Genomic DNA, 41,994 nt, shown 5'->3' with positions numbered 1-41,994 from the left:
CCGCGGGGGCGGGCGTGGCGTCCGGTGCGGTCTCGTGAGCGGCGAGAGGCTCGACCGGCACGGTCGGCGCGTCGGGAGCAGCCGGGGGAGTGGGCTGCGTGCGGCCCGCGGGGGTGTCGGGCGTCTGGTCCGGGGTCGGGTTCTTGTCGTTCATGCGTCCATGGTGTCGCGGGGGTGCTGAAGCCACCCTGAAGCGTCCTGAAGATCGTTTCAGGAACAGACGCGCCCGCTCGTCGGGGGGCGCTCGTCAGTCGGCCGGCGGCAGCGCGACCACGAATCGCGCACCGCCCCAGCGGGAGTCGTCGACCGTCACGGTGCCGCCGCTCGCGGTGGCGATGCCCTGCACGATGGCGAGGCCGAGACCGCTGCCTCCCACATCGCGACTCCGTGCGTCGTCGAGCCGGACGAACCGTTCGAAGATGCGCGCGCGCTCCGCGACGGGCACACCGGAGCCGTCGTCCTCGACGGTCACGAACACGTGTCGCCCCTGCGGGATCACGCTGATCGCGACGCGTCCGACGCTGTGCCGCGCGGCGTTGTCGGCGAGGTTGCGCAGCAGCTGTCCGAAGAGGCGCGGGTCGCCGTGGACACGCGCCGCGCCGATGCCGGAGCCGTCGACATCGAACCCCCTCGCGCGCAGTCGGCGCACCTCGCCGAGGGCGATGTCGTCGAGGTCGACGGCTTCGGCGAGCGTGCCGGCGCCCTCGTCGAGTCGGGCGAGCAGCAGCAGCGACTCGACGATGCCCTGCAGGCGCAGTCCCTCTTCCGAGACGACCTCGGCGAGCTCGCCGATGCTCGTGGTGCCGGGGTGCGCCTGTGCCAGCTCGGCATGCTGCCGGATCGTCGCCAGCGGCGAGCGGAGCTCGTGAGAGGCGTCGGACACGAACCGGCGCTGCGCGGTCGCGGAGGTGTCGAGGCGATCCAGCATCCGGTTCATGGTGGTCGCGAGCGCGGCGATCTCGTCGGCCGATGCCGGCACCGCGACGCGATGATGGAGGCGCTCCGCCGTGATGCCGTCGACCTCTTGCCGGATGCGCGTCACCGGCGTGAGAGCGCGACCGGTGACGAGCCAGGTCGTGACCCCGACGAGCACGAGCAGGAGGGGGACGGCGATGGCGAGCAGGAGCGCGACCGTGGACAGGGTCTCGGTGCCCTCCTCGACCGACACGGCGAGGACGAGGCTCTGGTCGCCCTCGATGTCCTCCGAGACCACGAGCATCGGCTCGCCGTCGATCGTCATGGTCTGCGGATCGCCGGAGACGGGCAGCGCGCTCGCGCCGAGCTCGTCGCGGGCGTCCTCGCTCGCCCCGCGCACCGAGCCGTCCTCGCCCACCACCTGGACGATCTCGTCGTCGAGCGAGCCGATGTCGCGCCCGCCCGGGCCCTTCAGCCGCTCGGCCAGCTCCTCGGCACGCTGCTCGGCGGACCGGACGGCGCCGGCGTGGATGCTGGAGCTGAGGATGCCGTAGAACGACAGCGCGCCGACGATCAGTGCGAGAGCGACCACCAGGGTCGCACCGAGCGTGGTGCGGCCCCGCACGGAGCGCCAGATGTGCGGTCGCTCGGTCTTCGGCCGACCGCTTCCCGTGCGATCAGCCACCGTCGGCCGCCAGTCGATAGCCCGCACCGCGGATGGTCTCGATCGCCTCGCGGCCGAAGGGCTTGTCGAGCTTGCGGCGCAGATGCCCGACGTACACCTCCACGATGTTCGGGTCGCCGTCGAAGTCGTCGTCCCAGACGCCCTCGATCAGCGCGCGCTTGGTGAGCACCTGCCCGCGGTGGCGCATGAGGTGCTCGAGCACGGCGAACTCGCGAGCCGTGAGGGTGACGGGGGTCTCCCCGCGCCACACGCGATGCGCGGCGGGGTCGAGGCGCAGGTCGCCGGCCTCGAGGACCGCAGGTCGTGCGACGGCACCGCGCCGCACCAGGGCGCGGATCCGCGCCACGAGGATCGCGAACGAGAACGGCTTCGTGACGTAGTCGTCGGCGCCGGTCTCGAGCGCCTCGACCTGGTCCCACTCGCCGTCCTTGGCCGTGAGCATGAGCACGGGGGTCCAGTTCTCCTCGGCGCGCAGCGCCTCGCAGACCTTCCAGCCGCTCATGCCGGGCATCATGAGGTCGAGCACGATCGCGTCGTACGCCGTCTCCCGCGCACGCCACAGACCGTCGATCCCGTTGTGCGCGACATCGACGGCGAATCCCTCGGCCTCGAGGCCCCGGCGGACGGCGTCGGCGAGACGCACCTCGTCGTCGACCACCAGGATGCGCATGCCTCCAGTGTGGCGGGCGCACGCTGAATCCGCGCTGAAGCGGGGCTCAGGTCACCGGTGACGTCGCACCCGTTCCCCCTATACGTCGGTGCGGAACCCCGATGCCTTGTGCGTGCCGTCGCAGAACGGCTTGATCGTCGACAGGCCGCATCGGCAGAGCGCGACCGTGCGACGAGCGACCTCGATGGGCCGTCCCTCCTCGGTCTGCAGCTCGGCCGCACCTCGCACGAGCAGAGGACCGTCGGGGTACGGCGTGATCGTCACGCGGTCGGGGGCGCTCATCGGGCCGCCCTGGCGTGCAGCGAGGACTCGCCGCGCGAGAACGCGTCGAGCATGTGGCCGGCCATCCAGCCGTCCACGGTCAGGCAGGCGGCGGCGCCGAACATGATGTCGCCCAGCATCTCGGGGTTGTCCTCGGCGAGTGCGCCGGCGAGGTCGCGTCCGGCGATCTGCTCGTGCACGGCATCCGCCTCGACGTGCTCGTCGAAGTAGTCCGTGACCTCCTCCGGGAACCCGAGGCGACGCAGGCCGTCGGCGTACAGCCGGCACGGGATCGACGAGGTCATCTCGTAGGCGGCCAGATGCCCGACGATGGCGCCGACGAGTGCGACGCGAACGTGATCGCCGCGGCGTCGTCGACGTAGGCGCCATAGGTGTCGTCGAGTCCGACGCCCCGCATCGCCCGCGCGTAGATGGTCTGATGCACCCGGTCCGGGCGCCCTCCGCCGTACTCGTCGGACTGGATCTCGACCAGAGCCGCCTTGGCGCGACCGTGGATGCGGGGGATGGCCCACGAGTGCGGGTCGGCTTCGCGCAGCGTGTAGATGGACCGCTGCATGAAGAACTCGACGGCCTGCTCCGCCGTCGCCTTCTTCGCGACGTACCGCGAGAGGCTCGGGCCGGTGTCGGCGTCCGCGAGGGCGAAGAGCGCCCGTCCGACGGCATCCACCGTGGGCTCGGGGAGCTCGGGCTGCGGCACGACCTCGCGCAGCGCGCGCTCGAAGTGCTGCTCGAGCATCCGTCGGGTGGAGATGAGGTCGGGGTCCCACTCGAGGTCGGGGTCGATGCCCGGGAGCGAGCCGTACGACGACGCGTACAGCAGGAACAGCGCGAGCTGGACGTCGTCATCCCGGATGATGTCGGTCGTGGTCTCGAGGGCGACCTCGGCATGCGTGCGGTGATCGGCGTCGACGTCTCCGGCGAAACGGCGGAGAACCGCGTCGCTCAGGGGGCCGCGGGCGGTGACGCCGAGGACGGTGGAGGGGGTGAGGGCAGGCGCGGTCACGGAAGTGCTCCCATCGATCGGATGCCTGCAGTCTGACCCCGCGGCGAGTGCGCGAGAAGGGTCTTGACGGGGCGGTGCGGATGCGGCACCACCCCGTCCCCCGGCCGGTCGGGTGTCAGGCGTGCACCGGATAGTGGCTGCTGATCGCGATGCGGTTCCAGCTGTTGATGACCACGGCGAGCCAGGTGATCGCCGCGATCTGCTTCTCGTCGAGCACGCCCTCGACGTCCACGCCTCGATCGGCGAGCCGGCCGTGGTCGCCGATCATCGTGACCCGCTCGGCGATCTGCAGCGCCGCCTGCTCCTCCGGGGTGAAGTACTGCGATTCCCACCAGCCGGCGATGACCGCCAGCCGATCGGCCGTCTCTCCGGCCTTCACCGCATCCGCGCAGTGCATCCTCAGGCAGAACGCGCAGCCGTTGAGCTGCGATGCCCGGACCTTGACCAGCTCGACGAGCAGCGGCGAGAGCCCGGCATCCTTCCCCGCGTCGGCGGCGCTGCCAGCGAACTCGAGCATGGCCTGGTACGGGGCAGTGTAGATCTTGTCGATGTTCACGGGGGTCACGTCGTCTCCTCGGTTCACGGGGCGCGAGCTGCGCCCTCACCAGTACTGACGCCGCAGCGGTCGGATGTGTGACGCCGCCCGCCCGTGCACGACTCAGCAAGGACGGTCCTTCCGGCCCCGGTGCATCGTGCCAACGGCCGGGCGGCCCCAGTGCCTGCTGAATTGTGCCCGTCGATCGGGCACTGCCTAGGCTGGAACCATGACCAAGAACTCGCTCTGGACCGTCGTCGGCGTCATCCTCGCCGTGGTGATCGCGTGGTGGATCGTCAGCGCGCTCTTCTCGATCCTGTGGTTCATCGCGAAGCTCGCGATCGTCCTCGTCGTCGCGCTGGTCGTCTTCCTCGTGCTCCGCGGGCTCTTCGCCTCGAAGGCCGACTGACCCCGGAGCCTCACACGCCGGGCGGCCGCGTCGTCATCCGGGGTATGAGACGACTCCACACCTTCGCCCTCGCCTTCTCCACCGTGCTCGGTCTGTTCGTCGGAGGCTGGGCGTACTTCTCGGCGCGCAGCTTCTACGACTCGTTCCCTGGCGTGCTCGGCTCCTGGGTGTCCGTCGACGGCCCCTACAACGAGCACCTGATCCGCGATGTCGGGGCGATGTACCTCGCGCTCGCCGCGGCCAGCATCGGAGGCCTGATCTGGCGGCATCCGATCGCCTTCCGAGTGCTCGGCATCGCGTGGACGGTGTTCGGCGCGCTGCACTTCGCCTACCACGCGCTGCATCTCGAGCACATGTCGATGGATGCGGCCATCGGCGAGATGGTCGCGCTCGGAGTGAGCCTGCTGCTCGGCATCCTGCTGCTGATCCCCGACCGCCGAGAGGCAGCGCGCCGACAGGTCAGGTGACGGGTGCCTGCGCGCCGATCCGGTATCTGGCCGCCCGGTGGGTGTCCTGCACGCGGTCGCCCTTGCCCTGCAGCTTGTGCCGCAGCGTGCCCGGCGTGTACTCCTCGGGATACAGCCCGCGCTCCCGCAGCACGGGGATCACGTGCTCGATCACGTCCTGCCAGGTGCCCGGCGTCACGGCGTAGGCGAGGTTGAAGCCGTCGATGTCGGTCTCGTCGACCCACGACTGCAGCTCGTCGGCGATCTCCTCGCCCGAGCCGACCACGGTGGGCCCGAGGCCGCCGATCGCGTTGTGGCGGCCGAAGTCGCCGACCGTCCACTCGCGGCCGAGGTCGGCCTCCTCCTTGAGGTGCTGCAGCACCGACTGGATCGCGTTGGACTCGACATTGCCGACGGGCTCGTCCTCGGCATACTGCGACAGGTCGACGCCCATCCAGCCTGACATGAACGTCAGCGCTCCCTCGGGGCTCGCGTACGAGAGGTACTCGGCGTGCTTCGCGGTCGCCTCCTCCGACGTGGCCGCCGTGATGATGGTCAGCAGCGTGTAGATCTTGGCGTCGTACCGGTCGCGACCAGCCGCCTCGAGCGCATCGCGGATGCGCCTCACGGTGCCGGCGAGCACCTCCTTCGACGGCGCGGCGACGAAGATCGCCTCGGCGTTCTCGGCTGCGAACGTCACGCCGCGGGGGCTGGCGCCGGCCTGGTAGATCACCGGGGTGCGCTGTGGAGACGGCTCGGAGATGTGGATGCCGGGAACGCTGAAGTGCCTGCCCTCGTGCCCGATCGGATGCACCTTGGCAGGGTCGGTGAAGATGCCGCGCTCCCGGTCCTCGACCACGGCGTCGTCCTCCCAGGATCCCTCCCACAGCTTGTAGAGCACCTCGACGTACTCGTCGGCGTGGTCGTAGCGGTCGTCGTGCGCGAGCTGGTCGGTCTGTCCCATGTTGCGGGCGGCGCTGGGCAGGTAGCCGGTCACGACGTTCCAGCCGACGCGTCCGTTCGTCAGATGGTCGAGAGTGCTCAGCCGGCGGGCGAACGGGTACGGATGCTCGAATGCGGTGCCCGCGGTGATGCCGAAGCCGAGGTGCTCGGTGACGGCCGCCATGGCGCTGACCAGCAGGATCGGGTCGTTCACCGGCACCTGGGCGCCGTTGCGGATCGCGGCCTCGTTCGTGCCGCCGTACACGTCGTAGGTGCCGAGCACGTCGGCGATGAAGATGCCGTCGAACGTCGCGCTCTCGAGGAGCTTCGCGAGGTCGGTCCAGTAGGAGATGGTGTTGTACTGGCGCGAGCGATCGTCCGGGTGGCGCCACAGCCCGGACGACTGGTGGGCGACGCAGTTCATGTCGAAGGCGTTGAAGCGGATCTGACGGGTCATGCGCTCCATGAGAACCCGATGATGCCGGTGGCGGCCAGTGCCGCCGACATCCGCCGACACATTCGCGTCAACGAGGCGGATCGGTCGGTATCGGCGACGTGATGGGCCGGGGATCGGGCATGATCGTCTCGACCTGGGGCTTGGCGTTCGCCTGCGCACGGCACCAGACGACGAAGCCCACCGCCGTGAAGACCCCGTAGAAGACGTACATGAAGCCGGTCGCGTAGAAGCCGGACGCGAAGAGCAGCGGCACCCCGACGACATCGACGGCGATCCAGATCAGCCAGAACTCGGTCCAGCCCTTCGCCATGCCGTAGGTGGCGAGCAGAGAGCCGACGAACGTCCACGCGTCGGCCCACACCGGCTCGAACGACCCGAGCGCGCGGAACAGCGGCGTGAGGGCGATCGTGCCGATCACGAGCACCAGCACCAGGCCGACCCGGGCGCTGTTCGGCGCCCACCGCGGCGTGACGCGACCGCCGTCCGACGACGCGCGCCGCCAGCGCACCCACCCGTAGATCGCGACGACGATGAACATCACCTGGCGTCCGGCCTGACCGAGCAGGTGCGGCAGCTCGTGGTCGGGGTTGAGGATCGTGCCGAGGAAGACGGTGAGCAGCAGCAGGTTGCCGATGATGCCGACCGGCCACGCCCAGACCTTGCGACGCATTCCGCCCAGCGCGCTGGCGAGACCGAACGCGTTGCCCACGACCTCGCGGACGAGCAGCGCCTGCCCGCCGGGGAGGACCCACTGCGAGTTGAAGGCGTCGACGAGCCAGAGCAGCGGGTTCATCGGGCGTCGGGGGCGTCGGGCGGGAACGCCCGCTCGTCGAGCACGAGCTGCAGGAACGTGAGGTCGAGCCAGCGTCCGAACTTCGCGCCGACCTGCGGCATCCGCCCGACCTGCATGAAGTCGAGGCGCTTGTGCAGCACGATCGAGCCGAGGTTGCTGCTGTCGACGGCAGCGACCATGACATGCACGCCGGAGCGGCGCGCTCGGTCGATCAGCTCGATCATGAGGGTCTTGCCGACGCCGCGCCCCTGGGCGTCGTCTCGGACGTACACGGAGTGCTCGACCGTGTGGCGGAAGCCGCTGTGCGGGCGCCAGCCGCCGAACGAGGCGTAGCCCACGACGCCGCTGTCGTCGACGGCCACGATCACGGGGTAGCCCCGCTCCTGCCGGTCCGCCAGCCAGGCGGCGCGGTTCGCGACGTCGATCGTCTCCTCGTTCCAGATCGCGGTGGTGTGCTCCACGGCGTGATTGTGGATGGCGGTGATCGCCTCGAGGTCGATCGCCTCGGCATCCCGGATCTGCACGTCGGTCATCGGGTCTCCTGCATCTGCGCTCGGGTGCGCACGGGTCGACGGTAGCAGGATGCCGGGCGTGAGCTCGCGTCAGGCGCCGTCGACCGGGCGGTTCCAGTGCGTGAGCTTGGCGGGATTGAGCACGATCCACAAGCGGGTGATCACGCCGCCGTCGACGTGCAGGTTCATGACCGAGTGCACGACGTCGCCGTCGCGGAAGACCAGTCCGAGACCCTCGCCGAACTGCTGCTCCTCGACGGTCAGATGCGTGTTCTTCGCCGCGATGCCGAGCAGGAACCGCGCCACGTTGTCGGCGCCGGCCACGACGTTGCGGGCCGCCCGCACCACGCCGCCGCCGTCGCTGCGCAGCTCGACGTCGGGCGCGAGGAATCCGATGAGACCGGCGACCTCGCCGGTGCGCGTCGCGTCCTGGAAGGCGCGGACCACGCGGTCGTGCTCGGCACGCGGCACAGCCGTCGCGCGGTTCTCGCGGACGTGCCGACGGGCGGATGACGCGAGCTGCCGCACCGCGGCGGACGACCGCCCCACGGCATCGGCGATCTCGTCGAACGGCACGTCGAAGACATCGTGCAGCACGAAGGCGACGCGCTCCGCCGGGGTCATCGCCTCGAGGACGATGAGCAGGGCGGTCGAGACATCGTCGTCGAGGGTCACCCGGTCGAGCGGATCGGCGGCCGGGTCGGGCGTCGCGGCGATCCTCGTCCCCACGGCGCCCGCGAAGCGCTCGGCGGGGACGGGCTCGGGCAGCCACTCGCCGACGTACTGCTCGCGTCGGCGCCGCGCCGAGCCGAGCAGGTCGAGCGCGACGCGCCCGGCCACGGTCGTGAGCCACCCCGCGGGGTTCGCGATCGCCTCGCGTTCACCCTCGTCGAGGCGGTACCAGCGCACGTAGGTCTCCTGCACGATGTCCTCGGCATCCGCCATCGTCCCCGTCATCCGGTAACCGAGGGCGAGCAGCCGACGCCGCTCGCGGAAGACGTCGTCGAGGTTCTCGTCCATGTCGTCTCTCCCGTGATGCCGCCCTGTGCCGTGCCTCTGCAGGATATGACGATGCGGAGGAGGAGAGTGTGAGGACGTCACACTTCGGGAGCCTGTCTCGTCATCTCTGAGGGAGGATGCCGCAGAGGCGTCTCGAGATCAGGCGCTGAGCCGCCGGAGAGAGGGAATCGGATGAGGATCGTCGTCGCAGGAGGCACCGGACTGGTCGGCAGGCACACGGTCGAGGCCGCTCGGGAGCGTGGGCATGACGTCACCGTGCTGGCCCGCTCGCGCGGCGCCGACGTGCTGACCGGATCGGGGCTGACGGATGCCGTCGCGGGTGCCGACGCGCTCATCGACGTCACGAACATCACCACCCTGTCGGCGACGACGGCGACGGAGTTCTTCGAGACGGCGACGCGGAACATGCTGGCCGCGGAAGAGAAGGCCGGGGTCGCTCACCACGTCGCGCTGTCGATCGTGGGGATCGACGGTATCGACGCGTCGTACTACGCGGGCAAGCTCGCCCAGGAGCGCATGGTCGCCGCGAGTGCCGTGCCGTCGACGATCGCGCGCGCAGGCCAGTTCCACGAGTTCGCCGGTCAGCTGCTCGCACAGCAGCACGGATCGATCGCCGTGATGCCGACGCTGCTCATGCGGCCCGTTGCGGCGCGCGAGGTGGGCGAGCACCTGGTGAGGGTCGCCGAGGCGGGGCCGGTCGGTCGCGCGCAGGACATCGTGGGTCCGCGCGACGAGATCCTCGTCGACGTGGCGCGGCGACAGGTGGCCGCCGACGGCATCCGCCGCGCCGTGCTGCAGCTGCGGCTCCCCGGCGCCTACGGCCGCGGTCTCGCGTCCGGCTCGCTCCGCGGCACCCCGGATGCGCTCCAAGGCGAGCTCACGTTCGACGACTGGCTCGCCACGCACTGAGCTCCGGAGGAGGCGAAGGTCAGACGTGCACGTCGGCGGGGGATTCCTCGCCCTCGTGGAAGCTCGGCTTCCTGCCGACCAGGCGTCCGATGCCGAGGATGACGCCGACGATGATCAAGCCCGCGACGAGTCCGGCGACGGCTGAGAAGAGGGTGTCGCCGATCCAGACGATGAATCCGCCCGCCGGCTCCAGCAGGAGCTCGATGCCGTGCAGGATGTCGGCGCCGAAATGGACCCCCACCTCGCCGAGGTTCACGAGCAGCAGGTGCCCGCCGACCCAGAGCATCGCGACGGTGCCCAGGATGCTGATGAAGCGGAAGACCGCGGGCATCGACCGGACGATGCGGGTGCCCGTGTGACGGACGCGCTGCACGGGGTTCTTCGCCATCTTCAGGCCGATGTCGTCGATCTTCACCAGCAGTGCCACCGCGCCGTAGACGACGCCGGTCATGATCAGCGCGATCACGGCGAGGATCGCGAGCGTCGTCCAGATGTCGAGGCCCGCTTCGAGGTTCGCCAGAGAGATGAGCATGATCTCGGTCGAGAGGATGAGGTCGGTGCGCACGGCGCCCCAGACCAGCTTGTTCTCGTTGCGCGCGCCCTCATCGGCGTGGCCGTGCTGCACGCCGAACCACTCGAGCACCTTCTCCGCGCCCTCGAAGCAGAGATATGCGCCGCCGAGGATCAGCAGATAGGGGAGCACCCACGGCGCGAACGCGGTGAGCAGCAGCGCGATCGGGATGATGATGACGAACTTGTTCGCGAGCGAGCCGAGGGCGATCTTGCCGACCACCGGCAGCTCGCGCGCCGGTGTGATGCCCTGCACGTACTGCGGGGTCACCGCGGCGTCGTCGATCACCACTCCGGCGGCCTTGGCCGAGGCCTTCATCGCCGCGCTCAGAATGTCATCGACGACCGCGAGCAGTCCAACCGACATGTACGTCTCCCCTGTGGTGTGTTCAGCGGAGCAACTCTATCGAGTCGGGGTGGCTCAGACGCGCGCCTCCCGCGTGCTCGCCAGTGCGCGCTGCAGTGGCCGGTAGTGCTCGACCACCGCACGGCGGTACGCCTCGACGTCGTCATCGCGTCAGCCGAGTTCCCCCGATCCGTAGGGGCGCACCGGCTGCTGCTTCTGGAAGGCGTACTCGCCGCCGATCCGACCGCCGAACGGGCGTCCGTGATCGGCGAACTCCTCCCGATAGAAGGCGAGCCGCCAGCGTCCGATCTCGAGCCGCGATCCGGTGCGGAGGATGCGGGCGTCCGCCGAGCCGTGCGGCAGGTTCGGCCGACCGCCTCCCGTCGCCGCAAAGGAGTACAGGACGTACTCGTCGTCCTCGTTGTGGCGGATTTCGGCGTGGCGTGCCTCCAAGCCCTCCAGGCGCAGATCGGCATCCGGCCCCGACCCGATCACCGTGCGGTCGGGGAGCAGATCGAACTCGCGGGGCCTGCTCCCGTCCCAGTCGCCCGATCCCACGGAGAAGATCAGTCGTGGCCGCCCCGATCCGGGGATGTAGTGCGTGGTGGTCACTCTGCGCCGGGCGTGGCGGCCGAGCGTCGGGAACAGCGGGAAGAGGGTCGGCGGGGGAGCCGGCACCGACAGGCCGCGCCGTCGGCCGTCGCCGCGCGGGCCCTCGTGGCGCACCTCCGGGAGCAGCGCGCTCACGTGTCCGAGCCTGATGTGCGGCGACCCGACGACCAGACGGCCGACGGGTCCGGCCTTCACGTCGCCCAGCTGGACGAGAGTCCCTCTCGGCCCCTCCACGCGCACGCGGACGCCGCGCTTCGCGAGTCCGTCGGCGAGGGGGCCGAGGTGGGTGAGGTCACGGCGATGCAGCCCGGGCAGCACCGAGGTGTCCTCCAGCACGACGACGATCTCGTTCCCCGCGGCGTGCACCTCGAACGCGGTCTGCTCGTCGCCGTCCGGTCCGACCTGACGGACCTGCATGTCGATGTCGAGACGGATCATGGCGCCGCGCCCGTTCAGGCTGCGTGCGGGGCGTCCGACGAGACGCTGTCGCTGGTGGTCACGCGAAGGGTGCCGGAGAACTTCCAGGTCGCCCGCGGTGCGTCGGGACCGATGTCCCGCGGCACCTCGACGGTCATGTCGTCGAAGGTGTAGTTCACGGCCGCTCCTCGACCCGTGAGGTACGACCACATCTCCCGCCCGAGGTCCGTCCAGTCGGTGATGGATGCGGCGGTGGGGCCCGCGTCGGACGCGAACAGCCCCGACGGCTCGGTCGACTCGTTCATGGGTACTCCTTCGTGAGGCGGGGCCTCGTGCTCCGGTGGATCGGGGCTGCCGTTCGGCCCCGTACCTGTTGTTCCCCCGGACGGGCGTCCGCGGATGCAGGAGGACGGAACTCAGTCGAAACTCAGCGGCCCGCGCACGATCGAGTCGCCCGAATGCGCGGGATCGCCGTCCACCGGCTCGAACGACACGTCAACGAGGTCGTACTCCGCGAGGTCGACGTTCGACGGGATCGCGAAGGACCCCGTCCCCTCCTCCAGGACGCCCAGGCTGATGAGCGCGGTCCCGTCGCCGCGGATCAGCCACACCTCGCGGTAGTCGTCGGCGTCAGCCGTGCCGTCGACGGTGACCCTCAGCGTGCGCGCTCCCGAGCGATCCTCGTCCACCTCGGCCGAGCCCACCGCGTCGGGATGGTCGGGGAACGGGTCGAGGGTCGCGGTCGCGATGGTGGTGGGCTGAGCGGAGGACACCGCCGCCCATGTGCCGACGCCGACCACCGCGATCACGGCGACCGACGCCGCGAGCGTCCACCACACGCGGCGCGACGCGGCGCGGTGACGCGAGGATCGCGCACGCGCCGGGTCGGGCGCAGGTGCACGTGCCGGGTCGGGCGCAGGCGCGGGGGTCCCGGACGGCCGCAGCGGGTCGCTCGCATGTGCGGTGTCGAGATGCAGCTCGTGGTGGATGCGGTCCCACACCAGTGTGCGGGGCAGCTCCAGCTCGGCGTCGTCGACCGTGGCGCGTCCGACGCTGGCGGCGTGGGTGAGCGCGGCGATCTCGCGACGGCAATCCGCGCACGCGTCGAGGTGGGCGCGCTCCGCATCGGAGGCGACCGGCTCCCCGAGCGCCAGCAGCGCGAGCTGCTCCGGATCAAGGTGCGACACGGGTGACCTCCAATCGGTCGCGCATGCGGGTGAGACTTCGGCGGATATGACTCTTCACGGTTCCGAGAGGCATGTCCAACCGTCGGGCGATCTCCTCGTGGGTGAGATCGTCGAAGAACGCCATCCGCATGACGAGCCGGGCGTCGGGCTGCAGCTGGCGCATCTCGTTCGCGACGAGGATCGTCTGCGAGAGGTCGATCGGCGCGGTGACGAGGTCGTCCGGCGAGGTGAGCCGCACCATCTCCTCGTGCAGTCGGCGGATCCGGGCCCGGGACTCGTGCATATCGGCGATCCGGCGTCGGGCGATCGTGATGAGCCAGGTGCTGATCCGCGCCCTCGTCGAGTCGTAGCCGGTCCGCGACGTCCACGCCGAGACGAACGTGCGCTGCGTGACGTCCTCGGCATCCGTGCGATCGCCGAGCGAGCGCAGAGCCAGTGTGTAGACCACCGGCGACCAGCGCCGGTAGAGCTCGGCGAGCGCGGCTTCGTCGCCGTTCACGAACCGCTCGTTCAGAGCGGTCTCGTCGACATCGTCGTCCCGCGACACAGGAGCCTCCTTCCGTCGCTCATGTCGTGCATCCGGGGTTCACTGCGGCCGTGCGATTGCGACGACATTATCGCGGTGGTGATCGCAGGCGACAGGGGCGGCGGATGCTGCCCTTCGCACTCTTGTTCCGGCCGGGGCGGCTCTCTGGATGCAGGGGGAGGTCGTCGATGCACGAGGGTGACCGGGGTGCGGGTCAACCCCCGATCGCTCGCGGGGGTCCGCTCGTATCGTGGCGGGATGCAGGACGAGAACACGGCCACCAGGGGCGACCGCACGACCGTGGGCGTCGTGATCCCGTCGCGGGACGACGCGGCGATGCTCGAGCGGTGTCTTCGCGCGCTGCGGGATCAGAGCAGGACGCCCGACGAGATCATCGTGGTCGACGACGGCTCGCGCGACCGCACCGCCGCGGTGGCCCGGTCGTTCGGTGCGCGGCTCGTCGTGCTGCCGGGTGACGGGATCCCCGCGGCCAGCGCCGCCGGATACGACGCGGCGACGGCCGACATCCTCTGCCGCCTCGACGCCGACTGCGTCCCGCCGACCGACTGGGTCGAGACGATGACCGGCATCCTCGAGGCGGATGCCAGCCTCGTGGCCGTCAGCACCGGAGCGCGAGCCGTCGACGGACCCCCGCGATGGCGGGCGCTCGTGCCGCGTCTCTACCTCGCGGCGTACCGCGCGGTGCTGACGCCCACCCTCGGCCACCCGCCGCTGTTCGCCTCCAGTCTCGCGCTGCGGGCGTCGGCGTGGCACGCGGTGCGCGACGAGGTGCACCGCGACGACCCGGCTGTGCACGACGACCTGGATCTGGCCTTCCATCTCGGCGGTCTCGGCCGCGTCGCATTCCGCTCGGACGTCACGGTCGGCATGTCGTGGCGGTCCTTCCAGGGTTTCCGCTCCGGTCTCCGACGCGTGCGGCGAGGCTTCCACACGGTCGTCGTGCACTGGCCCCGCGACTTCCCGCCGCGGCGATGGCTGCGGCTCGTCGGCCTTCGCAGAACTCACAGCGCGCTCACAGCCCCGAGGGACCAAAACCGGAGCCTCGACGGTTCTCCTCTATGACGCCGCAGCCAGCCGCATCGGACAAAGGAGACACACGATGTCGAACGACTACCGCAAGACACCCGAGGCCGTCAGCGACCTCACCCACCTGCAGTACGAGGTGACGCAGGAGGATGCCACCGAGCCTCCCTTCCGCAACGCGTACTGGAACACGCACGACGACGGCATCTACGTCGACGTCGTCTCGGGACAGCCGCTGTTCTCGTCGACCGACAAGTTCGACAGCGGCACCGGGTGGCCGAGCTTCACCAGGCCGATCGATGGTGACGCCGTCACGACGCGCACCGACCGGAAGCTGTGGATGACCCGCACGGAGGCGCGCTCCAGCGGCGCGGACAGCCACCTCGGGCACGTGTTCGATGACGGTCCGCGGGATGCCGGCGGACTCCGCTACTGCATGAACTCCGCCGCTCTGCGATTCATCCCCGCTGACAGGCTGGAGGATGAGGGGTACGGTCGCTACCGACGCCTCTTCCCCCACTCCGATTCCCCCACGACCCCCACGACCATCGAGGAGCAGTCATGACCGACACCGGCACCATCACCCGCACTCCCGGCACCGAGACCGCCGTCCTCGCCGGCGGCTGCTTCTGGGGCATGGAGGACCTGATCCGCCGCCAGCCCGGCGTGCTCGACACGCGCGTCGGCTACACCGGCGGCCAGAACGACCATGCGACCTACCGGAACCACCCCGGTCACGCCGAGGCCGTCGAGATCGTCTTCGACCCCTCGAAGACGACGTATCGCGACATCCTGGCGTTCTTCTTCCAGATCCACGACCCGTCGACGCTGAACCGGCAGGGCAACGACATCGGCTCGAGCTACCGGTCGGCCATCTTCCCGCTCAGCCCCGAGCAGGAGCAGGTCGCACGCGACACGATCGCGGACGTCGACGCCTCGGGTCTGTGGCCCGCGAAGGCCGTCACCACGATCGAGCCCGAGGGCCCGTTCTGGCAGGCCGAGGAGGAGCACCAGGACTACCTGCTGAAGTACCCGAACGGCTACACCTGCCACTTCCCGCGTGCGGGATGGGTGCTGCCGAAGCGCGAGGACGCTGCGGTCTGACCGCATCCGTGATCTGACCGCATCCGCCGGGCCCCCGTCTCTTAGGCGGGGGCCTTCGCATTTCCGCGCGCCCGCTCGCAGCCTTCGGTCGCGCACCCGGGAACGAAGGAGATCTCCCGGAAAGAAGGAGTGATTGCTCGAAAGCATCCTTCGTTTCGCAAGTTCTCCTGCGTTGCGGGTGCGGGTGCGGGTGCGGTTCCGCGCGCGTGAAGGGTGAGGCGGGGAGAGGGGGAGTCCCTCCGCGGGTCAGCCCTCGGCGAGGAACGCCAGCGCCGCCTCCTTGAACGCCCTCGAGCCCGGGGCGTTGAAGTGGTTGCGGTCGGGGATCTCGAAGAAGCGACCCTGCGGTGCGGCGGACGCGAGCGCGCGGGATCCCTCGATGATGGCGTCCTTCGACCCCGTGGCGAACAGGATCGGCGCCGCGGGGGCGTTCGTCGGGTCGGGGTCGATCGTCCGCGACGACCGCAGCCCCTCGGCCAGCGCCACCAGCGCACCGAGGTCGTTGCCCGGCACGCGCTCGGTCAGCGCGATGTAGTTCTGCGTCGTGGGGTCGGCGACGGGGGTGCCGTCGGCGAGGTACGCCCGCACCTGGTCGAGATCCAGACGGGCGAGCGGGATGCCGTCGGGCACGCCGCCGAGCACCGCCCGGCCGATCCGCTGCGGCAGGTCGCGCACGACCTCCCAGCCGACGCGCGCGCCGAGCGAGTAGCCGACGTACGACGCCTCGTCCACGAGGTAGGTGTCCATGACCGTCTCGACGTCTGTCGCCAGGGTGCGGATGCCGTACGCATCCGCCTGATGCGGCTTCTCGCTGAGCCCGTGGCCGCGCTGGTCGAGGGCCAGCACGCGATACCCGGCTCTGGTGAGCTCGCGCGCCCACCCGGTGAGCACCCAGGTGTCGCGGGCGCTGGAGGCGAAGCCGTGCACGATCACCACGACCGGGGCGTCGAGCTCGCCCCACGTGTAGGTCGCGAGGCGCGTGCCGTCTGCGGCGTACACCTGCTGGGGGTCGGGCATCTGGGTGAGGTCGGAGAGAGGGACAGCCACGGCATCCATTCTGCTCTCCGTCGCGACAGGCGAGCGCCCGTCACGACAGGCGAACGCCCGTCACGACAGGCGAGCGCCCGTCACGACAGGCGAACGCCCGGAAACAGGCGAATCCTGTGGGATTCGGCCTGTTCCGGGCGTTCGGCCTGTTCCGGATGCAGCTCAGAAGCGAGCGCGCAGTGCCTCACCGAGCGCGGCGTCGACGTTCGTCCAGTACTGGAAGAAGCGCTCGCGGATCGCGTCGATCGTGATGCCCTGGCCCTGACCCGTCAGCGTGTCGAGGAAGCGCGCGCGCTGCTCGTCGTCGAAGACCGTGCGGTACAGCGTGCCCGCCTGACCGAAGTCGTCGTCGTCCAGGTGCAGGGTGGCGGCGGCGCGCATCAGCTCTCCGTCGGACTCCCAGCTCGCCTCGACGCCGGCCGCCGGGTCGGCCGCGGGGCCGCCGGCGGGGCCGAACGAGTTCGGCGTGTACACGCGGTGCTCGGCCGGGTTGAACCGGTACTGCATCTGGCCCTCGTGCATGTAGTTGCGCGTCTCGGCCGCGTGGGGCTGGTTGACCGGCAGCTGGTTGTAGTTCGCGCCGATGCGGTAGCGCTGCGCGTCGGAGTACGCGAACACGCGGGCCATGAGCATCTTGTCGGGCGAGATGCCGGTTCCGGGCACCTGGTTGCCGGGCGAGAACGCCGCCTGCTCGATCTCGGCGAAGAAGTTCTGCGGGTTGCGGTCGAGCGTGAACGTGCCGACCTTGATGCGCGGGTAGTCCTTCTTCGACCAGGTCTTCGTCAGGTCGAACGGGTTGAAGCGGTAGGTCTTGCCCTCGTCGTACGGCATGACCTGCACGTAGACGTCCCACGAGGGGTTCTCCCCGCGGGCGATCGCGTCGAACAGATCGCGGCGGTAGTAGTCGGCATCCGACCCGGCGAGCTTCTCGGCCTCGTCGGCGCTCATCGCCTCGACGCCCTGGTGGGAGAGGAAGTGGTACTGCACCCAGAAGCGCTCGCCTGCGGCGTTGACCCACTGGTAGGTGTGCGAGCCGTAGCCGTTCATGTGGCGCCAGCTGCGCGGCAGGCCGCGGTCGCCCATGAGGTAGGTGACCTGGTGGGCGGTCTCGGGCGAGAGGGTCCAGAAGTCCCACTGCATGTCGGCGTCGCGCAGCCCGGAGTCGCCGAGACGCTTCTGCGAGTGGATGAAGTCCGGGAACTTCATGGCGTCGCGGAGGAAGAACGTGGGGGTGTTGTTGCCGACGATGTCGAGGTTGCCCTCGGTCGTGTAGAAGCGCAGCGCGAAGCCGCGCACGTCGCGCCACGTGTCGGGCGAGCCCTGCTCACCGGCGACCGACGAGAAGCGCAGCAGCGTCTCGCTGACGGCGCCCGGCTGGAACGCGGCGGCGCGGGTGTAGGCCGAGACGTCCTCGGTCACGGTGAAGGTTCCGAACGCTCCGCCGCCCTTGGCGTGCGGGTTGCGCTCCGGCACGCGCTCGCGGTTGAACGACGCGAGCTTCTCGACGAGGTAGCGGTCGTGCAGGACGGTGGGTCCGTCCGCGCCGACGGTGAGCGAGTGGGCGTCGCTCGCGACCGGGGTTCCGGTCTGCGTCGTGGTGGGAGGAAGGGGCGTGGTCGATGGGTCGGTCATGTTCTTCTCCTTCTGCTGCGCGGGCGCGACGAAGACCCCCGGGTGAGCCGGGAGTGGTCGGCGGACACGCCTACGCGGCGTTCTGACAACTGGGGCAGAGGCCCCAGAAGGTGACTTCGGCTGTCTGGACGGTGAATCCGCCCGCCGAGGACGGTGTGAGACACGGCGCTTCGCCGACGACGCAGTCCACGTCGCCCACGGCACCGCAGGCGGTGCAGACGATGTGGTGGTGGTTGTCGCCGATGCGCCGTTCGTAGAGCGCCGCGGAGCCTGCCGGTTCGATCCGGCGCAGCAGCCCCGCCGTCGTCAGGTCCGCGAGGATGTTGTGCACCGACTGGATCGACGTCGTCGGCAGCACGGCGGACACGGCGCGGTAGACCCGCTCCGCATCCGTGTGGGGCATGGACTCCATCGCCTCGAGCACGGCGACGCGGCCCGCGGTCGACTTCAGGCCCGCAGCGCGGAGCGCGGTGTCGAAGTCGGAGTCCATGCCTCGACCCTATCGTGGTGTTTTGAGTTGTTCAAAACAACGGCGTGTCGTGGCGTGTCGGGCGGCCGGCATCCTGTCGTCCCTCAGGACTCCGACGGTGCCAGCGGCAGCTCGAGCCCGTAGTTCCACGACAGGATCGCGGGCTGCTCGCGGTAGAAGCTCAGCACCGACACCGATCCGGCGTCGAGGGAGATCTGCGCTCCGAAGCGCGGGGCGAGGCGCAGGTACACCGCGGTGAGGATGCGGAGGAAGTGCCCGTGCGCGACGAGCGCCACATCGCCCTCCGCGAGCACCGGGAGCACGCGGGTGAGCACGCGGGATGCCCGGGCGGCGACCTCCTCGACGGTCTCGCCCGGCGTCTCGCCGCGGATCACGCCGTGTGTGAACGCGCTCCAGTCGTAGCCGAGCTCGGCCCGGATCTCCTTCGTCGTGCGGCCCTCGTATCCGCCGTAGTCCCACTCGACCAGGAGCGGGTCGACCTCGGCGTGCAGACCCGCGAGCTCGGCCGTGCGCCGCGCACGCTGCAGCGGGGACGTGAGCACGAGCGAGAAGTCGTAGTCGGCGACCAGACGACCCGCGCCGCGGGCGAGGTCCTCTCCGCGGGCGGTGAGCGGAACGTCGGTGAGCCCGGTGTGCAGACCCGCCTTCGACCATTCCGTCTCGCCGTGCCTCAGCAGCACGAGCTTGCCCGCGGGGTTATCGGGCGCGGGACGGTCGGGCAGCGGGTCGTTCACGGGGAGTGCGGGCACACCGCAACCGTATCCCGTTGTCCGATTCGCGAGCCGAGGGATGCCGTCAGTCGGCGTCGACGTCGACGCCGAGGACGGCCTGGAGACCGGCGCGACCCTCGGCGGTGAGATGCACGGCCCGGGTGCCGTCGCGGCGCACGATCCAGCCGAGGTCGACGAATCGGGCGAGGAGGGCGGCGCCCAGGGCTCCGGCGAGATGGTCACGGCGCTGCGTCCAGTCGAGGCACGGGACGATCTCGGGCCGCGACGACCGCCGCAGGGCGACGAGATCGATGCCGAGATCCTCGCACCACGTCTCGCCGGCCGGGGTCAGCCTGGTCGGCATGGCCGAGTCGATCAGCCCGCGCTCCCCGAACGCCGCCGCCACCCGCACGCCGACGCGCCCCGCCAGGTGGTCGTAACAGGTGCGGGCGAACGCCGACGCGCGATCCGCGTCGATCGCCCGCCAGTCGGCCCTCGAGGGTGCCGGCGCGCCGAGGGCCGCGAGCATCTCGACCAGATGCGCGATCTGCTCGTCGCGGATGCGCACATAGCGGTGGCGACCCTGATGCCGATCCTCGATCAGAGCGGCGCCGCGAAGGACATGCAGGTGCTCGGTCGCCGTCGACCGCGAGATGCCGGCGTGCGCTGCCAGCTCGGTCGCGGTCCAGGCGCGTCCGTCGAGCATCCCGAGCAGCATCGTCGCCCGGCTCGTATCGGCCAGAGCGGCCGCCCGCGATGCCAGGGCGGCCCCGTCGGCCCGGTCGTTCATGCGCCCACGCTCCTCACCTCACCACGATACGGACCTCATCGTTCGGTCGTCGCCGAAGCGTTCGCGCGAGAGGATCGGAGGATGCGTGAACACCGGGTCATCACCCCCTCCGTGCTGTATTTCGGCACACCCGTGGCCGTCGTCTCCACCGTCAACCCCGACGGATCGACGAACATCGCCCCCATCTCCTCCTACTGGGCGCTCGACGATCTGGTCGTGATCGGGCTCGGCGCCTCGGGGCAGACCGCACGCAATCTGCGCGAGCGCTCAGACCTCGTCGTGAACCTCTTCGAGGACGCGGCCTGGGAGCAGATCGACGCGCTGGGACGGCTGACCGGCGCACACCCCGTTCCGTCGGACAAACGCCAGGACTGCCGGTTCGAGGCCGACAAGTTCGCGGCAGTCGGGTGGCGGCCGCTGGCGGCATCCCCAGGGCGGCCCGCGCGGATCGCGGAGGCGTCGGTGCACATCGAGGCCTCGGCGACGGCGATCGACGGGGAGCCGGGCGGCCTGATCGTCGTGCGCGCGCGTGCCGGGGTCGTCCACGCCGACGACCGGATCGTCGTCGAGGGCACCTCGCACATCGACCCGCAGCGCTGGCGGCCGCTGATCTACAGCTTCCGCCACTACTTCGGGCTGGGTGATCGCCGGGGTGTCGCACCTCACGCCGACGTGCGGTGATGATGTCGGACAGATCACGGAGGAACGGACGCATCACGGAGGATCGGAGCCGGATCGTCCGTGATCCGTCCGGACCTCCGTGATCCGTCGAGCCGTCATCCCTCGGGCCGTGATCCGTCGGTCGGGAACCGTCAGACCCGGGTGATCGTGAACCCTCCGCCCCTCACGCGCACCCGCTCGCCCTGCGCCGCCTGACCGCGCTGCGAGCCGTCGGCGTCGTATGCCCGCCCCGAACCCGCCGCGAGAGGAGCCACCCGCTGGTCGCGTCGACTCCCCGCGGCGTACAGCACCGCCGGTCCGGATGCCGTCGCGTAGACGGCCGTCGAGACGGCGGGCTGGATCACCAGCGCATCGAGACGCACGTCGCCGTGACTCGTGCAGCGCACGACGACAGGCCCCTCGGGCAGGTCGCCGCCGAGCAGCTGCGGCACGAGCATCCCGTCGGCCTCGGTGAGACCGCGGTCGCCGGTCCCGCCGGCCGGCGTGCGGGTGCTCCACACCCTCCGCCGTCCGGAGAACACCTCCCACACGGCATCCCCGGCATCCGCCGTCTGTCGCCAGACGAGCCCGTGCAGGATGCCGCCGGCCTCCATCACGTCGAACTCGACCCACTCGCCCTTCGCGAGCCTCACGAAGGCGCCGCCCGAGAGATTGCCCTCGCCGATCCAGGCCCCGCCGGCCGGCGTCTCGACGACGGCGCCGGGCGATCGCCGAGCGGTCTCCGCATCGAGCACCCGCAGCCCCGAGAACGAGGTCAGACCCGTGATCGACGTCGCGAGCGCCGCGATGTCGGGGTTCGCGTCGAGCAGCAGCATGGTGAGCAGACCGTGGATGGTCGACTCCGCCCCCGAGTTGCGGTTGACCCGCCCGTCGGTCTCGACGCCGTCGAAGGTCACGCCGGTCGCGGGGTCGTACACGGGGATGCCGGCGGTGTTGGCCCCGAAGAACCACCCCGCGGCGAGCCCGGCGATCAGGCGCAGGCCCTCGCCGCCGGACGACGACACCGATGCGGATGCCGCTGCGGCCACCGCCCCGGCCACCCGTCCGTGTGCGCCGTACGCGATCTGCGCCTCGGCCGGCAGAGGCGCCCACGCGTTGTGGGGCCCGCCCGAGGTGAGCACCTGCGGGGTGAAGCTCCCGGCATCCGCGACCGCCGCCTTCGTCCACGCGCGGCGGCGCAGCAGCGCACCGCCTCGTGCGAGCGCCTCGGGTGCGGCCGCACCCCACGCGTGCCAGAACCCGAGCGAACCGGTCCACGGCAGCACCGCGCCGAACGGCCAGCCGTCCGCCGGGGTCGTCGCCATCGCCGCGACCCCTTCGCCGTATGTCTCGAGAGCCTGACGGCTCCGCGCGTCGCCCGCCTCGGCGGCTGCGGCGAGACCGAGCATGGCCTCGGCCGTGGCGTCCGCGCCGCCCGCGATGAGCCACGCCGGCAGTCGCCGGCCGTCGCTCTGCACCCACTGCCCCGCGCGCGACAGCGACTCGCGCCCCAGAGCGTCGAGGCACAGGTGCAGCCGGGCGAGCAGGAACGCCGCGAACTCGGGGTCGCGCGCGAGGAACACGGCATACCCCTCGCCGAACGCCCACACCGTGCGGGCGAGCCAGTACGACTCCGCGGAGTCCGACGGATCGGGCAGCTCCACCGGGATCGCGCTGGGGTTGAGCGTGCCGTCCTCCTGCTGCCACAGCACGACCCGTCCCGCGTTCGGACCGGTCGCGGTCTGCAGGAACGCGAGCGAGCGCAGCACCTGCCGCGCCTCGTCGAGGCTCTGCGGATCGCCGGATGCCGTCGCATCGCGGAGGAGGACGACCGCCGCACGCGCGATGTCGTCGGCGTTGTACGCGCCCTGCGTCCAGTACCCGGTCACCGCGTCGCGGGTGCCGCCGCCGACCGGACGGTAGCCGCCGGCGCCGTCGGTGTCGGCGTAGGTCCACGGCGCGAGCACGGTCGGCTCCGCGTCGATCGCGAACGTCGTGTGCGTCGCCGACGCCACGAGCGGCACCGGAGCCAGGAGGAACCGCAGGTGCGCGAGGTTCGTGAGGCGCGTGCTGGTCGCCTGCGCGGACAGGGCCGACGGCAGGGACAGCGGGCGAGCGGATGCCGCGGTCTGCCCGACCGCGGCATCCTTCGGCAGGAAGGCGAGCGCGGAGGACGCGGCGGCGGCGGTCAGGAAGGCCCGACGGGAGATGGCCATGACATCACTCCTCACCGCTCGGGTTGCCGGCATCCCGCAGCGCGCGGCCCCACGGCTCGGCCGGGTCGTGGATCGCGACCGCGAGCGTCGTGTCCGACTGCCCGTAGTACGCGAACCACCGGCCCTGGAACTTCACGAGCCCCTCGACGAACGTCACGTTCGAGACCAGGCCGTGCAGGTCCTCGAAGCTCTGCGGTCGCAGCCACGGCTCCTGCAGGCGCGCGATGACCTTCGTCGGCTCGTCGGGGTCGATCGCGATCTGGCCGCAGCGATAGTCGACGTCGACCGAGCCGTCGTCGTTCACGGTGCGCGTCGCGCCGTTGGTCAGCATCACGAGCAGTCCGTTGTCGGTGACGACGGGCGACGTGCCGATCTCGACGAGGGCCTCGTCCCAGGTGCCCGCGGTCGGCGAGTACATCGGCTCGGTGTCGGGCGTGCCCGGCGTCCAGTGGATGAGGTCGTCGCTGGTCGCCCAGTAGATGCCGCCCTCGCCGAAGTACATCCACCACTTGCCGTGCATCCGCTGCGGAACGATCACACCGGCCTTGGACCAGTTGAACCCCCGCGGATCCATGGTCTTGAAGGTGTCGAAGTCGTCGAACAGCGGGCCGTGCTTGGTCCAGGTGCGGAGGTCCGTCGAGGTGGCCAGGCACAGCTGCGCGCTGCGTCGGTCCCAGCCCGTGTAGGTCAGGTAGTAGGTGCCGTCGATCAGCGCGATGCGGGGGTCTTCGCAGCCGTAGCGCTCGTAGTCCTCCGACGGCGAGAGGATCGGCGCGTCCTCGCGCTCGAAGGTCACGCCGTCGCGCGAGCGGGCGATGCCGATGTGCGACACGATGTCGTCGGCGTGCGCGCGGTACAGCAGCACGACCTCGTCGCCGTCCACGAGAGCCGCGGGGTTGTAGAGGTTGGCGGATTCCCAGCTGTCGCCCTTCGGGCGCAGGATCGGATTGCCCTCGTAGGGGGTGAAGGGTCCGAGGGGGAAGGAGGCTCCGGTGAACATGGGGTCCTTTCGGGGATTCGGAGTCGGACGCCGGCGGCGGGGCTAGCCCTTGACCGCAGCGCCGAGATCGGTGGCGCGGAAGAACCGCTGGAACACGATGAACAGGATGACGACGGGGAACGCGAGGGCCGTGGCACCCGCGAGGATCGCTCCGTTCGGGTTGGCCGTGGACTGCGCCACGTTGGAGATGTAGTTCGCCAGCGACACCGCGAGCGGTTGCAGCGAGGCGTCCTTGGTGATGAGGAACGGCCAGAGGAACTCGTTCCACGGGCCGATGAACGTCACCAGCACGACGGTGACGAGCACGGGCTTGATCAGGGGGATCGCGACCGACGTCAGCAGTCTGATCTCACCGGCGCCGTCGATCCGTGCCGCCTCGAAGATCTCGACCGGCAGCGCCTTGAAGAACTGCACGAAGATGAACACCGCCGTCGTGTTGATGAGGAACGGCAGGATCATGCCCAGATACGAGTCTCCGAGGCCGTAGTTGCGGGTGATCTGCACATAGAGCGGGATCATGAGCAGCTGGAACGGCACCATCTGCACGAGCAGCATCAGCACCCAGATCACCCCGCGCCCGCGGAAGTCGAGCCGCGCGATCGCGTAGCCGGCGAGCAGGCCGAACACGACCGTGCCGAACAGCACACCGGCCGTGAAGATCAGCGAGTTCAGCAGCGAGCCGACGAGGTCGATGCGGGAGTCGATCGCGACGAAGTTGTCGACCGTCCATCCGCTCGTCGGGAACAGCTCGCTGGGGGAGTTCGTGGGGCTCTCCTGGAAGGCCCCGACGAGCATGAAGTAGAACGGGAAGGCGAAGCCGATGGCCGCGACCGTGAGCAGGATGAGGCTCAGGATGCGGATCGGTGAACGTCTGCGGCGGGTCATCATCGCTCCCTCGTGGCGCGGTTGGCGGCGAGCGACAGCATCCCGACGAGGATCACGAGGATCATGCCGATCGCGGCTGCGGTGTCGGGGTTCTGCTGCTGGATGCCGAGCTGGTAGATGAGCAGCACGGGCGTCGACGAGGCCCCGTCGGGGCCGCCGCCGTTGGTGAGCAGGTACGGCTCGGTGAAGAGGTTCGCGCCGGTGATGATCGACAGGATCAGCACGAGGGTCGTGGCGCTGCGCACTCCCGGGACGGTGACGTTCCAGAAGCGCGAGAAGGCTCCGGCGCCGTCGGTCTCGGCCGATTCGTACAGCTCCTTCGGCACGTTCTGGAGGGCGGCGAGATACAGCAGGATGTAGAAGCCGAGCTGCTTCCACGTGACGTAGAGCGCGATCATCGGCATCGCCAGACCGCTGTTCACGAGCCAGGACGGGTCGGGGGCGAGCGGGCCGAGGATCGTGTTGATCAGGCCGTTGCCCGAGAACAGCAGCATCCAGACGCCGACGAGCGAGACGCTGGCGGTGAGGTACGGCACGTAGAACGCGACGCGATACGCGGCGACCCAGCGGATGCCGGTGTTCAGCGCCGCCGCGAGCACGAGCGACAGCACCGCGGTGAGCGGCACGTTGATCACGAGGAAGATCAGGGTGTTGCGGAACGAGCCGAGCACCCGCGGATCGGTCAGCACCGTGACGAAGTTGTCGAAACCGACGAACGGGCGGTCGACCACGGCGCCCGGGGCGGTGAAGAAGTAGTCGTGGAAGGCGATGTAGACCGCGAACCCGAGCGGGAACGCGAAGATCGCCAGCACGAACACGAGGTACGGCAGGGCGAAGAGGCCGCCGATCGGCTGCGCGCCCAGGATGCGGGTGCGCAGCCGGGACCTCTCCGGCCGGTCCGGCGGCGCGGCCGGGGCGGTGGTGCCCTCGGCCACGTCCGCGACGGCGTCGTCTCGGAGCGTCATGATCGGCTCATCACTCCGCGACGAGCTCGTCGATCTTCGTCGCGGCCGTCTTCAGGAAGTCGTCGATCGACTCCTTGCCGAAGATCACCGCGGCGGAGTACTCGTCGCGGAAGGCCTGCCACGCCTCGACGGAGTTCGGGATGCTGGGCACGTCCGCCGTCTTCTCGGCCTGCTCGGCGAAGGCGACGTAGTTCGGGTTCGCGTCGAAGTAGTCGGCGTAGGTGCCGGTGAGGTCGGTGCGCATCGGCATCTGGCCGGTGGCCTCGAGCAGCTGTCCGTCGCTCTCCTCGCTGGTCGAGAACTGCAGGAACTCCCACGCGGTGCCCTGGTTCTCACACGCGGTGAACATCGAGACGCTCTTCGAGTCGGCGAACGTCGTCGGCCCCTCGCGGCCGTCGCTCGTGGGCACCGGCATGAAGCCGACGTCGACCGTGTCGGCGTACGACGGGATCGCCCAGGGCCCTGCGAGCTGCATGGCCGTGGTGCCGGCCGACATCGCGTCGTCGGTCGATGCCTCGTTCGGCGAGAGCTTCTCGTCGTAGAACGTCTTCCAGAACTCCGAGACCGTGCGACCGGCATCCGAGTCGATCGTGGCCTTGCCGTCCTCGACGAGCATCGTGCCGTCGGTCTCGGCGAGGTACAGCGGATAGAAGTCGAACCACGGCTGGTAGAACTCGCTCGTCGGCGCCGGCCAGATCGCGCTCTGCACACCTGACTCGACGATCGCCCGCGACCCCGCGAGGAAGTCGTCGTACGTCGCCATCTGCGGGTTCTCGGGGTCGATGCCCGCGGCCTGGAACAGCGCCTTGTTGTACATGACCATGACGGGGTTCGACTTCCAGGGCAGCTGGTAGAAGCTGCCGTCGGTGGCGTACGAGTCGACCTCGCCGCCGCGCTCGGTGATGTAGTCGCTGCCGCCGTCGAAGGTGCTGAGATCGACGAGGCCGCCCTGCTTGACCCAGCCCGACACGGCGGCCGGAGCCACGTTGTACACGAGGCAGGGGGCGGTGCCGGCGGTGATCGCGGCGGTGATGGCCTCCTCCGACGACGACCCGGCGGGGATCTCCTGCGCCGTGACCTTCTCGTCGGGGTGCTCGGCGTTCCACGCCTCGACCACGGCCTGGCCCCAGGCGACTTCCTGCTCGTTGTTCGAGAGCCAGATCTTGATCTCGCCGGTGGCATCGGCGGAGCCTTCGCCGCCGCCGCCGCCGCCCGCCGAGCATCCGGTGGCGACGAGCGCGACCGCTCCGACGAGTGCTGCTGCACGGATCTTCTTCATGGTGTCCTCCTTGACGCGATGGGTTCTGCTGGTGGGTGTCAGTGGGTGCTCGCAGTGCTCTCGGTACTCGCGGTGCTCTCGCGGAAGTGCACGACGTTGCAGTCGACGACCTCGGTGCGCGGCTCGGCGCCCGCGATGTCGGCCTGCAGCAGTCGGGCGGCGGCGCGGCCTCGCGCGGCCGGTCCCGACGAGACGCTGGTGAGCGCGGGGGAGAGGTGCGCCGAGAGGTGATCGTCGTCGAACCCGGCGATGGCCAGGTCGCGGGGGATGCTCAGGCCGTTCGACCGCGCATAGGAGAGTCCGGCGATCGCCATGGTGTCGTTGGCGTAGAGGATCGCCGTCGGGCGGTCGGGCAGGGCGAGCAGCTCGGCCGTCCTGGTGCGGCCGCTCGCGGCGGTGAAGTCGCCTTCGCGCAGCAGCTCATCGGTCGACATGGCGTCGATGAAGGCATCCGCCCTGGCTCGGGAGTGCACGTAGTCGAGTGGACCCGAGACGTGGGCGATCCGCTCGTGGCCGTCCGCGCGCAGGTGCGCCACGATCTCGCGGATCGGCGCCGCGTCGTCGGTGCGGACGCACGAGAAGCGGGTCGGCCGCTCGTAGGCGCCGACCAGGACGGTCGGGATGCCGAGCTCCTCGAGCAGCGGCACGCGCCAGTCGTCGTGACGGAGGTCGAGCAGCAGGGCCCCGTCGGCGCGGCCGTGGGCGAGTGCGCGGTAGGCGCGCTCCTCGGCGGCCCTGTCGGGCACGACCTGCAGCAGCAGCGCGGTCTCGGTCTCGGCGAGCACGGACTCGACGCCGGCGATGAAGGCGGGGAAGAACGAGTCGTTCGCGATGACCTCGGGATCGCGGGCGAGCACCACGGCGACGGCGTTTGCCTTCTGCGTGGCGAGGGCACGGGCGCTCTGGCTCGGCACCCAGTTCAGCCTCTCGGCAGCGGCGAGGACCTTGGCCTTGGTGTCGTCGGAGATCGGGCGCTTGCCGCTGAGGGCGTGCGAGACGGTGGCCTTCGTGACGCCGGCCTCGCGGGCGACGTCGGCGATGGTCGTGCGGCTCATCGCCACCTCCTCGACTGCTCTGTCGGATCTTCGGATGTGAACCGGTTTGATGAACCGGTTCCGTCGAGTGTAAACCGGTTTGACGGTGGCCGTCAACGGGCGATGCGAGCGAAGCCGCGACGGATCACGGAGGTCAGGACGGATCACGGAGGTTCGGGAGCCACGGATCCGTCATCCGTCCGGTCCTCCGTCATCCGTCCGGCGCGAACAGGCGGATGCGGTCAGGCGGCGTCCCACCAGTCGAGCACCCGGGTGCCGACGAGTGTCAGCCACCGCGACGGCTGACCTTCGGGAGCGTCGACCTCGAACCAGGTCCGTCCGGGCAGAGGAGCGCCCTGCAGCCAGGTCCCGTCCGACCGCCGCGCCGCGCGCACGACCTCGACCGCATCGGCGAGCCGCTCGTCAGGCGTCGTGCCGTCCGTGATCGACGCCTCGCGGAAGTGGTCGAGCGCCGTCAGCGCGCTGTACCGGTGCCGCTGCGGATGCACGAAGTGATCCACGAAGTCTCCGACCCGCTCACCGGTCGACTCGCGGTACAGCAGGCGGCGCCGCAGCAGGTACTCCTCGCCCGAGTGCCGCGCCTCGCGCAGCGACGCGTCTCCCGTGGACAGCTCGTACGACAGCATCCCGCGCACCGCGTTGAGCGTCGAGTGGAACGACGATCGCACCGAGTCGCCCTCCTCGGCCTCGCAGTTCCAGCCCCCGTCGTCGAGCCGATGCTCCGGGAACCATGCCACCAGCCTCGAGACGTCGGCACCGAGCCACGCCCCGTTCGCAAGGGTGAAGGCGTTGGTGCAGACGTCGACCTCGCCGCCCCAGAACGGCATGTCGTCGTACTCCCACCGGCAGTTCCGGTCGAGGCGCTCCGCCGTGTCGCCGAGGGCCGCGGCGTCGACGCCCCACTCCCGCAGCTGATTCAACGACCACGACGTCGCGGTCCACGGCTGCCCGGGCTCGGAGGGCGGGCCGTCGTCGAAGTATCCTGCAGGGAAGTGCGCCCCTCCGGCCCATCGCCCGTCGGCATCCTGCCTGGCCAGCAGTGCGGCGCCGAACCCCTCGGTCGCCACGCGCGCCCTGGTCGCCTGCCACTCGGCATCCGGGGCGTGCAGCAGGTCCCTCTGCACCTGCCAGCGCACGGCCGGATCGCCGTCGAGCAGCCAGTCCCGCGTCCTCGTCGACATCGTCATGCCGGGCACGCTACTCCCGGCATCCGTCTCCGGCCAGGGGTGCGCCCGGACGGATCACGGACGATGTGACGGATCACGGTCTTCCGGAGGCCGTTCGTCCGGCATCCGTCCGGACGTCCGTCATCCGTCGGGCACAGAAAGAGGGCGACGGGGATGCCGTCAGACGAAGCGCACCGTCTGCTGCAGCCGCGTGCGCACGTCGAACAGCTCGTTGCCGCCGATCGCCCTCGCCCCGGGAACCCCCTGGCGGAGGATCATCCCCAGGGCGCTGCGTCGCACGACGACGACGGGCACGCCGCGGATGCTGCCGAGCGGCGTCACGGCCTGCGCGAGGTCGTCGTCGGGGAGCACGATGATCGCTCCGCCGAACTTCACTCGGGCGGCCTTCGCGACCGCGCGCATGCGGGCGAGCGCCGCGGTGACCGGAGCCCGCGTGCCGAGGCTCGGACCGGTGATCTCGCCGCGGCGGAATCCGACCACTCCGCCGAAGTCCTCCGACATGATGCCGTACAGGCCCGAGGGGCTGAGCACGACGTGATCGAGCTTGTCGTCGGCATCCGCCCCCGTCGCGACGTCGTGCCACACCGTGAAGCCCATCCCGAGCGCGCTCACGGTGCGGGCCGTCGCCTCTTCGGCGAGGGTATCCGCGAGCAGGCGGCGGAGGTCGCGGGGCGCGGAGCGCACGAGCGCCGGGTCGTAGGGATCGGGCACGTCGACGCCACGGCCGACCCACTCGCGGATCAGGTCGAGGTAGCGCTCACGGCGCCATCCGCCGGGATGCCCGTACGAGCGGGCGCGGGGGCGCGTGTCGGTCCGAGCCGCGGTCCGCGGACGCCATCCGGCCGATTCCGTGTCGGTCGGGACGCCCGGATGCGTGCCCGATCGGCGGTCGTACGCGGCCCTGTCCTCGGGAGTGCCGACCAGCTCCCAGGCGCGCTGCACCTGGATGAAGACCGCCGCGTCGCCGCCCGTGTCGGGATGCGTCTGACGCAGACGGAGCCGATAGGCGCGGCGCAGCTCGGCGTGATCGACGTCGGCGTCCACGCCGAGGATCTCGTAGGCCGAGGCCGAGAGCGGACTGTCGAACATCGCTCTCCTTCCGCGACCGCGGCCACCAGGATATCCGGGCTCGCTTGTGGGTCGGCCGTGCGGACCGTCGGCTCAGGCCGGGACGTCGACGATGCGCTCGACGCCGCGCACCGGGATCACAGAGCCGGCGGATGCCGCGGCCAGATCGTCCGCCAGCCGATTGAGTCCGTCGGCGGGCACCCACAGCTCGAGCGTCGCGCGTGCGCCGTACGTCGGGTCGCCGAGTGTGGCGCCGTGATGCAGCGCCCAGTCGCGGAGCAGATTGTCGTAGCGCCCGGCATCCGCATGATCGACGTCGACGGTGACCTGCGTCAGCGACTGCCGATGCACGAGGGCCGCCAGGTCGAGCGCCTCCGACACCGCGGTCGAGTACGCCCGCACGAGTCCTCCGGCTCCGAGCTTCACCCCGCCGAAGTAGCGCGTGACGACCGCGACGATATCCGTGAGCTCGCGGCGCCGCAGCACCTCGAGCATCGGCACGCCGGCCGTCCCCGACGGCTCGCCGTCGTCCGATGACCGCGCCTGATCGCCGAGCAGTCCGGTCACCATCGCCGTGCAGTTGTGCCGCGCATCCCACCAGGTCCTGCGCACGCGGAGGATGACGGCATCCGCGTCGTCGACCGAGCCGACAGGTTCTACGCGCGCGATGAACCGCGACTTCTTGATGACGAGCTCGTGCTCGACCGGCGCCGCGATCGTGGCCGGGTAGCTGCGGGTGCTCACCCCGCGGACTGCTCCGCCTCGTCGCTGCGCAGGTGCGCGATGTGCGCGGCGTGACGCTCGATGTGATGGGGGGACTTCCGCACGAACAGCCAGGCGACGAACAGCACACCGAACCAGATCGGGGTGACGAGCAGCGCGGTCAGGGTGTCGGGCTGCGTTGTCAGCGCCCAGAGGATGAACACGAAGAACGCGAGCACCACGAAGACCATGACGATGCCGCCCGGCATCCGGAACGTCGAGGCCGCTGCCTTCTCGGGGCGCGTCCGGCGGTAGACCAGGTAGCTGCACAGGAAGATCGTCCACACGAACATGAAGCACAGGGCCGAGACCGTCGTGACCATCGAGAAGGCCGTGATGATGTTGTCGCCCGCGTAGATCAGCACCACGCCCGAGAGCAGCAGGATGCACGACAGGAAGAGGGCGTTCTGCGGCACCCGGCGCTTCGACAGGCGGCCGAAGACGCGCGGGGCGTCGCCGTCCTGGGCGAGGCCGAACACCATGCGCGACGTCGAGTAGATGCCGGAGTTGGCGCTCGACATCGCCGACGTCAGCACGACGAGGTTCACCACCGTCGCCGCGATCCCGAGTCCCGCGAGCGCGAACATAGCGATGAAGGGGCTCTCGTCGGCGACGTACTCGGTCCACGGCGTCACGGCCATGAGGATGACGAGGGCGCCCACGTAGAACAGCAGGATGCGGATCGGGATGGCGTTGATCGCCTTCGGCAGGTTGCGCTCCGGGTTCTTGGTCTCGGCCGCGGCTGTGCCCACCAGCTCGACGCCGACGAACGCGAACACCGCGATCTGGAATCCGGCGACGAAGCCCATGAAGCCGTGCGGGAACATGCCGCCGTGGTCCCACAGGTTCGACAGCCTCGCGGTCCCCGCGTCGTGCTGGAACCCGGTGACGATCATCACGATGCCGGTGACGATGAGGGCGACGATCGCGACGATCTTGATGAGGGCGAACCAGAACTCCATCTCGCCGAAGGCGGCGACCGTGGGCAGGTTCAGTGCGAGCAGGATGACCACCACGAGGACGGCGGGGATCCACAGCTGCACTCCGGGGATGAGCACGTTGGTGTACCCGGCGATCGCGATGACGTCGGCGACGCCGGTGACGACCCAGCAGAACCAGTAGGTCCAGCCGGTGAAGAATCCGGCCCAGGGGCCGAGGAGGTCGCTCGCGAAGTCGCTGAACGACTTGTACTTCAGGTTCGACAGCAGCAGCTCGCCCATGGCGCGCATGACGAAGAAGAGCATGAAGCCGATGATCATGTAGACGAAGATCACGGACGGGCCGGCGACAGAGATCGTCTTGCCGCTGCCCATGAACAGTCCGGTGCCGATCGCGCCGCCGATGGCGAGCAGCTGGATGTGCCGGTTGCTCAGGGCCCGCTGCAGGTGCGGCTCGTCGCCGGTCGCGACGCTGTGCGCGCCGACCGTGCCCTTCGTGTTCTGTGTCGTCATCGCTCTGGATCTCCGGTCGTCGAGTGCCGCGTGCTGCGGCGGCATCCTTCCGACCGTACTTCGCAAACTGACCTATGTCCGACCCGAATCGATTCGATATCCTGGAACGGCCCCCGATCGCCCCCCAGTTCTGCGAGCCGCTCTCCTCATGGCCACCTCCCTCACCACGGGCCGTCCGTGGCGTGTCATCCTGTCGTTCTCGATCCCCCTGCTGCTCGGCAACGTCGTGCAGCAGCTGTACCAGTTCGCCGACGCCGTCGTCGTCGGACGGCACCTCGGCGTCGACTCCCTCGCGGCGGTCGGCGCGACCGGCAGCCTGCTGTTCCTCCTCATCGGCTTCGCCTGGGGACTCACGAGCGGCTTCGCGATCCCGATCGCCCAAGCCTTCGGCGCGGGTGACGCCGCCGGCGTGCGGCGGTCGGTCGCGACCGGTGTCATTCTCACGGGCGTCACGAGCGTCGTGCTCACGGTCGTCGCTCCGCTCATCGCGCGCCCCGTGCTCGAACTCCTGCAGACGCCGCCCGAGCTCCTGGCCGAGGCGACGATCTTCACGCAGATCAGCTTCATCGGCGCGAGCGCGACGATGTTCTTCAACTACCTCTCGGCGATCATCCGCGCGATCGGCGACTCCCGCACGCCGCTGATCTTCCTGACCGTCTCGTGCGCCCTCAACGTGGGACTCGTGATCCTCATGGTCGGCCCGCTCGAGTGGGGCGTCGGAGGCGCCGCGCTCGCGACCGTCGTCGCGCAGGCCGTCTCGGTGATCCTCTGCCTCGAGTTCGTGCGCCGGCGCCTGCCCATGCTGCACCTGCGCCGCGCCGACTGGAAGGTCACCCGCGAGGACTACGCCGAGCACCTGCGGCTCGGACTGCCCATGGGGTTCCAGGCCTCGATCATCGCGATCGGCACGCTGACCGTCCAGGTCGCGCTCAACACCCTCGGCTCGGAGGCCGTCGCGGCCTACACCACGGCCTCCCGCGTCGACGGGCTCGCCGTCGCCTTCCTCTCGTCGCTCGGTCTCGCGGCCTCGATGTACGCCGCGCAGAACTACGGAGGACGTCGTCCCGACCGCATCCGCCGCGGCGTCGTGGAGGGCACCTGGATGGCCGTCATCACGGGCGGACTCCTCGGCCTCGTCATCATCGCGTTCGGCACGCCGATGGTGCGCCTCTTCGTCGGCGAGGGCTCGGACGACGTCGTCGAGATGGCGCACCGCATGCTCATCATCAACGGATGCGGATACTGGGCGCTCGGCATCCTGTTCGTGCTCCGCGGCGCGCTGCAGGGTCTCGGACACACCCTCGTCCCTACGGTGACCGGCGTGATCGAGCTGGTCATGCGCGTCGGCGCCGCCGTCGTGCTCGGCGCGCTGATCGGCTTCGACGGCGTCGCGCTCAGCAACCCCCTGGCGTGGCTGGGCGCGATCGTCCTCCTGGTGCCCGCGTACCTCCGCGCGCACCGCGAGCTGGCGCACATGCGGGTCGACCCCGTCGAGGCGACCGAGACGTCCGCGATCGCGATCGTCGGCCCCACCGACGGATCGATGGTGGTCGACGCCGTGCTCACCCAGCCCGTGCGGGTGGTGCGCGGATCGCGGTTCGCGTGGTTGACGCGCCGCTGAACGACGCGTCACGGTTGCGGAACATCATCCTCGAGATGGATGCCGTGTCGACCGGCACTTCGTAATGTTGGTCGTGCGGAGATTCCGCTGACCGGGGGGTCGTCATGACGTCATCGAGGGTGGCACACGAACTGGCATCGATACTGGTGCCGATCGGGATCGTCGGGTCCGTGCTGGCCGTGCTGTGCGCGGTGCTGGCCGCCGTCGCGATCGCACGAGGAGCGGGGGGACTCGCCGGCGGCGCCGTGGGCGTCTGGATACCGGCTGCGGTGCTGAGCCTCGCCGCGACGTTCGCGAGTCAGTGGATCCCGCTGATCGTGTCGGGAGCCGCGCTCGTCGGACTGCTGATCATCGGAGCGGTGGTGCGCGCGATCGTCGCCGCCGGCGAACCGACCAGAGAGGCCGCACGGGCCGCGCGCGTCGAGGAGACCGTCTCCCCGTCCGGCGTCGTCCCGGCTCCGCGGGTCACGACGGCCTCGGTCACGACCGCGACCACGGGCAGCCTGCCTGCTCTCGCCGGCTGACGGCCGGGGGGGGGCGCGACTCCGCCTCAGCGGTAATCGCGGTCGCGATGCTGTCGGGCCTCGTCTCCCGCTCCGACCCGCTCGGCCTCTCGCGCGCGCAGCTCGACCCGACGGATCTTGCCCGAGATCGTCTTCGGCAGCTCGGGGACGAACTCGATGATCCGCACCCACAGGTGCGACGACAGCCGGTCGTGGGCGTACGCGAAGATCGACCGGGCCGCATCCTGCTCGGCGTCGACCGCATCCGCGCGCAGGCAGACGTACGCCTTCGGCACCGCCAGACGGGTCGGGTCGGGGCTCGGGATCACTGCGGCCTCGATCACGAGATCGTGCTCGAGCAGCACCGACTCGAGCTCGAACGGCGAGATCTTGTAGTCCGACGCCTTGAACACGTCGTCCGCGCGGCCGATGTAGGTGAGGTATCCGTCGTCGTCGCGCACGGCGATGTCACCCGTGTGGTGGTAGCCGCCCTCACGGGACTCGGCGGTCTTCTCCGGGTCGCCGTAGTAGCCGGCCATCAGCCCGATCGGACGCGACGCCAGGTCGAGGGCGATCTCGCCCTCGGTCTCCGTGACCGCGCCCGTCGCGGGGTCGAGCAGCACGACCGGATAGCCCGGCAGCGGGCGACCCATCGACCCGACCTTCACGGGCTGCCCGGGCGAGTTGCCGATGCACGCCGTCATCTCCGTCTGCCCGAAGCCGTCGCGGATCGTCCCGCCCCAGGCGTCCCGCACCCGGTCGATCACCTCGGGATTGAGCGGCTCGCCGGCGCCGACGAGCTCGCGCGGCGGATGGGTCAGCCGTGCGAGGTCGGCCTGGATCAGCATCCGCCAGACGGTGGGCGGCGCGCAGAAGGTCGACACGTGGTGCGTGTCCATCACCTGCATCAGGGTGTCGGCGTCGAAGCGGTCGTAGTCGTAGACGAACACCGTCGCCTCGGCCAGGAACGGCGAGTAGAAGCTCGACCACGCGTGCTTGGCCCAGCCCGGCGACGAGATGTTGAGGTGCACGTCGTCGGGACGCACGCCCAGCCACCACATGGTCGACAGATGCCCCACGGGATACGAGACGTGCGTGTGCTGCACGAGCTTCGGACGGCTGGTGGTGCCGCTCGTGAAGTAGAGCAGCGCCGTGTCGTCGGCGGGGGTGGGCGCCTCGGGCGTGAACGTCGACGGCGCGCGCGTCGACTCGTCGAAGCGGGTCCAGTCCGCGGGGACGCCGTCACCGATCCCGATGCGCAGGACGGACGGGTCGATGTCGGCGATGCGCTCGGCGAGGCCTCCCCGCGTGACGATCGCGCGCGCCCTGCCGTGCTCGACGCGGTAGCCGAGGTCGGACGCGGACAGCAGGGTCGACGTCGGGATGGACACGGCGCCGATCTTCGTGATCGCGAGCATCACCTCCCACAGCTCGATGGTGTTGCCGAGCATCACGATCAGGTGGTCGCCGCGGCGGATGCCGAGCGAGGTGAGCCATGCCGCGACCTGGTCGGAGCGCGCGGAGAGCTCCCCGTACGTCCAGGTGCGCACGCTCAGGTCGGCCGACACGATCTGCACCGCAGGGCGGTCGGGGTTCTCGCCGGCCACGACGTCGAACCACTCGAGGGCGAAGTTGAACTCGGCGGGCGCAGGCCAGGTGAAGCCGTCGCGGGCGGCGTCGTAGTCGGTGGCGTGGGTGAAGAGGAAGTCGCGCATCTCGCGGATCGCGGCGGTGGCTGCGGTGGCGCTGCGGCTCATTCGGGGCTCCCTTGCTCGGCGGACGCGTGTCCATCCTCGCATCGGCGGGCGCGCCGGCGCCGCATCCTCCCTACGGCAGGCGGATCGTCCCCGTGGCGATGCGCTCCGTCGGCATCCGATCGCGGTTGTACGTGATCTCGCTGTATCCGTGCGGAGTCGGCACGCCGTCGTCGTCCAGGCTGACGAACACGATCTTCTCGATCGTGAGGATGCGCCGCTGCCGAGGGCGGATCCGCCCGAGGCGGATCTCGGTGCCGGCCGGCATCCGGCGGCGGATGCTGGTGCCATGAGCGAAGACACCCCCCTCCCGCAGTTCGGGCCCGAGGCCCGACGCGCGCTGTTCCACGAGCGCGTGCTCGTGCTCGACGGCGCCCTCGACGACGACAACGGCACCCTGCTCATGACGCAGCTGCTCACGCTGTCGGCCGAGGACCCGACCACCGACATCGCCCTCTGGATCCACTCGCCCGGAGGGTCCGTCCCCGCGATGCTCGCGATCCGCGACCTCATGAAGATGGTCCCGAACGACGTGTCGACCCTCGCGCTCGGACTCGCGTGCAGCGCGGGCCAGTTCCTGCTCTCGGGCGGCGCACCCGGAAAACGGCGCGCGCTGCCGCACGCGCGCATCCTCATGCACCAGGGCTCGGCGGGGATCGCCGGCTCGGCGGTCGAGATCGAGACGCAGGCCGACGACCTCCGCCACATGAGGGACACGGTGCTCGGGCTCATCGCCGACGACACGGGCCAGCCCATCGAGCGCATCTTCGAGGACTCCCTGCACGACCGCTGGTACACCGCGGATCAGGCGCGGGAGTACGGCTTCATCGACGGCATCGTCGACGCGGTCTCGCAGATCATGCCGCGACGACGGGCGCGGGTCGGGCTGGGGGCGGACGCATGAGCGGCTACACGATCCCGAACGTCATCGCGCAGCATCCGCGCGGCGAACGGATCATGGACGTCTATTCGCACCTGCTCGCCGAGCGGGTGATCTACCTCGGCACAGGCATCGACGCGGGTGTCGCGAACGCGCTCATCGCGCAGCTGCTGCACCTCGACGCCGACAGTCCGGAGTCGCCCGTGCAGCTGTACGTCAACAGCGAGGGCGGCGACCCGGGTGCGGCCCTCGCGATCTACGACACCATGCAGCACGTGCGGCCCGCGATCGCCACCACCTGCGTCGGTCAGGCGATCGGTCCGGCGGCGCTGCTCGTCGCGGCGGGAGCACCCGGGCAGCGGTCGGCTCTGGCGCACGCGCGCATCGTGCTCCACCAGCCGGCGGGGCAGTCGCGCGGGGCGATCCCCGATCTCATCCTCGCGGCCGATGAGGTCGTGCGGGTGCGCGCGGACCTCGAGGCGATCCTCGCCCGGCACACCGGTCGCCCGGTCGCCGCGCTGCGAGCCGACACCGACCGGGATCGCGTCTTCACGGCATCCGCCGCGCTCGACTACGGCCTGATCGACACGGTGCTCGGGGAGAGGGCGGGGTAGCCCGCCGGCTCCCCGTCGCGGATGCGGTCAGGCGGCGAGGGCGAAGGACGCGGATCCCGACGGCACAGCGACGGCCGGCGCCGCGACGGACGACAGGGCGGCGGATGCCCGAGCGGATGCCGGAGCGGCCGTTCCGCGCAGATCGTCGGCGACCGCGCTGGTCAGCTCGATCAGCGACGACTCCAGCGCTCCGGCGATCGCGGCGATCATCTCGCTCGACGGCTCCTTGAGTCCGCGCTCGACCTCCGACAGATACTGGGGCGAGACGCCCGCCCTCTCGGCGGTCTCGGTCAGCGTCTCATCGCGGTCGTGTCGTCGACGGCGCAGCTGGTCGCCGAGGAGGTGGCGCCAGAGCGGCTCGGGGTCGGAGGTGCGGCGGGGTGCGCGGGGGAACGGGACGAGGTCGGCCATGCCTCACGATATGCCGCGGGTGCCCGACGCTCCGAGCGGTTCTGCTCAGAGCAGAACGGCGCGCGACGCCGGTCAGAGGGCCGCGGTGACGCCGGGCAGCAGCCTGGTCATGATCGCGCCGAGCTGCTCCCGCTCCTCCGCGGAGAGCGGAGCGAGGATCAGCTCGCGGATCTGCGCCACGTGCACGGGCGCCGCACCGCGCAGCAGGTCGCGCCCGGCATCCGTCAGCGCCGCCGTCAGCGTGCGCTTGTCGGTGCTGCACGACGTGCGCGTCACCCACCCGCGTTCCTCGAGCGAGTCGATCGCGTGGCTGAGCCGCGATCGGCTGAGGCCGGCGATCTGCGCGAGCTCGGTCATCGGCACGGCGCGGCCGGACTGGCCGGCGAGTGTCACCAGGATCGCGTAGTGCGCGTGCTTCAGACCGGTCTCGGCCTTCAGGGTGCGGTCGAGCACCTGGGGGAGCAGCTGCACGAAGCGGATCGTCGGCAGCCAGGTCGCCATCTCGGCGTCTGTCAGCTGCCGGTCGCTCATCACCGCGTCCGTCACGCCGCCGAGAGGTCGATGGTGTGCGACGTGTGGTCGCGCTTCGCCTCGAGGTAGCGGTGGTTCGCGTCGGAGAGGTGCACGGCCGTGCGGACCTGCTCGGTGACGCGGATGCCGAGCGCCGCCAGATGCTCGCCCTTGTCGGGGTTGTTGCTCAGCAGGCGGATGCCGTCGGCGCCGACCGCGTGCAGCATCTGCGCGGCCACGGTGTAGTCGCGCTCGTCCTCGCCGCGGCCGAGCGCGACGTTCGCCTCGTAGGTGTCGAGGCCGGCGTCCTGCAGCGCATAGGCGTCGAGCTTCGCGTACAGTCCGATGCCGCGTCCCTCCTGACGCAGGTAGAGCAGGAAGCCGCCCTCGTCCGCGATGCGCTCCACGGCCTCGCGCAGCTGGGGACCGCAGTCGCACCGCTCGGAGCCGAACACGTCGCCCGTGAGGCACTCGCTGTGCGGACGCACGAGAGGCGCCTCGCCGCCGTCGCGGGCGCGATCGAGCGCCGCGCGCCAGTCGCCGAGTCCGAGCAGGAGGTGCTCCCGACCGTCGACCAGCCCGTCGAAGGTCACGACGTCGGCGGTCGTCGAGTAGCCGTCGGAGAAGCGCATCGGCACGCGCACCCGGGTCCGTTCGCTGGCGACCGGGACGACGGTTGAAGTTTCAATCATGTGGGGTCCAACGCGGGCGCGACGCTTCTATTCCCTCCCAGGGGAGTTTCGCCAGGGCCTCCCGCGCGGAACCGGAGGAGGCGTCTACTGGAAGGACCAGAACGAAGGAGCACCACTCATGCGTGGAGTAGTCATGTACGCGCCGGGCGACGTCCGCGTCGAAGAGCGCGAGAAGCCGACCGTCACCCGCCCGACCGATGCGGTGATCCGGCTCGCCGCGACGTGCATCTGCGGGTCCGATCTGTGGCCGTACCGAGGGGCGAACGACGTCGACCACGACCCGATGGGGCACGAGTACGTCGGCGTGGTCGAGGAGATCGGCGCCGACGTGACGACCGTGAAGGTCGGGGACTTCGTCGTCGGCTCGTTCATGGCCTCGGACAACACCTGCGAGATCTGCCGGGCCGGATACCAGTCCCGCTGCGTCCACGTGGTCCCGATGGGGCGCTTCGGCACCCAGGCCGAGTACACGCTCGTGCCGCACGCCGACGGCACGCTCGTCGCGACGCCCGGGCAGCCGGACGCCGATCTCATCCCGTCGCTGCTCGCGGCATCCGACGTGCTGGGCACCGGCTGGTTCGCCGCGGTCGCCGCGGAGGCGGGCCCGGGCAAGACGGTCGCGGTCGTCGGAGACGGCGCGGTGGGGCTGCTCGGAATCCTGGCCGCGCGCGAGCTCGGCGCCGAGCGGATCATCGCCATGAGCCGGCATGCCGATCGCCAGGCCCTGGCCCGCGAGTTCGGAGCGACCGACATCGTCGAGGAACGCGGAGACGAGGGCGTGGCTCGCATCAAGGAGCTGACGAACGGGCTCGGCGCGCACTCGGTGATCGAGGCGGTCGGCACGCAGGAGTCGATGATGCAGGCGATCCGCGCGACCCGTCCCGGCGGGCACGTGGGGTACGTCGGGGTCTCGCACGACGTCGCCCTGCCCGGGGAGGAGCTCTTCTTCTCGGGCGTGCACCTGCATGGCGGACCGGCTCCCGTGCGGCGCTTCCTGCCCGACCTCATCCAGCGCATCTGGGACCGCCGCATCGACCCCGGCCGGGTGTTCGATCTCACGCTCCCCCTCGAGGAGGCCGCCGAGGGCTATCGCGCGATGGATGAGCGTCGGGCGACGAAGGTGCTGCTCACGGTCTGAGCGCGGATCCCGCCGGGGACACGGGTCGCTCCGGCGGGCGGCGCCGGCGGATGAGCTTCAGCTCGCTCGCCAGGATGCCGACGACCACGAGCGCGCCGCCGATCAGCGCGGTCGCCGGCAGCCGCTCGCCGGCGATCCGTCCGATGACGGCGGCCCACACGGGCTCGGCGGCGTAGATGATCGTCGCGCGAGTCGGGGAGACAGATCTCTGCGCCCAGTTCATCGTGAGCTGGATGATGCAGCTCGCCGCGCCGAGACCGACCGCGCAGCCGACCCAGATCCACGAGAACTCCGGGATCCGCTCGCCCGCCACCGGCATGGTGAGAAGACCCAGGACGCCGGCGGTCAGCAGCTGGACCACGGTGATGCGCCCCAGGTCGATCCTTCCCGCGAACAGGCTGATCAGGATGATCTCCGCCGCGATCGGCAGCGTGCTGATCATGGTCATGATCTCGCCGGTCCCGAGGGTCAGCGAGAGCGCGTCGGGGCCGGCGATGAGAACGAGGCCGACGAAGGCGAGCGCCGCCCCGACGAACGCCATCGCCGGCGGTCGTCTGCGGAACACGGCCCACTGCGCGAGGGGCACCAGCGGCACGTACATGGCGGTGATGAAGGCGGACGTGCTGGAGTCGATCGTCTGCAGTCCCACCGTCTGCAGGCCGTAGCCCAGGTAGATCATCACGCCGATCGCGACGCCAGCGCCCACGTCCCGCCAGCGGATGCCGCGCAGCGCGCGCCGGAACAGGACGACGCTGATCGCTCCCGCGACGAGGAACCGGATGCCGACGAAGAACCACGGCCCCGCGTGCTCCATCGCCCAGTGCACGAGGAGGAACGTGCTTCCCCAGATCGCGGTGATGACCAGCAGGGCGGCCTCCTGCGGGCGCAGGCGCATCCAGCGCAGACGAGCGGGCATGCGGTCCTCCCTCGACGCGGCCTCGTCGAGCCTAACGCGACGCGTGCGGCGACGTCGTCGGCGAGGCTGGGTAGCCTCGCAGGATGAGCAACTTCGTCAGCGCGTCCGAACTGAACGACCTCCTGGCGTCGCCGACGCCGGTCCGGGTGATCGACGTGCGCTGGCGACTCGACCGGCCGGACGGCCGCTCCGACTACCTCGAGGGTCACATCCCCGGGGCGGTGTACGTGCCGCTCGACACGGAGCTCGCGACGCACGGCCGGCCGTCCGACGGTCGGCATCCGCTCCCGTCCACGCAGACGCTGCAGGAGGCGGCGCGCCGCTGGGGCGTGCACGACGGAGACGTCGTGGTCGCGTACGACGACGCGAAGGGC

General features: G+C 70.4%; 46 protein-coding genes and 2 pseudogenes (1 of these 48 only partly in view). 13 read left to right on the top strand and 35 right to left on the bottom strand.

The features are described 5' to 3' along the window. Window positions 1-247: 247 nt before the first annotated feature. The 5 genes and pseudogenes from A4X16_RS03075 to A4X16_RS03055 all read right to left on the bottom strand — a co-directional run bounded on the left by A4X16_RS03075 (window position 248) and on the right by A4X16_RS03055 (window position 4,120). The gene (locus A4X16_RS03075; RefSeq protein WP_231880247.1) at window positions 248-1,600 is read right to left on the bottom strand and encodes a sensor histidine kinase; all 1,353 of its coding nucleotides are present in this window, start codon (window positions 1,598-1,600) and stop codon (window positions 248-250) included. Beyond that, complete coding sequence (locus A4X16_RS03070; RefSeq protein WP_067116130.1) at window positions 1,593-2,270, bottom strand: response regulator transcription factor; 678 nt, start codon at window positions 2,268-2,270, stop codon at window positions 1,593-1,595. Before A4X16_RS03070 ends, A4X16_RS03075 begins: the two co-directional genes overlap by 8 nt. 78 nt (window positions 2,271-2,348) lie before the next feature. Beyond that, complete coding sequence (locus tag A4X16_RS03065) at window positions 2,349-2,552, bottom strand: CDGSH iron-sulfur domain-containing protein (RefSeq protein ID WP_067116127.1); 204 nt, start codon at window positions 2,550-2,552, stop codon at window positions 2,349-2,351. Continuing rightward, window positions 2,549-3,498 (bottom strand): annotated as a pseudogene (locus A4X16_RS03060) (iron-containing redox enzyme family protein). The gene A4X16_RS03065 and the pseudogene A4X16_RS03060 overlap by 4 nt, the downstream one beginning before the upstream one ends. Window positions 3,499-3,670: 172 nt before the next feature. Then, a complete protein-coding gene (locus tag A4X16_RS03055) occupies window positions 3,671-4,120 on the bottom strand; it encodes a carboxymuconolactone decarboxylase family protein (RefSeq protein WP_067116124.1) in 450 nt (149 codons plus the stop codon). Between the two features lie 199 nt (window positions 4,121-4,319). Between A4X16_RS03055 and A4X16_RS03050 the strand changes: the two genes are divergently transcribed. After that, window positions 4,320-4,499, top strand: coding sequence for a hypothetical protein (locus tag A4X16_RS03050; protein ID WP_067116121.1), 180 nt, complete (start codon window positions 4,320-4,322; stop codon window positions 4,497-4,499). Window positions 4,500-4,543: 44 nt separating this feature from the next. Next, window positions 4,544-4,966: a hypothetical protein gene (locus tag A4X16_RS03045; RefSeq protein WP_067116118.1), complete on the top strand. Its 423-nt coding sequence runs from the start codon at window positions 4,544-4,546 to the stop codon at window positions 4,964-4,966. On the opposite strand, the gene A4X16_RS03040 is transcribed toward A4X16_RS03045, so the two are convergent. The 4 genes from A4X16_RS03040 to sigJ form a co-directional block, all read right to left on the bottom strand. Beyond that, complete coding sequence (locus A4X16_RS03040; protein ID WP_067116115.1) at window positions 4,959-6,344, bottom strand: LLM class flavin-dependent oxidoreductase; 1,386 nt, start codon at window positions 6,342-6,344, stop codon at window positions 4,959-4,961. The two genes, A4X16_RS03045 and A4X16_RS03040, sit on opposite strands and share 8 nt — an antisense overlap. A 67-nt stretch (window positions 6,345-6,411) precedes the next feature. Then, window positions 6,412-7,137, bottom strand: coding sequence for a nicotinamide riboside transporter PnuC (gene pnuC / locus A4X16_RS03035; RefSeq protein WP_197491754.1), 726 nt, complete (start codon window positions 7,135-7,137; stop codon window positions 6,412-6,414). Further along, window positions 7,134-7,670: a GNAT family N-acetyltransferase gene (locus tag A4X16_RS03030; protein ID WP_197491753.1), complete on the bottom strand. Its 537-nt coding sequence runs from the start codon at window positions 7,668-7,670 to the stop codon at window positions 7,134-7,136. The genes pnuC and A4X16_RS03030 overlap by 4 nt, the downstream gene beginning before the upstream one ends. A 69-nt stretch (window positions 7,671-7,739) precedes the next feature. After that, on the bottom strand, window positions 7,740-8,669 hold the full coding sequence (gene sigJ / locus A4X16_RS03025) for an RNA polymerase sigma factor SigJ (protein WP_067116112.1): 930 nt from the start codon (window positions 8,667-8,669) through the stop codon (window positions 7,740-7,742). 171 nt (window positions 8,670-8,840) lie between these two features. Between sigJ and A4X16_RS03020 the strand changes: the two genes are divergently transcribed. Beyond that, the gene (locus A4X16_RS03020; RefSeq protein ID WP_067116109.1) at window positions 8,841-9,578 is read left to right on the top strand and encodes an SDR family oxidoreductase; all 738 of its coding nucleotides are present in this window, start codon (window positions 8,841-8,843) and stop codon (window positions 9,576-9,578) included. Window positions 9,579-9,597: 19 nt separating this feature from the next. Here A4X16_RS03020 and A4X16_RS03015 read toward each other — a convergent pair whose 3' ends face one another. The 5 genes from A4X16_RS03015 to A4X16_RS02995 form a co-directional block, all read right to left on the bottom strand. Further along, complete coding sequence (locus tag A4X16_RS03015; RefSeq protein ID WP_067116106.1) at window positions 9,598-10,515, bottom strand: DUF808 domain-containing protein; 918 nt, start codon at window positions 10,513-10,515, stop codon at window positions 9,598-9,600. 150 nt (window positions 10,516-10,665) lie between these two features. Next, a complete protein-coding gene (locus tag A4X16_RS03010; RefSeq protein ID WP_067116103.1) occupies window positions 10,666-11,544 on the bottom strand; it encodes an FHA domain-containing protein in 879 nt (292 codons plus the stop codon). 14 nt (window positions 11,545-11,558) lie between these two features. Beyond that, the gene (locus tag A4X16_RS03005) at window positions 11,559-11,828 is read right to left on the bottom strand and encodes a hypothetical protein (protein ID WP_067116100.1); all 270 of its coding nucleotides are present in this window, start codon (window positions 11,826-11,828) and stop codon (window positions 11,559-11,561) included. Window positions 11,829-11,939: 111 nt separating this feature from the next. Then, window positions 11,940-12,710 (bottom strand): anti-sigma factor domain-containing protein, encoded by a 771-nt coding sequence (locus tag A4X16_RS03000; RefSeq protein ID WP_067116097.1) that lies wholly within the window; start codon window positions 12,708-12,710, stop codon window positions 11,940-11,942. Continuing rightward, window positions 12,697-13,257, bottom strand: a complete 561-nt coding sequence (locus tag A4X16_RS02995) for an RNA polymerase sigma factor (protein ID WP_067116094.1) — start codon at window positions 13,255-13,257, stop codon at window positions 12,697-12,699. Before A4X16_RS02995 ends, A4X16_RS03000 begins: the two co-directional genes overlap by 14 nt. A gap of 237 nt (window positions 13,258-13,494) precedes the next feature. Between A4X16_RS02995 and A4X16_RS02990 the strand changes: the two genes are divergently transcribed. From A4X16_RS02990 to msrA, 3 genes are read left to right on the top strand one after another with little or no spacing between them, the layout of a single operon-like run. Then, window positions 13,495-14,319, top strand: coding sequence for a glycosyltransferase family A protein (locus A4X16_RS02990; protein ID WP_082914239.1), 825 nt, complete (start codon window positions 13,495-13,497; stop codon window positions 14,317-14,319). A 37-nt stretch (window positions 14,320-14,356) separates the two neighbouring features. Next, entirely contained in the window at window positions 14,357-14,845 is a 489-nt protein-coding gene (msrB, locus tag A4X16_RS02985; RefSeq protein ID WP_067116088.1) for a peptide-methionine (R)-S-oxide reductase MsrB, read from the top strand. Next, a complete protein-coding gene (gene msrA, locus A4X16_RS02980; RefSeq protein ID WP_067116086.1) occupies window positions 14,842-15,384 on the top strand; it encodes a peptide-methionine (S)-S-oxide reductase MsrA in 543 nt (180 codons plus the stop codon). The genes msrB and msrA overlap by 4 nt, the downstream gene beginning before the upstream one ends. A gap of 246 nt (window positions 15,385-15,630) precedes the next feature. Here the strand turns inward: msrA and A4X16_RS02975 are convergent, their stop codons facing one another. The 5 genes from A4X16_RS02975 to A4X16_RS02955 form a co-directional block, all read right to left on the bottom strand. Next, on the bottom strand, window positions 15,631-16,440 hold the full coding sequence (locus A4X16_RS02975) for an alpha/beta fold hydrolase (RefSeq protein WP_067116083.1): 810 nt from the start codon (window positions 16,438-16,440) through the stop codon (window positions 15,631-15,633). A gap of 153 nt (window positions 16,441-16,593) precedes the next feature. Continuing rightward, window positions 16,594-18,063, bottom strand: a complete 1,470-nt coding sequence (locus A4X16_RS02970; RefSeq protein WP_067116080.1) for a catalase — start codon at window positions 18,061-18,063, stop codon at window positions 16,594-16,596. Between the two features lie 70 nt (window positions 18,064-18,133). Beyond that, window positions 18,134-18,553, bottom strand: coding sequence for a Fur family transcriptional regulator (locus A4X16_RS02965; protein WP_067116077.1), 420 nt, complete (start codon window positions 18,551-18,553; stop codon window positions 18,134-18,136). A gap of 83 nt (window positions 18,554-18,636) precedes the next feature. Next, the gene (locus A4X16_RS02960) at window positions 18,637-19,302 is read right to left on the bottom strand and encodes a histidine phosphatase family protein (RefSeq protein WP_231880246.1); all 666 of its coding nucleotides are present in this window, start codon (window positions 19,300-19,302) and stop codon (window positions 18,637-18,639) included. A 46-nt stretch (window positions 19,303-19,348) separates the two neighbouring features. Beyond that, the gene (locus A4X16_RS02955; RefSeq protein WP_067116074.1) at window positions 19,349-20,053 is read right to left on the bottom strand and encodes an ArsR/SmtB family transcription factor; all 705 of its coding nucleotides are present in this window, start codon (window positions 20,051-20,053) and stop codon (window positions 19,349-19,351) included. Between the two features lie 81 nt (window positions 20,054-20,134). On the opposite strand from A4X16_RS02955, the gene A4X16_RS02950 reads away from it, so the two are divergent. Then, the gene (locus A4X16_RS02950) at window positions 20,135-20,734 is read left to right on the top strand and encodes a flavin reductase family protein (protein ID WP_067116071.1); all 600 of its coding nucleotides are present in this window, start codon (window positions 20,135-20,137) and stop codon (window positions 20,732-20,734) included. Between the two features lie 131 nt (window positions 20,735-20,865). Here the strand turns inward: A4X16_RS02950 and A4X16_RS02945 are convergent, their stop codons facing one another. The 10 genes from A4X16_RS02945 to cycA all read right to left on the bottom strand — a co-directional run bounded on the left by A4X16_RS02945 (window position 20,866) and on the right by cycA (window position 32,581). Continuing rightward, window positions 20,866-22,929, bottom strand: coding sequence for a hypothetical protein (locus A4X16_RS02945; protein ID WP_231880245.1), 2,064 nt, complete (start codon window positions 22,927-22,929; stop codon window positions 20,866-20,868). A gap of 4 nt (window positions 22,930-22,933) precedes the next feature. Then, the gene (locus tag A4X16_RS02940; protein WP_082914238.1) at window positions 22,934-23,929 is read right to left on the bottom strand and encodes a glycoside hydrolase family 130 protein; all 996 of its coding nucleotides are present in this window, start codon (window positions 23,927-23,929) and stop codon (window positions 22,934-22,936) included. A gap of 42 nt (window positions 23,930-23,971) precedes the next feature. Next, window positions 23,972-24,814: a carbohydrate ABC transporter permease gene (locus A4X16_RS02935; protein WP_067116173.1), complete on the bottom strand. Its 843-nt coding sequence runs from the start codon at window positions 24,812-24,814 to the stop codon at window positions 23,972-23,974. Next, window positions 24,814-25,779, bottom strand: coding sequence for a carbohydrate ABC transporter permease (locus tag A4X16_RS02930; protein WP_231880244.1), 966 nt, complete (start codon window positions 25,777-25,779; stop codon window positions 24,814-24,816). Before A4X16_RS02930 ends, A4X16_RS02935 begins: the two co-directional genes overlap by 1 nt. 10 nt (window positions 25,780-25,789) lie before the next feature. Further along, on the bottom strand, window positions 25,790-27,058 hold the full coding sequence (locus A4X16_RS02925; RefSeq protein WP_067116065.1) for an extracellular solute-binding protein: 1,269 nt from the start codon (window positions 27,056-27,058) through the stop codon (window positions 25,790-25,792). 38 nt (window positions 27,059-27,096) lie between these two features. Beyond that, the gene (locus A4X16_RS02920) at window positions 27,097-28,113 is read right to left on the bottom strand and encodes a LacI family DNA-binding transcriptional regulator (RefSeq protein WP_067116062.1); all 1,017 of its coding nucleotides are present in this window, start codon (window positions 28,111-28,113) and stop codon (window positions 27,097-27,099) included. A gap of 221 nt (window positions 28,114-28,334) precedes the next feature. Beyond that, on the bottom strand, window positions 28,335-29,300 hold the full coding sequence (locus A4X16_RS02915) for a squalene cyclase (protein WP_067116059.1): 966 nt from the start codon (window positions 29,298-29,300) through the stop codon (window positions 28,335-28,337). A gap of 159 nt (window positions 29,301-29,459) precedes the next feature. Continuing rightward, entirely contained in the window at window positions 29,460-30,389 is a 930-nt protein-coding gene (locus tag A4X16_RS02910; protein WP_067116057.1) for a J domain-containing protein, read from the bottom strand. 72 nt (window positions 30,390-30,461) lie between these two features. Beyond that, window positions 30,462-31,112: an IMPACT family protein gene (locus tag A4X16_RS02905; protein ID WP_067116054.1), complete on the bottom strand. Its 651-nt coding sequence runs from the start codon at window positions 31,110-31,112 to the stop codon at window positions 30,462-30,464. Continuing rightward, a complete protein-coding gene (gene cycA / locus A4X16_RS02900; protein ID WP_067116051.1) occupies window positions 31,109-32,581 on the bottom strand; it encodes a D-serine/D-alanine/glycine transporter in 1,473 nt (490 codons plus the stop codon). The genes A4X16_RS02905 and cycA overlap by 4 nt, the downstream gene beginning before the upstream one ends. 148 nt (window positions 32,582-32,729) lie before the next feature. Between cycA and A4X16_RS02895 the strand changes: the two genes are divergently transcribed. Further along, complete coding sequence (locus A4X16_RS02895; RefSeq protein ID WP_067116048.1) at window positions 32,730-34,202, top strand: MATE family efflux transporter; 1,473 nt, start codon at window positions 32,730-32,732, stop codon at window positions 34,200-34,202. A gap of 104 nt (window positions 34,203-34,306) precedes the next feature. Next, window positions 34,307-34,726, top strand: a complete 420-nt coding sequence (locus A4X16_RS02890) for a hypothetical protein (protein WP_157559928.1) — start codon at window positions 34,307-34,309, stop codon at window positions 34,724-34,726. Window positions 34,727-34,752: 26 nt separating this feature from the next. Here A4X16_RS02890 and A4X16_RS02885 read toward each other — a convergent pair whose 3' ends face one another. Together A4X16_RS02885 and A4X16_RS02880 are read right to left on the bottom strand one after the other, a co-directional pair. Continuing rightward, window positions 34,753-36,462, bottom strand: a complete 1,710-nt coding sequence (locus A4X16_RS02885) for an AMP-binding protein (protein WP_067116042.1) — start codon at window positions 36,460-36,462, stop codon at window positions 34,753-34,755. Window positions 36,463-36,532: 70 nt separating this feature from the next. Beyond that, window positions 36,533-36,682: pseudogene (locus tag A4X16_RS02880) on the bottom strand (acyl-CoA thioesterase); the annotation flags it as partial. 66 nt (window positions 36,683-36,748) lie between these two features. Here A4X16_RS02880 and A4X16_RS02875 point away from each other — a divergent pair. Both A4X16_RS02875 and A4X16_RS02870 read left to right on the top strand, forming a co-directional pair. Next, window positions 36,749-37,363: a ClpP family protease gene (locus tag A4X16_RS02875; protein ID WP_067116036.1), complete on the top strand. Its 615-nt coding sequence runs from the start codon at window positions 36,749-36,751 to the stop codon at window positions 37,361-37,363. Beyond that, entirely contained in the window at window positions 37,360-37,953 is a 594-nt protein-coding gene (locus A4X16_RS02870) for a ClpP family protease (RefSeq protein WP_067116033.1), read from the top strand. The genes A4X16_RS02875 and A4X16_RS02870 overlap by 4 nt, the downstream gene beginning before the upstream one ends. 27 nt (window positions 37,954-37,980) lie before the next feature. Here the strand turns inward: A4X16_RS02870 and A4X16_RS02865 are convergent, their stop codons facing one another. The 3 genes from A4X16_RS02865 to A4X16_RS02855 form a co-directional block, all read right to left on the bottom strand. Beyond that, the gene (locus A4X16_RS02865) at window positions 37,981-38,364 is read right to left on the bottom strand and encodes a helix-turn-helix domain-containing protein (RefSeq protein WP_067116030.1); all 384 of its coding nucleotides are present in this window, start codon (window positions 38,362-38,364) and stop codon (window positions 37,981-37,983) included. Window positions 38,365-38,436: 72 nt separating this feature from the next. Beyond that, complete coding sequence (locus A4X16_RS02860) at window positions 38,437-38,895, bottom strand: MarR family winged helix-turn-helix transcriptional regulator (RefSeq protein ID WP_067116167.1); 459 nt, start codon at window positions 38,893-38,895, stop codon at window positions 38,437-38,439. A gap of 11 nt (window positions 38,896-38,906) precedes the next feature. Then, window positions 38,907-39,566 carry a GTP cyclohydrolase II gene (locus A4X16_RS02855; protein WP_067116027.1) on the bottom strand — a complete coding sequence of 220 codons (660 nt, stop codon included), beginning with the start codon at window positions 39,564-39,566 and terminating at the stop codon, window positions 38,907-38,909. Between the two features lie 118 nt (window positions 39,567-39,684). Here A4X16_RS02855 and A4X16_RS02850 point away from each other — a divergent pair, with 118 nt between their 5' ends. Continuing rightward, entirely contained in the window at window positions 39,685-40,704 is a 1,020-nt protein-coding gene (locus A4X16_RS02850) for a zinc-dependent alcohol dehydrogenase family protein (RefSeq protein ID WP_067116024.1), read from the top strand. Here the strand turns inward: A4X16_RS02850 and A4X16_RS02845 are convergent. Beyond that, window positions 40,694-41,620, bottom strand: coding sequence for a DMT family transporter (locus A4X16_RS02845; RefSeq protein ID WP_067116021.1), 927 nt, complete (start codon window positions 41,618-41,620; stop codon window positions 40,694-40,696). The two genes, A4X16_RS02850 and A4X16_RS02845, sit on opposite strands and share 11 nt — an antisense overlap. Window positions 41,621-41,703: 83 nt before the next feature. Between A4X16_RS02845 and A4X16_RS02840 the strand changes: the two genes are divergently transcribed. Next, window positions 41,704-41,994, top strand: the 5' end (the start) of a protein-coding gene (locus A4X16_RS02840) for a sulfurtransferase (RefSeq protein ID WP_067116019.1). 546 nt of this gene lie beyond the right edge of the window; the window shows 291 of its 837 coding nt (coding positions 1-291); it begins with the start codon at window positions 41,704-41,706; its stop codon lies off the right edge, out of view.

The sequence above is a fragment of the Microbacterium sp. H83 genome, assembly GCF_001650405.1.
Classification (GTDB): Bacteria; Actinomycetota; Actinomycetes; order Actinomycetales; family Microbacteriaceae; genus Microbacterium.
Note: the sequence above shows the minus strand (reverse complement) of the source record. Positions and strands in the feature narration are given on the sequence as shown.

Excerpts from the sequence above, each read along its gene's own strand:
- A4X16_RS02970 (WP_067116080.1), bottom strand. The coding sequence starts at position 18,063 with ATGACCGACCCATCGACCACGCCCCTTCCTCCCACCACGACGCAGACC.
- msrA (WP_067116086.1), top strand. The coding sequence starts at position 14,842 with ATGACCGACACCGGCACCATCACCCGCACTCCCGGCACCGAGACCGCC.
- A4X16_RS02915 (WP_067116059.1), bottom strand. The coding sequence starts at position 29,300 with ATGACGATGTCGACGAGGACGCGGGACTGGCTGCTCGACGGCGATCCG.
- A4X16_RS02955 (WP_067116074.1), bottom strand. The coding sequence starts at position 20,053 with ATGAACGACCGGGCCGACGGGGCCGCCCTGGCATCGCGGGCGGCCGCT.
- A4X16_RS02910 (WP_067116057.1), bottom strand. The coding sequence starts at position 30,389 with ATGTTCGACAGTCCGCTCTCGGCCTCGGCCTACGAGATCCTCGGCGTG.
- A4X16_RS03030 (WP_197491753.1), bottom strand. The coding sequence starts at position 7,670 with ATGACCGACGTGCAGATCCGGGATGCCGAGGCGATCGACCTCGAGGCG.
- A4X16_RS03070 (WP_067116130.1), bottom strand. The coding sequence starts at position 2,270 with ATGCGCATCCTGGTGGTCGACGACGAGGTGCGTCTCGCCGACGCCGTC.
- A4X16_RS02975 (WP_067116083.1), bottom strand. The coding sequence starts at position 16,440 with ATGGATGCCGTGGCTGTCCCTCTCTCCGACCTCACCCAGATGCCCGAC.
- A4X16_RS02865 (WP_067116030.1), bottom strand. The coding sequence starts at position 38,364 with ATGGCCGACCTCGTCCCGTTCCCCCGCGCACCCCGCCGCACCTCCGAC.
- A4X16_RS03020 (WP_067116109.1), top strand. The coding sequence starts at position 8,841 with ATGAGGATCGTCGTCGCAGGAGGCACCGGACTGGTCGGCAGGCACACG.
- sigJ (WP_067116112.1), bottom strand. The coding sequence starts at position 8,669 with ATGGACGAGAACCTCGACGACGTCTTCCGCGAGCGGCGTCGGCTGCTC.
- A4X16_RS03015 (WP_067116106.1), bottom strand. The coding sequence starts at position 10,515 with ATGTCGGTTGGACTGCTCGCGGTCGTCGATGACATTCTGAGCGCGGCG.
- A4X16_RS02930 (WP_231880244.1), bottom strand. The coding sequence starts at position 25,779 with ATGACGCTCCGAGACGACGCCGTCGCGGACGTGGCCGAGGGCACCACC.
- A4X16_RS02945 (WP_231880245.1), bottom strand. The coding sequence starts at position 22,929 with ATGGCCATCTCCCGTCGGGCCTTCCTGACCGCCGCCGCCGCGTCCTCC.
- A4X16_RS03010 (WP_067116103.1), bottom strand. The coding sequence starts at position 11,544 with ATGATCCGTCTCGACATCGACATGCAGGTCCGTCAGGTCGGACCGGAC.
- A4X16_RS02950 (WP_067116071.1), top strand. The coding sequence starts at position 20,135 with ATGCGTGAACACCGGGTCATCACCCCCTCCGTGCTGTATTTCGGCACA.
- A4X16_RS02990 (WP_082914239.1), top strand. The coding sequence starts at position 13,495 with ATGCAGGACGAGAACACGGCCACCAGGGGCGACCGCACGACCGTGGGC.
- A4X16_RS02860 (WP_067116167.1), bottom strand. The coding sequence starts at position 38,895 with ATGAGCGACCGGCAGCTGACAGACGCCGAGATGGCGACCTGGCTGCCG.
- A4X16_RS03040 (WP_067116115.1), bottom strand. The coding sequence starts at position 6,344 with ATGACCCGTCAGATCCGCTTCAACGCCTTCGACATGAACTGCGTCGCC.
- A4X16_RS02870 (WP_067116033.1), top strand. The coding sequence starts at position 37,360 with ATGAGCGGCTACACGATCCCGAACGTCATCGCGCAGCATCCGCGCGGC.
- A4X16_RS02845 (WP_067116021.1), bottom strand. The coding sequence starts at position 41,620 with ATGCCCGCTCGTCTGCGCTGGATGCGCCTGCGCCCGCAGGAGGCCGCC.
- A4X16_RS03065 (WP_067116127.1), bottom strand. The coding sequence starts at position 2,552 with ATGAGCGCCCCCGACCGCGTGACGATCACGCCGTACCCCGACGGTCCT.
- A4X16_RS03050 (WP_067116121.1), top strand. The coding sequence starts at position 4,320 with ATGACCAAGAACTCGCTCTGGACCGTCGTCGGCGTCATCCTCGCCGTG.
- A4X16_RS02925 (WP_067116065.1), bottom strand. The coding sequence starts at position 27,058 with ATGAAGAAGATCCGTGCAGCAGCACTCGTCGGAGCGGTCGCGCTCGTC.
- A4X16_RS02885 (WP_067116042.1), bottom strand. The coding sequence starts at position 36,462 with ATGAGCCGCAGCGCCACCGCAGCCACCGCCGCGATCCGCGAGATGCGC.
- A4X16_RS02855 (WP_067116027.1), bottom strand. The coding sequence starts at position 39,566 with ATGATTGAAACTTCAACCGTCGTCCCGGTCGCCAGCGAACGGACCCGG.
- pnuC (WP_197491754.1), bottom strand. The coding sequence starts at position 7,137 with ATGAACCCGCTGCTCTGGCTCGTCGACGCCTTCAACTCGCAGTGGGTC.
- A4X16_RS02850 (WP_067116024.1), top strand. The coding sequence starts at position 39,685 with ATGCGTGGAGTAGTCATGTACGCGCCGGGCGACGTCCGCGTCGAAGAG.
- A4X16_RS03005 (WP_067116100.1), bottom strand. The coding sequence starts at position 11,828 with ATGAACGAGTCGACCGAGCCGTCGGGGCTGTTCGCGTCCGACGCGGGC.
- A4X16_RS02875 (WP_067116036.1), top strand. The coding sequence starts at position 36,749 with ATGAGCGAAGACACCCCCCTCCCGCAGTTCGGGCCCGAGGCCCGACGC.
- A4X16_RS02890 (WP_157559928.1), top strand. The coding sequence starts at position 34,307 with ATGACGTCATCGAGGGTGGCACACGAACTGGCATCGATACTGGTGCCG.
- A4X16_RS02935 (WP_067116173.1), bottom strand. The coding sequence starts at position 24,814 with ATGACCCGCCGCAGACGTTCACCGATCCGCATCCTGAGCCTCATCCTG.
- A4X16_RS03045 (WP_067116118.1), top strand. The coding sequence starts at position 4,544 with ATGAGACGACTCCACACCTTCGCCCTCGCCTTCTCCACCGTGCTCGGT.
- cycA (WP_067116051.1), bottom strand. The coding sequence starts at position 32,581 with ATGACGACACAGAACACGAAGGGCACGGTCGGCGCGCACAGCGTCGCG.
- msrB (WP_067116088.1), top strand. The coding sequence starts at position 14,357 with ATGTCGAACGACTACCGCAAGACACCCGAGGCCGTCAGCGACCTCACC.
- A4X16_RS02940 (WP_082914238.1), bottom strand. The coding sequence starts at position 23,929 with ATGTTCACCGGAGCCTCCTTCCCCCTCGGACCCTTCACCCCCTACGAG.
- A4X16_RS02920 (WP_067116062.1), bottom strand. The coding sequence starts at position 28,113 with ATGAGCCGCACGACCATCGCCGACGTCGCCCGCGAGGCCGGCGTCACG.
- A4X16_RS02965 (WP_067116077.1), bottom strand. The coding sequence starts at position 18,553 with ATGGACTCCGACTTCGACACCGCGCTCCGCGCTGCGGGCCTGAAGTCG.
- A4X16_RS02895 (WP_067116048.1), top strand. The coding sequence starts at position 32,730 with ATGGCCACCTCCCTCACCACGGGCCGTCCGTGGCGTGTCATCCTGTCG.